This window comes from Spirosoma gilvum, assembly GCF_054776815.1.
The window spans coordinates 461371-519041 of the sequence record NZ_BAAHBH010000004.1; the positions used below are offsets into that span (position 1 = coordinate 461371).

Annotated in this window: 55 protein-coding genes (2 of these 55 only partly in view); 45 read left to right on the top strand and 10 right to left on the bottom strand. The window is 47.1% G+C overall.

Annotation, left to right across the window (positions count from 1 at the left end; genetic code table 11):
• From ACYVFD_RS13300 to ACYVFD_RS13390, 19 genes are all read left to right on the top strand, one after another.
• Nucleotides 1-1350 carry the 3' portion of a hypothetical protein gene (locus ACYVFD_RS13300; RefSeq protein WP_461090607.1) on the top strand. It extends 174 nt beyond the left edge of the window, so only the last 1350 of its 1524 coding nucleotides appear in the window; its start codon lies off the left edge, out of view; the stop codon is at nucleotides 1348-1350.
• A gap of 42 nt (nucleotides 1351-1392) precedes the next feature.
• Nucleotides 1393-2484: an NADH-quinone oxidoreductase subunit G gene (locus ACYVFD_RS13305; protein WP_461090609.1), complete on the top strand. Its 1092-nt coding sequence runs from the start codon at nucleotides 1393-1395 to the stop codon at nucleotides 2482-2484.
• 96 nt (nucleotides 2485-2580) lie between these two features.
• Nucleotides 2581-3750: an NADH-quinone oxidoreductase subunit NuoH gene (nuoH, locus tag ACYVFD_RS13310; RefSeq protein ID WP_461090610.1), complete on the top strand. Its 1170-nt coding sequence runs from the start codon at nucleotides 2581-2583 to the stop codon at nucleotides 3748-3750.
• A gap of 60 nt (nucleotides 3751-3810) precedes the next feature.
• The gene (locus ACYVFD_RS13315) at nucleotides 3811-4377 is read left to right on the top strand and encodes a NuoI/complex I 23 kDa subunit family protein (RefSeq protein WP_461090612.1); all 567 of its coding nucleotides are present in this window, start codon (nucleotides 3811-3813) and stop codon (nucleotides 4375-4377) included.
• Between the two features lie 100 nt (nucleotides 4378-4477).
• Nucleotides 4478-5032, top strand: a complete 555-nt coding sequence (locus ACYVFD_RS13320; RefSeq protein ID WP_461090614.1) for an NADH-quinone oxidoreductase subunit J family protein — start codon at nucleotides 4478-4480, stop codon at nucleotides 5030-5032.
• 146 nt (nucleotides 5033-5178) lie between these two features.
• Nucleotides 5179-6042 carry a CE1 family esterase gene (locus tag ACYVFD_RS13325; protein WP_461090616.1) on the top strand — a complete coding sequence of 288 codons (864 nt, stop codon included), beginning with the start codon at nucleotides 5179-5181 and terminating at the stop codon, nucleotides 6040-6042.
• 214 nt (nucleotides 6043-6256) lie between these two features.
• Nucleotides 6257-7435, top strand: coding sequence for an acetyl-CoA C-acyltransferase (locus tag ACYVFD_RS13330; RefSeq protein ID WP_461090617.1), 1179 nt, complete (start codon nucleotides 6257-6259; stop codon nucleotides 7433-7435).
• Between the two features lie 143 nt (nucleotides 7436-7578).
• Complete coding sequence (locus ACYVFD_RS13335; RefSeq protein WP_461090618.1) at nucleotides 7579-9390, top strand: acyl-CoA dehydrogenase family protein; 1812 nt, start codon at nucleotides 7579-7581, stop codon at nucleotides 9388-9390.
• Nucleotides 9391-9635: 245 nt separating this feature from the next.
• Nucleotides 9636-9974 (top strand): PadR family transcriptional regulator, encoded by a 339-nt coding sequence (locus ACYVFD_RS13340; RefSeq protein ID WP_461090619.1) that lies wholly within the window; start codon nucleotides 9636-9638, stop codon nucleotides 9972-9974.
• Nucleotides 9971-12670 carry an ABC transporter permease gene (locus tag ACYVFD_RS13345; protein ID WP_461090620.1) on the top strand — a complete coding sequence of 900 codons (2700 nt, stop codon included), beginning with the start codon at nucleotides 9971-9973 and terminating at the stop codon, nucleotides 12668-12670. Before ACYVFD_RS13340 ends, ACYVFD_RS13345 begins: the two co-directional genes overlap by 4 nt.
• Before the next feature lie 9 nt (nucleotides 12671-12679).
• Entirely contained in the window at nucleotides 12680-13408 is a 729-nt protein-coding gene (locus tag ACYVFD_RS13350; protein ID WP_461090621.1) for a YqjF family protein, read from the top strand.
• A gap of 85 nt (nucleotides 13409-13493) precedes the next feature.
• The gene (locus ACYVFD_RS13355) at nucleotides 13494-13979 is read left to right on the top strand and encodes a GyrI-like domain-containing protein (protein ID WP_461090622.1); all 486 of its coding nucleotides are present in this window, start codon (nucleotides 13494-13496) and stop codon (nucleotides 13977-13979) included.
• 107 nt (nucleotides 13980-14086) lie between these two features.
• Entirely contained in the window at nucleotides 14087-15265 is a 1179-nt protein-coding gene (locus ACYVFD_RS13360; RefSeq protein WP_461090624.1) for a Gfo/Idh/MocA family protein, read from the top strand.
• Nucleotides 15266-15480: 215 nt separating this feature from the next.
• Complete coding sequence (locus ACYVFD_RS13365) at nucleotides 15481-17784, top strand: TonB-dependent receptor (RefSeq protein ID WP_461090625.1); 2304 nt, start codon at nucleotides 15481-15483, stop codon at nucleotides 17782-17784.
• 85 nt (nucleotides 17785-17869) lie between these two features.
• A complete protein-coding gene (locus ACYVFD_RS13370; RefSeq protein ID WP_461090626.1) occupies nucleotides 17870-19255 on the top strand; it encodes an HmuY family protein in 1386 nt (461 codons plus the stop codon).
• Between the two features lie 67 nt (nucleotides 19256-19322).
• Nucleotides 19323-20198 carry a heme/hemin ABC transporter substrate-binding protein gene (locus tag ACYVFD_RS13375; RefSeq protein ID WP_461090627.1) on the top strand — a complete coding sequence of 292 codons (876 nt, stop codon included), beginning with the start codon at nucleotides 19323-19325 and terminating at the stop codon, nucleotides 20196-20198.
• Nucleotides 20199-20203: 5 nt separating this feature from the next.
• Nucleotides 20204-21307 (top strand): FecCD family ABC transporter permease, encoded by a 1104-nt coding sequence (locus ACYVFD_RS13380; RefSeq protein WP_461090629.1) that lies wholly within the window; start codon nucleotides 20204-20206, stop codon nucleotides 21305-21307.
• A gap of 11 nt (nucleotides 21308-21318) precedes the next feature.
• Complete coding sequence (locus tag ACYVFD_RS13385; protein WP_461090631.1) at nucleotides 21319-22140, top strand: heme ABC transporter ATP-binding protein; 822 nt, start codon at nucleotides 21319-21321, stop codon at nucleotides 22138-22140.
• Nucleotides 22137-23162 (top strand): hemin-degrading factor, encoded by a 1026-nt coding sequence (locus ACYVFD_RS13390; RefSeq protein ID WP_461090632.1) that lies wholly within the window; start codon nucleotides 22137-22139, stop codon nucleotides 23160-23162. Before ACYVFD_RS13385 ends, ACYVFD_RS13390 begins: the two co-directional genes overlap by 4 nt.
• Nucleotides 23163-23417: 255 nt before the next feature.
• On the opposite strand, the gene ACYVFD_RS13395 is transcribed toward ACYVFD_RS13390, so the two are convergent.
• The 5 genes from ACYVFD_RS13395 to malQ form a co-directional block, all read right to left on the bottom strand.
• Nucleotides 23418-23912 carry a heme-binding domain-containing protein gene (locus ACYVFD_RS13395; RefSeq protein ID WP_461090633.1) on the bottom strand — a complete coding sequence of 165 codons (495 nt, stop codon included), beginning with the start codon at nucleotides 23910-23912 and terminating at the stop codon, nucleotides 23418-23420.
• A 64-nt stretch (nucleotides 23913-23976) separates the two neighbouring features.
• Complete coding sequence (locus ACYVFD_RS13400; protein WP_461090634.1) at nucleotides 23977-24699, bottom strand: ABC transporter ATP-binding protein; 723 nt, start codon at nucleotides 24697-24699, stop codon at nucleotides 23977-23979.
• An 11-nt stretch (nucleotides 24700-24710) separates the two neighbouring features.
• A complete protein-coding gene (locus ACYVFD_RS13405; RefSeq protein ID WP_461090635.1) occupies nucleotides 24711-25241 on the bottom strand; it encodes a hypothetical protein in 531 nt (176 codons plus the stop codon).
• A gap of 34 nt (nucleotides 25242-25275) precedes the next feature.
• Nucleotides 25276-28296: a tetratricopeptide repeat protein gene (locus ACYVFD_RS13410; RefSeq protein ID WP_461090637.1), complete on the bottom strand. Its 3021-nt coding sequence runs from the start codon at nucleotides 28294-28296 to the stop codon at nucleotides 25276-25278.
• Between the two features lie 109 nt (nucleotides 28297-28405).
• Nucleotides 28406-29986, bottom strand: a complete 1581-nt coding sequence (gene malQ / locus ACYVFD_RS13415) for a 4-alpha-glucanotransferase (RefSeq protein WP_461090638.1) — start codon at nucleotides 29984-29986, stop codon at nucleotides 28406-28408.
• Nucleotides 29987-30309: 323 nt separating this feature from the next.
• Between malQ and atpD the strand changes: the two genes are divergently transcribed.
• The 4 genes from atpD to udk all read left to right on the top strand — a co-directional run bounded on the left by atpD (nucleotide 30310) and on the right by udk (nucleotide 33694).
• Complete coding sequence (gene atpD, locus ACYVFD_RS13420) at nucleotides 30310-31836, top strand: F0F1 ATP synthase subunit beta (protein ID WP_461090639.1); 1527 nt, start codon at nucleotides 30310-30312, stop codon at nucleotides 31834-31836.
• A gap of 108 nt (nucleotides 31837-31944) precedes the next feature.
• On the top strand, nucleotides 31945-32580 hold the full coding sequence (locus ACYVFD_RS13425; protein ID WP_461090640.1) for a hypothetical protein: 636 nt from the start codon (nucleotides 31945-31947) through the stop codon (nucleotides 32578-32580).
• Between the two features lie 84 nt (nucleotides 32581-32664).
• Complete coding sequence (gene atpC, locus ACYVFD_RS13430; protein WP_461090641.1) at nucleotides 32665-32910, top strand: ATP synthase F1 subunit epsilon; 246 nt, start codon at nucleotides 32665-32667, stop codon at nucleotides 32908-32910.
• 154 nt (nucleotides 32911-33064) lie between these two features.
• Entirely contained in the window at nucleotides 33065-33694 is a 630-nt protein-coding gene (udk, locus tag ACYVFD_RS13435; RefSeq protein WP_461090642.1) for a uridine kinase, read from the top strand.
• A gap of 54 nt (nucleotides 33695-33748) precedes the next feature.
• On the opposite strand, the gene ACYVFD_RS13440 is transcribed toward udk, so the two are convergent.
• The gene (locus ACYVFD_RS13440) at nucleotides 33749-34789 is read right to left on the bottom strand and encodes a 2Fe-2S iron-sulfur cluster-binding protein (protein ID WP_461090643.1); all 1041 of its coding nucleotides are present in this window, start codon (nucleotides 34787-34789) and stop codon (nucleotides 33749-33751) included.
• Between the two features lie 180 nt (nucleotides 34790-34969).
• Here ACYVFD_RS13440 and nadA point away from each other — a divergent pair, with 180 nt between their 5' ends.
• The 19 genes from nadA (at nucleotide 34970) to ACYVFD_RS13535 (ending at nucleotide 51432) form a co-directional block, all read left to right on the top strand.
• Complete coding sequence (gene nadA / locus ACYVFD_RS13445; RefSeq protein ID WP_461090645.1) at nucleotides 34970-35959, top strand: quinolinate synthase NadA; 990 nt, start codon at nucleotides 34970-34972, stop codon at nucleotides 35957-35959.
• 33 nt (nucleotides 35960-35992) lie between these two features.
• Nucleotides 35993-36223, top strand: coding sequence for a DUF433 domain-containing protein (locus ACYVFD_RS13450; RefSeq protein ID WP_461090647.1), 231 nt, complete (start codon nucleotides 35993-35995; stop codon nucleotides 36221-36223).
• Entirely contained in the window at nucleotides 36207-36578 is a 372-nt protein-coding gene (locus tag ACYVFD_RS13455; protein WP_461090648.1) for a DUF5615 family PIN-like protein, read from the top strand. The genes ACYVFD_RS13450 and ACYVFD_RS13455 overlap by 17 nt, the downstream gene beginning before the upstream one ends.
• A gap of 7 nt (nucleotides 36579-36585) precedes the next feature.
• Nucleotides 36586-38178, top strand: a complete 1593-nt coding sequence (gene nadB, locus ACYVFD_RS13460; protein ID WP_461090649.1) for an L-aspartate oxidase — start codon at nucleotides 36586-36588, stop codon at nucleotides 38176-38178.
• 40 nt (nucleotides 38179-38218) lie between these two features.
• The gene (locus tag ACYVFD_RS13465) at nucleotides 38219-39592 is read left to right on the top strand and encodes a glutamine synthetase family protein (RefSeq protein WP_461090650.1); all 1374 of its coding nucleotides are present in this window, start codon (nucleotides 38219-38221) and stop codon (nucleotides 39590-39592) included.
• Between the two features lie 88 nt (nucleotides 39593-39680).
• Nucleotides 39681-40721 carry an aminoglycoside phosphotransferase/kinase family protein gene (locus ACYVFD_RS13470; protein WP_461090651.1) on the top strand — a complete coding sequence of 347 codons (1041 nt, stop codon included), beginning with the start codon at nucleotides 39681-39683 and terminating at the stop codon, nucleotides 40719-40721.
• Nucleotides 40722-40835: 114 nt separating this feature from the next.
• A complete protein-coding gene (locus ACYVFD_RS13475) occupies nucleotides 40836-41432 on the top strand; it encodes an RNA polymerase sigma factor (protein WP_461090653.1) in 597 nt (198 codons plus the stop codon).
• Between the two features lie 93 nt (nucleotides 41433-41525).
• On the top strand, nucleotides 41526-41849 hold the full coding sequence (locus tag ACYVFD_RS13480; RefSeq protein WP_461090655.1) for a hypothetical protein: 324 nt from the start codon (nucleotides 41526-41528) through the stop codon (nucleotides 41847-41849).
• Nucleotides 41828-42379 carry a periplasmic heavy metal sensor gene (locus ACYVFD_RS13485; protein ID WP_461090657.1) on the top strand — a complete coding sequence of 184 codons (552 nt, stop codon included), beginning with the start codon at nucleotides 41828-41830 and terminating at the stop codon, nucleotides 42377-42379. Before ACYVFD_RS13480 ends, ACYVFD_RS13485 begins: the two co-directional genes overlap by 22 nt.
• A 48-nt stretch (nucleotides 42380-42427) precedes the next feature.
• The gene (locus ACYVFD_RS13490) at nucleotides 42428-43231 is read left to right on the top strand and encodes a YHYH protein (protein WP_461090659.1); all 804 of its coding nucleotides are present in this window, start codon (nucleotides 42428-42430) and stop codon (nucleotides 43229-43231) included.
• Between the two features lie 58 nt (nucleotides 43232-43289).
• Entirely contained in the window at nucleotides 43290-43787 is a 498-nt protein-coding gene (locus ACYVFD_RS13495; protein WP_461090661.1) for a toxin-antitoxin system YwqK family antitoxin, read from the top strand.
• A gap of 134 nt (nucleotides 43788-43921) precedes the next feature.
• Nucleotides 43922-44749 (top strand): YHYH protein, encoded by an 828-nt coding sequence (locus tag ACYVFD_RS13500; RefSeq protein ID WP_461090662.1) that lies wholly within the window; start codon nucleotides 43922-43924, stop codon nucleotides 44747-44749.
• Nucleotides 44721-45299: a toxin-antitoxin system YwqK family antitoxin gene (locus ACYVFD_RS13505; protein ID WP_461090663.1), complete on the top strand. Its 579-nt coding sequence runs from the start codon at nucleotides 44721-44723 to the stop codon at nucleotides 45297-45299. Before ACYVFD_RS13500 ends, ACYVFD_RS13505 begins: the two co-directional genes overlap by 29 nt.
• A gap of 16 nt (nucleotides 45300-45315) precedes the next feature.
• Nucleotides 45316-45927 carry an SCO family protein gene (locus ACYVFD_RS13510; protein ID WP_461090664.1) on the top strand — a complete coding sequence of 204 codons (612 nt, stop codon included), beginning with the start codon at nucleotides 45316-45318 and terminating at the stop codon, nucleotides 45925-45927.
• Between the two features lie 73 nt (nucleotides 45928-46000).
• Nucleotides 46001-46849: a TIGR01459 family HAD-type hydrolase gene (locus ACYVFD_RS13515; protein ID WP_461090665.1), complete on the top strand. Its 849-nt coding sequence runs from the start codon at nucleotides 46001-46003 to the stop codon at nucleotides 46847-46849.
• A gap of 202 nt (nucleotides 46850-47051) precedes the next feature.
• Nucleotides 47052-47291 (top strand): acyl carrier protein, encoded by a 240-nt coding sequence (locus ACYVFD_RS13520; protein WP_018617787.1) that lies wholly within the window; start codon nucleotides 47052-47054, stop codon nucleotides 47289-47291.
• A 92-nt stretch (nucleotides 47292-47383) separates the two neighbouring features.
• On the top strand, nucleotides 47384-48634 hold the full coding sequence (gene fabF / locus ACYVFD_RS13525) for a beta-ketoacyl-ACP synthase II (protein ID WP_461090666.1): 1251 nt from the start codon (nucleotides 47384-47386) through the stop codon (nucleotides 48632-48634).
• Between the two features lie 3 nt (nucleotides 48635-48637).
• Nucleotides 48638-49399 (top strand): ribonuclease III, encoded by a 762-nt coding sequence (gene rnc, locus ACYVFD_RS13530; RefSeq protein ID WP_461090667.1) that lies wholly within the window; start codon nucleotides 48638-48640, stop codon nucleotides 49397-49399.
• Nucleotides 49400-49908: 509 nt separating this feature from the next.
• Nucleotides 49909-51432, top strand: coding sequence for a Do family serine endopeptidase (locus ACYVFD_RS13535; protein WP_461090668.1), 1524 nt, complete (start codon nucleotides 49909-49911; stop codon nucleotides 51430-51432).
• 82 nt (nucleotides 51433-51514) lie between these two features.
• Here the strand turns inward: ACYVFD_RS13535 and gmd are convergent, their stop codons facing one another.
• Together gmd and ACYVFD_RS13545 are read right to left on the bottom strand one after the other, a co-directional pair.
• Nucleotides 51515-52627 carry a GDP-mannose 4,6-dehydratase gene (gmd, locus tag ACYVFD_RS13540; RefSeq protein ID WP_461090669.1) on the bottom strand — a complete coding sequence of 371 codons (1113 nt, stop codon included), beginning with the start codon at nucleotides 52625-52627 and terminating at the stop codon, nucleotides 51515-51517.
• An 82-nt stretch (nucleotides 52628-52709) separates the two neighbouring features.
• Complete coding sequence (locus ACYVFD_RS13545; RefSeq protein WP_461090670.1) at nucleotides 52710-53300, bottom strand: SPOR domain-containing protein; 591 nt, start codon at nucleotides 53298-53300, stop codon at nucleotides 52710-52712.
• Between the two features lie 122 nt (nucleotides 53301-53422).
• On the opposite strand from ACYVFD_RS13545, the gene murB reads away from it, so the two are divergent.
• On the top strand, nucleotides 53423-54451 hold the full coding sequence (murB, locus tag ACYVFD_RS13550; protein WP_461090671.1) for a UDP-N-acetylmuramate dehydrogenase: 1029 nt from the start codon (nucleotides 53423-53425) through the stop codon (nucleotides 54449-54451).
• A gap of 193 nt (nucleotides 54452-54644) precedes the next feature.
• Here murB and ACYVFD_RS13555 read toward each other — a convergent pair whose 3' ends face one another.
• Nucleotides 54645-55559, bottom strand: coding sequence for an ROK family protein (locus ACYVFD_RS13555; protein ID WP_461090672.1), 915 nt, complete (start codon nucleotides 55557-55559; stop codon nucleotides 54645-54647).
• 154 nt (nucleotides 55560-55713) lie between these two features.
• On the bottom strand, nucleotides 55714-56388 hold the full coding sequence (locus ACYVFD_RS13560) for an SDR family oxidoreductase (RefSeq protein WP_461090673.1): 675 nt from the start codon (nucleotides 56386-56388) through the stop codon (nucleotides 55714-55716).
• A gap of 150 nt (nucleotides 56389-56538) precedes the next feature.
• Between ACYVFD_RS13560 and ACYVFD_RS13565 the strand changes: the two genes are divergently transcribed.
• Both ACYVFD_RS13565 and ACYVFD_RS13570 read left to right on the top strand, forming a co-directional pair.
• Complete coding sequence (locus ACYVFD_RS13565) at nucleotides 56539-57270, top strand: MlaE family ABC transporter permease (protein ID WP_461090674.1); 732 nt, start codon at nucleotides 56539-56541, stop codon at nucleotides 57268-57270.
• A gap of 84 nt (nucleotides 57271-57354) precedes the next feature.
• Nucleotides 57355-57671: the beginning of an ABC transporter ATP-binding protein gene (locus ACYVFD_RS13570; protein WP_461090675.1), read on the top strand. The gene runs 430 nt beyond the window's last position; the window shows 317 of its 747 coding nt (coding positions 1-317); it begins with the start codon at nucleotides 57355-57357; its stop codon lies beyond the right edge, outside the window.

Sequence of the window (57671 nt, forward strand, 5' to 3'; positions counted from 1 at the left end):
CTAGTAGCCGATGGAAGGCCCTTGTATTATAACCCTGAAATTCCGCCTTTCTGGGTTACCCAATACGCCCCGCTTTACTATCGGCTCGTTGGCACCATTTACCGGATAATCGGCTGGGACCCGACGCAGGTGTTTCGTATCCAGTTACTAAGTCGAATGGTGTCGTTTGCGCTGGTAATGGGATCGATGCTGGTTGTTTTCGTAACAGGACTGCGGCAATTGAAACTTCGGCTGGTACAGAATGTCGTTTTATGTTGTCTCGTCTTTGGCGTTTTACAGCATTGGCATTTGACGAATTCCCGCGTCGACAGTTTACTCTTTCTGTGTACAACGACCCTTCTTTACTGTGCGCTGGAGGGGCTCAAGAAACCAGCTATCTGGAATGGGTATTGGATCAGTGCGGCTTTGCTCGCGGTTGTTGCTTTTTTCGTGAAGCAAAGTGGTATGATTCACATCGCCGTAATTCTGGGGTTTCTGTTCATTACCGCTCAATGGCGTGTGCTGTTTAAAACACTCGGCATAATGGCCGCTTTATTTCTGGTCTTAACGCTGTTGCTGGATGAAGGGCATATGGGCATTTTCTTCCAGAATTTGTTCATCAGTGTCACCTTACCGCTTTCGCCGGGTTGGTTTTACGGATACACGTTTCGCTACCTGATTCCGGCAGCTAGTCTACTGATTGCGGTCGCGTGGCTAATCAGTCTAAAGTGGTTGTTCACGAGTCTCGATGTTCGTCAACAGTTTCTTTCATTAGCGGCTATACTCTTCTTTGGGTTTGCCACGGCAACTGCCTTTAAACATGGTGCAGCAGTAGGTTATTATCATGAGTTCGCGTATACAGGCTTACTCATAATATTTTGGTATTTTTGTGATGCAATAAAGATTCCGTATACGAGCAGCTTAGGTCGCTATCTGTTTCCGGCAATGGTCTGCATGACTATGCTCTATTTTGCCAGCCAACAGTTAGAAAGTCACCTCAATACTGACTATGGCTATTATGCCCGACAGTACCGCGATGAAATGCTCGTAAAGTCGTTCGTAGAGCCTCAGTTGGGTAAACAGGATTATGTTGTAGCGCTTATGGGCGATAATTATCGCGGCTGGCTACTTCAACAAATGCTGTTCCGCCATCAGTTGGCCTATACCGACGACATTATACGGTTTTTGTATATTGGTAAAAAGTACAATTTTAATCAGTTCACGAACCTGGTAAAGCAAGGTTCTATTAAATTTATTATTTCGCCTAAAAAGCAACCTCTTCATTATTTCGCTTTCGAGTACACATTCGACCCAAAAGATTATGTGCTTCAGAAGGAAATAAGTGGTTATCAGATTTTTAAGCATATTTAGAACCACATGGGATGTGGTTATTAGTCAACTTAGCTAACGATTATGGCTGAACAGGAAATAAAGCCGCAATTACTGAAAGTCACAATAGACGGGATTGAGGTCGAAGTAGAGCCAGGCACAACTATTTTGCAGGCAGCTCGTAAAATTGGCCCGGCGGTAGCTCCACCGGCCATGTGCTACTATCAGCCTCTGAAAGGCAGCGGTGGAAAATGCCGGGCGTGTTTGGTACGGGTAGCCGCCGGATCCGCGAAAGATCCGCGACCAATGCCCAAACTGGTTGCTTCCTGCCTGACGACTGTACAAGATGGAATGATCGTCGAAAATGAAACCAGCCCACAGGTAGTTGAAGCCCGGAAAGGTGTTGTCGAGTTTCTGTTGTTAAATCATCCACTCGATTGCCCCGTTTGTGATCAGGCTGGCGAATGCGATCTTCAAAATTTTGCGTTTGATCATGGCCGTGAAACCACTCGGTATGAAGAAGATCGGCGGACTTTTGAGAAGCGCGATATTGGTCCATATATCCAGTTGCACATGACGCGCTGCATTCTTTGTTACCGTTGTGTGTTTACAGCCGATCAGATTACTAATAAACGGGTGCATGGTGTAATGGGTCGTGGCGATGCTGCCGAAATCAGTACCTACATTGAAAAAGCCATCGATAACGATTTCTCAGGAAATGTCATCGACGTATGTCCGGTTGGCGCCTTGACCGATAAAACTTATCGATTCAAAAACCGGGTTTGGTTTACAAAGCCTGTCGATGCACACCGTGACTGCCCAACCTGCTCAGGAAAGGTAACGCTCTGGTATCGTGGAGAGGATGTAATTCGGGTAACGGCCCGGAAGAACGAATGGAACGAGGTGACGGACTTCATCTGCAACACCTGTCGCTTCGATAAAAAGAAAACCAGCGACTGGACCATTGAAGGGCCTACGAAAATTTCGCGGAGCTCGGTTATTTCGGCCAATAAGTACCGTAGAGATGAAATCAAGCCCTCATTTGGTCAGCGGTTGGCAGCGGCCGAATATAAATCCATTCATGATGAGCGTGATACATCGCAATTGGGTATTCAACAATTAGCGCCAGAGCGCTTTGCGAAGGTGTTACCTTCCGCTCTGGAACCAGAACCGTAATAAGTTGAAAAGTTGTAAAGTCATAAAGTTTCAGCGTTTGCTTTCTTCTCGTGTGACTTTACAACTCTATAACCTTATAACTTTATAACTCACAAAATGGAATTACCCGTATTAATCGTAAAAGGGCTGATTATCCTCGTCATCTTCGGGATAACGCTCCTTATTGCGACCTATTCAACGTATGCCGAACGGAAAGTGGCAGCCTTTCTGCAAGATCGTATCGGCCCGAACCGTGCTGGCCCCTGGGGTCTTTTACAACCTATTGCCGATGCCGGTAAAATGTTCTTCAAGGAAGATTTTATCCCTTCTCAGGCTAGTAAGTGGCTGTTTATCCTGGGGCCTTGTCTGGCTATGCTTACGGCCCTGATGTCGAGTGCGGTAATCCCATTTAGCGATAGTATCCGGTTTGTCTGGGATAAAATCAGTTACGACATTCCAGTTCAGGGTATCGAGATCAACATCGGAGTCTTGTACATTTTCGGCGTAGTATCGCTGGGTGTATACGGTATTATGGTCGGTGGCTGGGCCTCAAATAACAAGTTTTCATTATTAGGTGCTATACGGGCTGCTTCGCAGAACATTAGCTACGAAATTGCGCTAGGCTTATCGCTAATCACGATTTTGATGATGACGGGCTCGCTCTCGCTCCGGGCTATTATTGATGAGCAAGCTACGTTCTTCGAGTGGAATGTGTTTACTCAGCCGCTGGGTTTCGTCATTTTCCTGACCTGCGCTTTTGCCGAGTGTAATCGTACCCCATTCGATTTACCTGAGTGCGAAACAGAACTGGTCGGTGGCTATCATACTGAGTATAGCTCTATGAAGCTGGGATTCTATCTCTTTGCCGAGTATATCAACATGTTTGTATCGTCGGCATTTATCTCGGCACTTTATTTTGGTGGTTTCCACTACCCATTCATGAGTCTGGTAAACGGTGCTCTTGAAAATTCACTGGGTGCAGTGACTGGCCATAACATCGCGACGCTTATCTGTTTTGTTGTTTTCTTCGCCAAGATTTTCTTCTTCATTTTCTTTTTCATGTGGGTACGGTGGACATTACCCCGTTTCCGCTACGATCAGTTGATGAACCTGGGCTGGAAAACCTTTATTCCGCTGTCGATCCTCAACGTTGTTATTACCGGCGCAGGATTGTTATATGATTTTAAATACGCAACCTGGTTAATCGCTGTTGTCATGGTTGTGTTGGCTGTTACGTCAACAAGCCGCGCACCCAAGAGCGAAACCATACCGCAAGGAACAGTTTAAGTTAAATTGTACGGTCTTTCGGCTTATAACTGAAAGCTCCCATACCGAAAACTGAAAAGAATGCAGTTAACAAACCGCTCTAAACAGGTCAGTAACAAAGAGATGACGCTGGCGGAGAAAATGTATCTACCAGCCATTGTTGGGGGATTAGCGATCACACTTCGCCACTTTTTCCGTAAAAAGGTCACCATTCAATACCCGGAAGTGAAGCGCTATCTGGGACCTATCTATCGTGGTCATCATGTATTGAAGCGCGACGAACAAGGTCGTGAACGTTGTACAGCCTGTGGTCTTTGTGCCGTTGCTTGTCCAGCCGAAGCTATTTCGATGGTTGCCGCCGAACGCAAAAAAGGCGAAGAGAACCTGTACCGCGAAGAAAAATATGCCGCTGTATATGAAATCAATATGCTGCGCTGCATCTTCTGCGGCTTATGCGAAGAAGCCTGCCCTAAGCAGGCCGTTTATCTGCGTCATGACCGCATGGTGCCTGTTTTCCAGGAACGTGATGAGGTCATTTATGGTAAAGACCGGCTGGTAGAGAAGATGGACGATCGTTATATCCGTGTAAATAATTCGGAAGTAAAGACGACCCCAACCGAACCCAGTTTAACCCGGGCAGCTACCTAGTATCAATAAGCCAGAAATGGTCAAGAATTGTCAGGTGTGGTTACGTGTTGACAAAACCTGACAACGTTTGATCACACTTGACATTACTTGCCTACGAACTATGAATGAATCTTTAGATTTCTTTAAGAATTTAACCCCCACCGGCTACTTATTTCTGGCACTGACGGTTATTACTCTGTTCAGCGCCATTGGCGTCGTAACGGCCCGTAATCCGATTTATAGTGTTTTGGCCCTGATTGCTACATTCTTTTGTCTGTCAGGACATTACATTCTGCTCAATGCTCAGTTTTTAGCAGCCGTTAACATTATCGTTTATGCAGGGGCTATCATGGTATTATTCCTGTTTACGATCATGTTCCTTAATCTTCGGAGAGAAGATGAAGAATCGAAGACCAATTTGACAAAGATGATTTCGGTCGTAATTGGCGGTGTACTGATGGTTATGCTCATTACCATTTTCCGGGCTAAGAGCGCACAGGTACCAACCGTTAACCAGATGTCTTTTGATTCTAAAACAGGGTTAGTTGAAAATCTGGGACGACTATTATACAATGATTACATCCTGCCCTTCGAATTGGCATCGGTATTATTCCTGGTTGCCATGGTTGGCGCTGTGATGCTGGGTAAACGCGAAGCGGGTGATCGGCATTTCTGACCGCACAGGCGGCCCTGCAGGATTTATCTGATTTGCCTGATTAACCTGATTTTTTTAGCCGCTCGAACGAGCGGCTTTTTTTATGACTACTATCTGAATGAGAAGAAACAATGAGATTGTTACTTTATACACCAAATAGCAAAGGCATGTTACGGACATTATTTTTCTTCCTGCTAATTGGCATTCAGGTATCTTTCGCCCAGAAACAAGTACAGACAGATTCTGTATTAATTGAAGGACATTACCGGACATTCCATTTTCTTAAATCACCCAAGCCCGGTGCTATGTTGATTTTTGTGCTACACGGCTCAGGTGGCGAAGGACTTGGAAACCGAAAAGGAGCGGTTAAACTGGAAGAAAAGCAAGAGGCCGAAAATTTATTGATCGTCTATCCCGACGGCTATAAACGCTATTGGAACGAATGCCGGAAAACAGCGCAAACGCTGGCCAACAAAGAAGATATTAACGAAAATGCCTTTTTTGAGGCTATGATCCGCTATTTCGATAAAAACTACCAGATCAATCCGAAGCAGGTTTTTGCGGTTGGCACTTCAGGTGGAGGACATATGGCTTATAAACTTGCCTTGACCATGCCCGAACGTATGCGAGCCATTACCGCTTTGATTGCCAATTTGCCCGACACCAATAATATCGACTGCGCTGAAAAGCGTATGGCAATACCCGTCATGATTGTCAATGGTACCATCGATACGGTCAACCCCTATGAAGGTGGTGAAGTAATAACCGGCGGTATAAGCCTGGGACTGGTACGTTCTACCGAACGGACTTTCCATTACTGGGCCGATCTGGCCGGGTATACTGGCTCACCGAAGAAAGAGCTATTACCCGATACCGACCCTAACGATAAGAAAACAATCGAGCGATACACGTTTAAAGAAAAAGGAAAACCCGAAGTCACGCTGCTCAAAGTAATTGGCGGTAAACACGACTATCCCAACGACATCAACGTTTATCTCGAAGCACTAGCTTTCTTTAAGCGACAATTATAGGTAATGGATAATTTAAAATGAATATTGAACAATGTGGTTCACCTATTCAGGCCCATTTTACATTATTCATTATCCATTGACCATTAATCTCTTTTGGAATATGGCAGAAAAATAGTATGCTTGCATAATAATTTACATATCATTGTAATGAATCCATCCGAAAATTGGTTATTACAGTGATAATTCTGCTAAGCCAGTAATCAAAAGAACGTTTATGGATGCATACATTGTAGCCGGATACCGCACGGCTGTGGGCAAAGCTCCACGCGGAGGCCTCCGTTTTACCCGCCCCGATGATATGGCGGCTGAAGTAATCAAGCATTTAATCAGTCAGGTTCCTAATCTCGACCCAGCCCAGGTTGAAGACTTAATTGTTGGTAACGCGGTCCCTGAAGCCGAGCAGGGTATGCAGATTGCCCGATATATTGCCTTGTTGTCCTTACCTAAAAGTGTCCCTGGCATGACCATCAACCGTTATTGCGGTTCTGGTTTGGAAGCTATTGCGATAGCTTCGGCAAAAATCCATGCCGGACTTGCCGACTGTATCATAGCGGGCGGTACCGAGTCTATGTCGCTAGTGCCCGTAATGGGCTGGAAAACGGCGTTGAACTATGAGATTGCCAAAACGCATCCTGATTATTACATCGGTATGGGGCTGACTGCCGAGCAGGTAGCCCAACAGTTTAAAATCAGCCGTGACGCACAGGATGAATTCGCCCTGGAATCCCATCTGAAAGCGCTGGCAGCCCAAAAAGAAGGGCGGTTTACGGATGAAATTGTTCCAATCAAAGTAGCTGAAACTTACTTTGACACCGAAAGCGGCAAAAAGAAAACACGCGAATGGACGGTTGCCCAGGACGAAGGCCCACGTAAAGACACTAGTGCTGAAGGACTGGCCAAACTGAAACCTGTCTTTGCTGCGGGTGGCTCGGTAACGGCTGGCAACTCCTCGCAAACCTCCGACGGAGCCGCTTTTGTGATCGTGATGTCGGAACGATTGGTTAATGAACTGAACCTACAGCCTATTGCCCGCATGGTATCATATGCGACAGCGGGGGTAGAGCCTAAAATAATGGGCATTGGCCCTGTAGCCGCTATTCCTATCGCCTTAAAAAAGGCAGGTCTGAAGCAGGACGATATTGAGCAAATTGAACTAAACGAAGCCTTTGCTGCCCAAGCCTTAGCCGTCGTTCAGGAATTAGGGCTCGACCGGAGTAAAATTAACCCGAACGGTGGTGCTATTGCATTAGGCCATGCCCTGGGATCAACTGGTGCTCGTCTGTCAGTACAACTGCTGAATGAGATGCGTCGCCGTGATCAAAAATATGGTATGGTTTCTGCCTGCGTAGGTGGCGGGCAAGGCGTGGCCGGTATCTTCGAACGATTGAATTAAATGTAACGCTGTAGCGTGGTGATGCGGCATACCGACATCACCGCGTTACATTCGCTAAAAAATTAATAGTATGCTTGCATACTACTTTTGAAATGATTTTATTTGTTTCAAAATAGTATGCAAGCATAACAAATTCCTGACACATGATTGCGACAGAACCTAAAGCCTCAATCAAAGGGGGCGAATTTCTGATTAAAGAAACCGAAGCCTCACAGGTATTTATTCCCGAAGAATTCACGGAAGAACAACAAATGATTGCGGCTACCTGCCGCGAGTTTCTGGAGCGTGAAATCTGGCCACGTCTGGACGAAATCGACAACGCCAAATCGCCGGAGCTGATTTCATCCTTAATGGATAAGGCTGGTGAGCTGGGCCTTTTGGGTACTTCGGTGCCTGAGCAGTACGGCGGCTTTGGTACGAATTTCAATACATCTATGCTGGTAGCTGAAACAACCGGCGCCGGACACTCGTTTTCCGTAGCCCTATCGGCACATACTGGTATTGGTACACTACCGATCGTATATTACGGCAATGAGGATCAAAAATCAAACTACCTGCCGAAGCTGGCCAGCGGAGAATGGAAAGCGGCTTACTGCCTGACCGAACCCGATTCGGGATCAGACGCTAATTCGGGAAAAACCAAAGCTATACTGACCGAAGATGGCAAACATTACATCTTGAACGGTCAGAAAATGTGGATCACGAATGGTGGATTCGCAGACCTCTACATTGTGTTTGCTAAAATTGAAGAAAACGGCCAGACAGATAAAAATCTCACCGCATTTATTGTTGAGCGCACGTATGAAGGCATCACGATGAATGAACCGGAGCACAAGATGGGCATCAAAGGCTCCGACACTCGCCAGATTTTCTTCAACGATGTAAAAGTGCCGGTCGAAAATCTTCTGTCGGAACGTGGTAATGGCTTCAAAATCGCAGTCAATATTCTAAACATTGGCCGGATTAAGCTGGGTATCGCGGCCGTGGGCGGTTCGAAGGAAGTCATTAACAATGCTGTACGATATGCTAATGAACGGAAGCAGTTTAAAACAGCTATTGCCAACTTCGGGGCCATTAAGCACAAACTGGCCGAAATGGCGATAAAAGTATATGTATCCGAAACAGCATCGTATCGGGCTGGTCAGAATATCGATGACCTGATCGAAGACCTCAAAGCCAATGGGATGGAAGATGGTCAGGCGAAGCTGAAAGCGCTTGAGCAGTTTGCCATTGAATGCGCCATCATGAAAGTACACGGCTCCGAAGCGCTCGATTATGTCGTAGACGAAGGTGTTCAGGTATATGGCGGTATGGGTTATTCGGCCGATGCTCCCATGGATCGGGCTTACCGCGATGCGCGTATCAACCGGATTTTTGAGGGGACGAACGAGATCAACCGAATGCTGATCGTCGATATGATGCTAAAGCGGGCTATGAAAGGTGAACTCGATCTAATGGCACCTGCCATGGCCGTTGCCAAAGAAATCATGTCGATTCCAGACTTTAGCTCGGACGAGGAGGAAGGCGTATTCGTCGCTGAGAAAAAAGTGCTGAAAAACCTGAAAAAAGCGGCCTTGATGGTTGCTGGTGCGGCTGTTCAGAAGTTTATGATGTCCATTTCGGATGAGCAGGAAATCCTGATGAATGTAGCCGACATGGCCATTGAGATCTATGCCGCAGAATCAGTCCTACTTCGAGTCGAAAAACTGATCGGTACGAAAGGCGAAGAAGCCGTAGCCTTACAGAAACAAATCGCCTTAGTTTATCTGCACGAAGCCGTTGAAAAAGTAGCCAGTGCCGGACGTGCCGCCGTTACGTCGTTTGCCGATGGCGATGAACTACGCGGTATGATCATGGGATTGAAGCGGTTTACGAAAATTGACCCAATGAATCTTAAAGATGCCCGTCGTCAGATTGCCGATGCTATGATTGCGGAGAACAAGTATATTTTTTAATCATCAGCAGCTAAAGTGCAGCGGGCCGACTCTGTTTCAGGGTTGGCCCGTTTGCTTATATGCCAGCCTCATCGCTACTTTCCCACATAAGAGTCTTCTCCTATTTATTGTACACTGACGGACAACCCGTGTCCACTTACGGACATTGGTCAAAAGGCAAACAGGCTCTATTTAACGGAAACAGCCATTTATGAAATTGGCTACCTATTTGCTATACAAATGAGTAGAATACTAAATAGGTGCCAATGAAAGGTTCTCAACTAGGTGAATTTGAAGAGATCATTTTGCTAACGATTGCATTACTCTACGATGATGCCTACAGTGTAGCGGTCATGGAAGAGCTTAGCAACCGATTGGAGCGCCCCATGAGTCTAGGCGCTGTCCACCGAACCATGCAGCGGCTCGAAGAAAAAGGACTTGTTCAGTCGCGATTCGGTGACTCGACCGCTGAGCGGGGTGGGCGACGCAAACGGTTGTTTATTGTAACGCCCGTAGGAGAACAGGCTTTGCAGGAAGCGCGTAAAATTCGGAATGACCTATGGGCCGATATTCCCAAAGCTGCTTTTGGAGGGAGCCTGGCATGAAGTGGCCCCGAACACCCCACAAACACGAAAAAGAACCAGGGCCACCCCGTTGGGCTCAACGGCTTCTGGAGCGCATCGCGGCCCCTCACTTACTTGAAGAGCTTCAGGGCGACCTCGATGAACTATTCTACAAACGCAGCCAGCAACGGGGTTATACCAAAGCCCGGCTCTTATATATCTGGGATTTGCTACTACTGCTGCATCCCAGACTCTGGCGACGCGAACCGACTCCCCAGTTCAAGCCCCGATATACAAAATATAGTGACGTATCTAAACTATCATCCCTACATCCAATCATGATCCGTTCGTATCTAAAACTCGCTTTTCGTAATCTGGCCAGGCACAAGGGTTATTCAACCATCAACATTGCCGGTCTGTCTGTCGGTATGGCCGTAACGATGCTGATTGGGATTTGGGTACAAGACGAAGTATCGGCCAACAAGCATCATAAAAACTACGCAACCCTCTATCAGGTCAAACTGAACCAAACCTTCGATGGCAAACGGGGTACACAGGACGCTATACCGTTTCCATTGGGCGACGAATTAAAGTCCAAGTACCCCGACTTTAAAGCCGTGGCGATGTATCAGCGATCAGAAGGGACTCGTTCGTTGATTGTTGGTGATCAGAAATTCCTAAAGAATGGAATTTATATTGGCCAGGATGCCATTGATATGTTTTCACTACCCGTCCTGAATGGCGATAAAAACCCACTAAAGGAACCTTATTCGATCGTTCTTACGGATGAAACGGCCCGAACGCTTTTCGGGAATCAGGAGCCCATTGGCAAGATTGTTCGAATCGACAATTCGGTCGATCTGAAGGTAACAGCCGTAGTCGCCAAACAGCCTACCAATGCTACGCTACAGTTTGATTATTTATTGCCCTGGCAATTGCAGGAGGCTCGCTATGACTGGGTAAGAAACAAGGCGAAAACCGACTGGCGAAACAACGATTGGGGCGTATTCGTCCAGTTGAAAGAGGGCATCGATCCGGCACAAACCAACGTAAAAATTAAAGATGTAATACTAACCCATTTAGCAGCCAACGACCCCACGTCGAGAAACCAGGTCAAGCCCGAAATTTTCCTGCATCCGATGTCCAAGTGGCGGCTTTATTCGGACTTTACCGAAGGGAAAAATACAGGCGGTTTCATTAAGTATGTTCGGCTGTTTGGCATTTTCGGTCTGTTTATTCTGGTCATCGCCTGCATCAACTTTATGAATCTCAGTACGGCCCGCTCCGAAAAACGGGCTAAAGAAGTGGGTGTTCGCAAAGCCGTTGGCTCTGGTCGTGAGCAATTGATCGGTCAGTTTTTAAGTGAGTCTATCCTAATTGCGACTATGGCATTGGTCATAGCCTTAGTCATTGTTCTGGCTTCGCTACCTTTTTTCAATACGCTCACGGAGAAAACAATGACGATCGAATTTGGCAATCCCCTGTTCTGGGGTACTACACTGGCATTTACTTTATTTACTGGATTATTAGCCGGTAGTTACCCAGCTCTGTATCTGTCCTCGTTCAGTCCGGTGAAGATTCTCAAGGGGACCTTCCAGGTTGGTAAAGGCGCTACATTACCCCGGAAAATTCTGGTTGTTGTTCAGTTTGCCTTTTCCATTTCTCTGATGATTGGAACCATTATTATCTATCAGCAACTGGAACATGGCAAAAACCGCCCGCTTGGCTTTACGAAAGCAGGTCTTATTTCGATTAACTCGTCTAAAAGTTTGCTTGATCATTATGACGCTCTTCGGGACGAACTAATGGCTACGGGCGCTATATCCTCTATTTGTAAGACCAACGCACCGCCAACCCAATGGTGGAGCAGTAACAGTGGCTGGAAATGGAAAGGCGCAGGTCCCGCCGATGAATCGGTTATTTTTACAACCATCGCGACCAGCTACGACTATACCAAAACAATGGGGATCAAGCTCAAAGAAGGACGAGATTTTTCGAGAGAGTTTGCGACCGATTCCACAGGCGTTATTTTAAACGAAGCAGCCGTCAAACGCATGGGTCTGAAACATCCTGTTGGCGAAAGAATGCGTTGGGCAAATAGAGACTGGACCGTTGTTGGCGTAGTGCCCGACATCGTCGTAGAATGGTCGCCCTACCGCGCTGTTGCTCCTATGACAATCATCTTTGCTAAAGATTGGGTTAATTTTATCGACCTGCGCATCAATCCAGCCATATCACCTTCCGCAGCTATCGACAAAATCCGACCCATTTTTGATAAATACAATCCTGGTTTCCCGTTCGATTATCAGTTTGCTGATATGGAATACGCCAAAAAATTCCGGTACGAAGAACTTGTTGGTAATCTTTCGGCTATTGTTTGCTTGCTAGCCATCTTCATTTCGTGTCTGGGTCTGTTTGGGCTGGCTTCATTTATTGCCGAACAACGTACTAAAGAAATTGGTGTTCGGAAAGTACTGGGGGCCAGCATTGCGAATCTGTGGGGCTTGTTATCGAAAGATTTTGTTCAGTTGGTTATTATTGCCTGTCTGCTTGCTTCACCTATTGCCTGGTATGCAATGAATCAATGGCTGGAAAGTTACACCTATAAGATAACGATCGATATTGGCGTTTTTATAGCTGTATTGATCCTGGCGTTGCTGATCACCTTACTGACGGTTAGTTATCAGGCTATCAAAGCTGCTTTGTTGAATCCGGTGAAAACCCTGAGAAGTGAATAATAACTAAACATGGCGAAGAAGCGCACGTTTCTCCGTGCAGAATGGCGAAATCTGCTGATGCTCAACTACGAAGTTGATCCAGCCATACTGATACCCCATTTACCTCCTGCCACCGAGCTGGACTTATGGCAGGGCAAAGCGTTGGTCAGTATGGTTGGATTTCGCTTTCTGGAAACAGCCGTTTTGGGGATAAAATGGCCCTGGCACATCAATTTCGAGGAAGTCAACCTGCGTTTTTACGTTCGTTGTTTCGATGGTCTGCACTGGAAACGGGGCGTTGTGTTTATCAGTGAAATCGTTCCCCGGCCTGTTATTGCCACCATAGCCAATACACTTTACCATGAGCGTTATCGGGCATTGCCCATGCGCCATACGATTAAGCCACTGGATGCGCACACAACAACCGTTCAATACGAATGGAAGTATAAAGGACGATGGAATAAGCTGGGAGCTACAGTTGGTACCATTTTACAGGATATGCCATCCGATGGTGCCGAGTCGTTTATTTTTGAACATTACTGGGGTTACAACAAACTCAGCGAGCGGAGTACCCACGAATACCAGGTCGAGCACGTTTCGTGGCAGATTGCCGATGTCCATGATGCTTTTCTGGACGCCGACGTTGCGGACTTATACGGCACAGAGTTCGTTCCATTTCTATCGCAGCCACCCCATTCTGCTTTTTATGCCGATGGATCACCGGTTTCGGTTCGGATTGCTGGTAAACTTCATACTTAATTTGATCTGCTAAAAGCCTACTGACATAAGGCTGTCACTACGCCATCCGATCTTTGTTGTGATCATTCATTAATCACAACAAATCATGACAACGCAACTGGAAATTCCCGAAAACGCTTTATCGGTCAACGAAACACAACCCTTTACAGCCCTAGGCTTTACGACCCGCGCTACCTTACAAACCCTATCTCAACATGCGCCTGGAGTAGCCGAAAGCCTATACAAAGAAGCGAACCGGCTTAAGCTGGCTGTCGCTGGACCAGTTCATTGGATTTACACCGATGTCAACGGCGACGAAACCCATGAATTTCAGTTAGAAATTGTCTTACCAATTGCTCAGCAAGGAGAGCCATCCGAACAGTTTTTCTACAAAGATTACCCCTCCTTTCGATGTGCAACCTACACCTATACTGGTCCCTGGAGCGACTTTGGTGCGGTGTATGATGCGCTGTTCGGTCAATTTTATGGGAACGGTTATCAGACTGATGGGCGGGTTCGTGAGGTCTATACGATTATCGATCTTCAGAATCCAGCCAATTGCGTAACGGACATTCAGATTGGCATCAGCTAATCAGGCTAGCGGACTAGAAACAACCCCGACTCGAAGCTGGTAGAAAACCCGGCTTCGAGTCTTTGTTTAAGGCTCAGTAGCTTACTGAGTTTACCAACCGGCTATTCATGAAAAAGCAACCTTCTAATTCCCGACGGAATTTTCTACGCAACTTAGGTGCGGGTGCCTCGGCGCTTTCGCTACCACTGCTCGGTTATGCCGATAATGAATTTGTAAAGAATGAATCCAGTGGCTTGTATTCACTGGCAACAAATACCAACAGTCAGGCTTCTGGCCAGCCCGGTCGTAAATTGGGGATAGCATTGGTTGGACTTGGCTATTATAGCACCAACTTACTAGCTCCTGCCTTGCAGCAAACTCAGAATTGCCGTTTAGCCGGTATCGTGACGGGCACGCCTTCCAAAGCCGAACAATGGATGCAGAAGTACAACATTCCGAAGGCGAATGTGTACGACTACAAAACCTTCGACCGGATTGTCGATAATAAGGATATCGATGTGGTGTATGTAGTGCTGCCTAACTCCATGCACGAAGAATATGTAGTCCGGGCGGCAAAGGCGGGGAAACATGTCATTTGCGAAAAGCCAATGGCGATTACGCCCAAAGAATGTCAGAACATGATCGATGCCTGTAAAAAGGCAAACAAGCAGCTGGCTATTGGTTATCGGCTTCACTATGAGCCATTTACCAAAGAAGTGATGCGATTGGGTCAGGAAAAAGTATTTGGTGCGGTGAAATTCGTTGAGAGCAGCGATGGATTCCGCAGTGGCGATCCGAACCAGTGGCGGTTAAAGAAAAGCATGGCAGGCGGTGGCCCACTCATGGACGTAGGTATCTATGCCGTACAGGGCGCACGCTATGTAACTGGAGAAGAACCCATCTCTGTAACTGCCCAATTTGCCCCCAAAACCGATCCACAGAAGTTTAAAGAGGTTGAGGAAACCATGTTCTGGCAGTTTGAATTTCCGGGTGGTGCGGTGTCCAATTCAACAACCAGCTATATATCAGGCGTTGAACGTCTATACGCTTCCTGTGAAAAAGGCTGGTTTGAGCTGTCTCCTGCTTTCGGCTATGGACCTCTAAAAGGCCGCACTAGTAAGGGGCCGATTGAGCAACCCGTCGTCAATCACCAGGCTGCGCATATGGACGGCGTTTGCAAAGACTTACTCGATGGCAAGCAACTCCCCAGCCATGTTACGGGCGAAGAAGGCTTACGCGACGTGCGGTTATTACAGGCAATTTATCAGGCAGCTGAAACAGGTCGAAAAATCAATTTAAAAGCCTGAAAACCTATTTTAGATAGTTCGAATTATACGGCCCCGCTCAGCGGGGCTTTTTTTGTCCATAATTTTCTAGCAAGAATCCTTAACCAAAAAATTATTAAGATAAATTCTAAATAACATTTGATAAACCCATCTATTCTCATTTACCTTTACGCGTTATTTATAATTAGTCTATTTAATAATAAACTTCGTCGTAACAGCCACTATCTGCTGGGATTATGAAACATATCTGTACCCATTGCCTTCTTCAATTGCACTTGTTAGCCTTACTAGGTATGTCTATAGGCTGGGCGCAGCAGCTCAGTGGCAATACGATTGAGGGGATCATCCTGCTGGCAGACGGCACACCAGGTGTAATGGCTACTATTCAGGTGGTTGGTACTCGAAAAGGGACAACAACCGACGTAAAGGGACATTTCATCTTATCAGACCTGTCTTCTGGGCAACAGGAGCTCCAGATCTCGATGATGGGCTATGAGATTGTCCGGAAAGCCGTTTGGGTCCAAAAAGACAAGCCTACCCGATTTACCACCCGACTACAGGCGGCTACGAATCAACTAAACGAAGTCATCGTAACGGGACAATATGAACCGCAGTCGCTGAAGAAATCCGTTTATACTGTTCGAGTAATCGATAGTGAACGGATTCGGTTGCGGGCTGCCGTCAATGTAATGGGTGTCCTGAACAACGAGCTGGGCTTCCGCTTTTCCAATGACCTTACCTTAGGCACTACTGATGTACAGCTGATGGGAATGTCGGGGCGAAATGTCAAAATTCTGTTGGATGGCCTGCCTATGGTTGATCGGGGCGACACTCGGGAGAGCCTTAACCAGATCGACATCAACAGCATCGAACGTATTGAAATTGTAGAGGGTCCTATGTCGGTCTCGTATGGCTCCGACGCGCTGGCGGGTGTAATTAACATTATCACGAAAAAACCAGGTAATGAACGACTGAGTATAAACGCCCGTATTCAGGAAGAGACCACCAACAAAGACTATAACCTCCTCACCAACAATGGGATCCATATCCAGAATGCAGGTATTACCTGGCAAAAGAAAGGCTGGAATCTATCGGCAGGAGTCACCAACAATACCTTTGGCGGCTGGCAGGGTCAATCCGAAGGACGTACAAAAGACTGGCTGCCAAAAGATCAACTGTTTGGCCATGGAAAGATTGGGTATCGTACCGAAAACCTTACCATTTATTACCGGCTGGATGCGCTAAAGGAAGATCTGCTCAGTGAGGGCCTTGAAAACGTTAACACCCATCAGGCCCGCGACCAGAAATACATCACGAATCGGTATGTGCATCAGCTACAGGGCGACTGGAAGGTAAACGATCGTCTTCAGCTCAATGGGCAGGCTTCGCTTACGGATTATCAGCGCCGTACTCAAACCACCCTTTTAGATTTAACGACGAACCGACGTACGCTTTCGTTAGGGCAGGGTGAGCAGGATGTAGCCACGTTCGTTAGTCAAACCTATCGGGCAACGGCTACATATAAAGTCTCCCCAGCCGTTTCGCTACAGCCCGGAGTCGATATTAATCGGGATGCATCGACTGGCGACCGGATTCTGGGTTCACCGAGCATCAACGATTACGCATTTTTTGTGTCCTCAACACTAAATCCAACCACCCGCATCAGCATCCGCCCAGGGCTGCGCTTCATCAAAAACTCAGTGTACGACGCGCCACCGGTCATACCCTCCCTAAATACTAAAATTGCCCTTACCCCTACCCTTGATCTGCGCTTAGCCTATGCACGAGGCCTTCGCTCACCCGCTCTACGAGAACTATATGTCAATTTCTTCGACGCCAGCCACTCCATTCGGGGCAATCCGAACCTGAAAGCCGAAAATTCGGACAGCTTCAATGGGTCGCTGGTCTGGCAGGCAATGCATACGTTCAAATCGACGCTGGGCTTTTTCTACAACGATTTCAGGAACCTGATCACCTACGGAATCGACCCCAGTGATCCACGCATTACCACCAACATCAACATCGATCGATTCAAAACAACAGGTTTCACGCTGGAGAATGTCTTCTCCTGGAAAGCGCTTCGGGCAACCGTTGGTTTCTCGTATATCGGTCGTTACAATAACCTATTCGCTGAAACGGATACCACGAAGTATGCCGAAGGTTCACTTCCCCTATTTATCTGGTCGTCCGAAGCCAATACGAACCTGACCTACACGCTGAAGAAAATCGATACGAAGGTTAGCCTTTTCTATAAATATTCGGGAAAACGACCAAGTTACCTGGCTACCGTCAATGCCACTGGTCAGACTTCGGCCACCTTAACCGAAATAGCCGCCTTCCATTGGGCCGATCTTACCCTGACCAAACCTATTCACAATTACCTGACGCTCACAGCAGGGGTTAAAAACCTGTTCAACATTACCCGCCTGTCGAATACATCACCTGATACGGGAAGTGCTCATAGTTCGAGTGGACCAGCACCTGTCAGCTACGGACGATCTTACTTCCTCGGACTTAGCTTCCAATGGTATAAACACTAATCCACGTCTGGCTAACCTTGACCTACAACCTTCTCATTACCAATCGCTCAACTCTAATACAAATCTCCCAATTCGTTTAAATCCCATGAAAAAAGTCTTCGGCTTTATACTTCTTCTGACAGTAAGCGCCCTAAACGGCTGTAAAGAAAATGATCCACCTCTACCCGATAATCTGGTACAGTTCGAAAGCGCTGAACAGGGGCTGGATGCTTCCACGCAAGCGTCTACGATTAAGCTGAAATTATCGCGTGCTGTTGATGCAGCTTCGACTGTAACCGTTCAGGTAACACCCACAGGCATCGCGTATGGAACGCAGTTTAAAACGACACCAGCCATTACTAATAATACCCTGTCGTTGACTGTACCCGCTGGGAGTAGTGAGACCTCCTTTACCCTAACAAAGGCAAACGACATTTTTCTGAGCGGGACCGAAACCATCGATTTTGCCATAGCCTCCGCTACCAATTCCGTTCTGGTCGGAACAACGAAGGCGCTCAAAGTTAAATTCACCTCGATTGTATCGACTGGTACGACATTAACGCTGGACGGCGGAACGGGCGGCTCCAGCGCTGTCAATGCTGTTTTTGCCGACTTAAGTAATAATGCAGCCACGTCCGTAAAACGGGTAGCCTGGGATTTAGGCTTTTATTCGGGCAGTGATTTCCGGGTCATTCTGAACAACATGACCGGCGCAGCTGCTATTGCATTGGCCAAAAATGACTTGACTCAGGTAACGGCTGCCGATACGATAGGGCTATCGCTCAACGTAACCAATTTTGATCCAGCCGGTTTGAAGTGGGTCGATGACGTATCGGGTGATCTTACCAAAACCGTCATTGCCAGTATTTCGGCTACGGATGCTGACAACAAAGTGTATATCATCAACCGGGGTACAGGTGGTTCAACGCCTGCCAGAGGCTGGGTGAAAATCAGAATCCTGCGCAACGGCACAACGGGCTACACCTTACAATACGCAGGTATTAAGGAGACAACCTTCAAAACGGCTTCTATCCCAAAGGACGCTGCCTATAATTTCAAATTCGTTTCGTTCGACACGGGTGCGCTGGTGGATGTAGAACCTGCTAAAGATCGTTGGGACCTGGTCTGGACAGGAGCGATCTATAAAACCAGCGATGGCACCAATGACATCCCTTATTACTTCTCCGATCAGGTGCACATCAATGTGCTCGGTGCGGTAACGGCCGCAGAAGTCCTTACCAGTACGGTTTCGTATGATGCCTATTCTGAAAGCAACATCGCTACGACTACCTTCAAAAATGACAAAAATGTGATCGGTTCCAACTGGCGGGCAACAACGGGTACAGTTGGGGTAAAAACCGACCGTTTCTATGTCCTCAAAGACGCTGCGGGTAATGTGTACAAGATCAAATTTATCAGCTTTACAACCCAGGATGGTGGTGAGCGTGGCAAACCCAAATTCGAGTTCAAGCTGGTAAAGAAGGCAGCTTAATGATAACCACCTCAATGCTGTACCAATAGGCGCTTCTATCGGTACAGCATTTTCCTACAAAACGACTATGAAAAAACTCGCAATGCATCCCATCTGGCTGATTTGTCTGGCTTTAAACCTCCTGATCCGTAACCAGTTTGCCTATGCCACTAAACCACTTACGGACGAGACCATTCGCATTGTTTCACTGGATGGTACGGTAAGTGAAATTCTGTGCGATCTGGGTCTACAGTCGCACCTGATCGGAGTTGACGTAACCAGCACGTATCCTGAATCCTTACAGAAACTACCGAAAGTAGGCCACAACCGAAACATCTCGGCCGAAGGAATAATCTCGCTGAAACCAACGCTGGTCCTTACCTCGCAACATGCTGGCACCAAACCAGAAGTGATCGAGCAGATCAAATCGACAGGCATTAAGGTCATCACGTTTCAGCAGGACTACAGCGTTGATGGCACCAAAAAACTGATTCAGGATGTAGCAAATACCTGTCAGGTTCCTTCACGGGCCAAACCACTAATCAAGAAACTCGATGCCGATCTGGCACAGGTAAAAAAAGCGGCTGGCAGCCCTAAAGTCCTATTCATCTATGCGCGGGGAACAGGCACCATGATGGTATCGGGCCGGGGTACACAGGTCGATAAAATGATTGAGTTGGCGGGTGGCACCAATGCCGCATCAAGCTTCGAAAACTATAAACCCCTTACAGCCGAAGCCCTCGTCACGGCTAACCCGGATGTTATTCTGCTGTTCGACAGTGGGCTGGAAAGCCTGGGCGGGGCGACTGGTTTGCAGAAAGTGCAGGGCATCGCGCAGACAAATGCGGGCAAAACCGGGCATATCGTCACCATGGACGGGCACTTGTTGAGTGGATTTTCTCCCCGATTAGGGAAAGCCCTTCAGGAATTAAGCCAGAAAATTAGTCAGAAACCTAAGGCGTAAGCGCAATGGATACCCTCGCTGTGGTTCGTACTCCTCGTTCAAAAACGGTTCCCTCTTCATCGCTCATTAACCATACGGTCAACCCCTGGCTGATGCCTGCTTTAGTTATCGGTCTGGTAGCAACCGTCGTTTTATCAGTGGGGATTGGCGCCGTACGCGTGTCACCTTATGAAATCGGATTAATCCTCGCCAAGGCACTCTGCTATACGGTTGATGTCGACCCAACGAAGGAAGCCATTCTCCTAGCCATTCGATTGCCCCGCGTTTGTCTGGCCATCTTGATTGGCGCTGGTTTAGCCATTTCAGGGGCAGCCATTCAGGGACTTTTTCGGAACCCCCTCGCCGATCCGGGATTAGTTGGTATTTCGTCGGGAGCGTCGTTGGCTGCGGTAACGATGATTGTACTCGAAGTGAGTATGTTCCAGAAGCTTAGCGGGATGCTGGGCATGTATGCCTTATCCTTAATTGCGTTCATAGGAGCCTGCGCTACCGCGTTTCTGGTTTACCGAATTGCCCGGATGGCGGGAAAGGATATAATTACGACCATGCTGCTCACCGGTATTGCGATCAATGCCTTATCGGGTGCCCTGACCGGTATTATGACCTATCTGGCCACCGATGAGCAACTTCGTAACATAACGTTCTGGAGTCTGGGCAGTCTGGGCGGAGCTAGCTGGACATCCGTTCTGGCCATTTTACCCTTTATGGCCATCGCGCTGTTGGCCATTCCTCGTTTGGCCAAATCGTTAAATCTGCTGGCACTGGGCGAAAGTCAGGCCAGTATGCTGGGTGTAAATCTAAAGCGTATTAAACGGCAGGTTATCATTTTTTCGACAATGGCTGTTGGCACGTCTGTAGCAGTTGCGGGTATAATTGGTTTCATTGGTCTGGTCATTCCCCACCTGATTCGAATGGGCGCTGGTTCTGACCATCGACGTGTCCTGACTGGCTCTGCGCTGGGCGGAGCCATCGTACTAACACTGGCCGACTCCCTTGCCCGAACGCTGGTTGCCCCTGCCGAACTGCCGATCGGCATTCTGATGGCCTTAGTCGGAACGCCCGTATTCTTATGGATTTTATTCCGGGAACGACGCCGTGCACTCAATTAAATCGCCAAACTATGCTGGAAGTCAGAAACATTTCCTATCAGATTCGTAACCGAAAACTGCTCAATGAGGTATCGTTCCGGGCTAAACCGGGCGAGTTGCTCGCCATTGTAGGTGCCAATGGGGCTGGCAAATCAACGCTGTTAAAGCTGTGTACAAACGAGCTAAAACCCTCCGATGGTACGATTAACCTTCATAGTAAAGACATCAACACTTACTCAAAAAAAGAGCTAGCCTTGTTTCGGGCTGTGCTGCCACAACAAAATTCGGTCGTTTTTCCGTTTCTGGTCAGCGAGTTGGTTCTGATGGGCCGCTATCCTCATTTTGATTTTCATCCCTCCGGGTATGACTACCGGGTAGCCGAAATGGCACTCAAAAAAGTAGGCATGTCGGAATTTGCGTCCCGTGTTTTTACGACCTTATCCGGTGGCGAACAACAGCGGGTACAATTAGCACGGGTGCTGGCTCAAATCTGGGATGCCACCGAAGGTATTTTATTTCTGGACGAACCAACCACCGGCCTCGACCTACTTCATCAGCATCAACTACTGGAAATCGCCCGTGAGTTTACGCAAAAAGGATTTTGTACCATTGTCATTCTGCATGATCTTAATCTGGCGGCACAGTATGCCGATCAAATCGTCATGCTTCGGGCGGGCCGTGTAGAAGCCATGGGATCTCCTCAGGAAGTAATCACGGAAAGCAACATCCATCGCGTATTCAATCTGGCGGTGTGGCTCGTCGAACATCCTGAACTGGCTTGCCCGATGATCATCCCGCAGCAACATCAATTCTCCGATCCTAATCGACCAAATCAAACCATCAATAGCAAATGATTACAGCACAAAGCCTGAAAGAACGCTGGAGCGCGTTTAAAGCAGAAAACCCCAAAACCAGGATCCGGGATGCCGCGAAGCAACTGGGCGTGAGTGAAGCCGAGTTAGTAGCTACACAAATTGGCAAGACCGTTCAACGGCTGGAAGGCGACTTCCGTGAACTCCTCAAAGAAGTACCATCGCTGGGCTATGTAATGGCGTTGACGCGTAACGACAACATCGTTCATGAGCGCAAAGGCGTTTATAAAAATGTGTCGTTTCGCGATCAGACTGGTCTGGTTCTGGGCCCCGATATCGATCTGCGTCTATTCATGTCGCACTGGCATTTTGGGTTTGCTGTCAATGAAAACGACCGGAAAAGTCTCCAGTTTTTCGATCAGGATGGGCTGGCTGTGCATAAGATTTACATGACCGACAAATCGGATATGGCGGCTTACGAAATGCTGGTTCAGAAATACCTGGCTGCCGATCAAACAGCTTCCATCGTAACGATTCCTTATCCTGAAAAAACGAAGGAAGCAACAGACGAAAGCGTAGATGTCCAGGCTTTTCAGCAAGACTGGTTAGCGATGCAGGATACGCACGAGTTTTTCGGTCTGCTTCGTAAATACAAGCTTGAACGTGAACAAGGCTTACGCTTAGCCCCCGAAGGGCATACCGAACAGATTTCGGTCGATCAGCTCAGAAAGATTTTTGAAACAGCATCGCAACGCGAGCTACCGATCATGATTTTCGCGTCGAGCCCCGGTTGTATTCAAATCCACACAGGTCCAGTTAAAAAGCTGGTCAGTACGGGACCCTGGTACAACGTGCTCGATCCTGAGTTCAATATGCACCTGCGCGAAGATCAGATCAACAGCATCTGGGTAACTCGAAAACCCACAAAAGACGGAATCGTGACGGGTCTTGATCTGTTCGATAAAGGCGGTAACACCATTGCCCTGATTTTTGGAAAACGTAAACCCGGCGTTCCTGAAATGAAAGAGTGGCAGGACGTCGTGAGCGAAGCCATTGCCGCCTGACTTTTCTAAACCCCTAAATGAAGAATCCCGAACTGCGAATAGTTCGGGATTCTTCATTTAGGAGTTAACTTACTGACGTTGAAAGGCCAAGCTACTAGTTTTGTCATTTCGACCGGAGGGAGAAATCTCAATACTCCCATTGATTAACCTTGAGATTTCTCCCTCCGGTCGAAATGACAAATCGGCGACCTGATTTACAGCTTCGAAAAGGCTTACCAACGAACTTCCAACATAGCCACATACGCAAAAGTGAGATTAATGCGCTTCATGATGTTCATGCTCCTCTTCTTCACCCGCCGGAGCTGGAATCTGATTTTTCAACCCTTTAGCCCAATCAGCCAGCAATTTGGCGTCTTCAGGGCTGACCTTAGCATCGCCGTGAATCCATAAATACGAGCCTATCGGCATCGACCCTTCGTTCACAACCTCTTCTACCTCATCCAGCTTATGTCGGGCTCGTTTGGGTTGATAGGTGGCAAACTCCGAGAAGTTTAGCTCTCGTTTGCCTTCGTCAATGTGATGACTAAGCCACCAGGCTACGGGCTGAATGTTGTTGTACCAGGGGTAGGTCGTGTTGTTGGAATGGCAATCATAGCAGGAACGCTTGAGTACCGTCTGCACATTAGCAGGGACTGCATATTTGGTAGTAATGTCATTCGGCGACATGCCAGCAGCCTGGTTCTTTTCAGGACGGAAAAACTGAATGATAATCAGGAGTACAAGCAGGGCGATAAGGATTTTACGGAGCATAGTTGTTCAGGATTACGGCTCAATATAGGCAGAAGAACCATTTCCTAAACCATTACCAGCCAAATCATTCCAGCGACTGCATCAAATTATGCACCTTCCGGATATTCGCATTTTGTCGGTCGCTTTCGATCAACCCATCCCGAAGGCGGATAATCCGGTGAGCATACTCGGCGATGTCTTCTTCATGGGTTACCATAATTACCGTATTACCCTTGCTATGAATCTGGTCAAACAGGTCCATAATCTCGTATGATGTTTTGGTATCGAGGTTACCGGTCGGTTCATCCGCCAGCAAAATACTAGGATCATTCACCAGCGCACGCGCAACTGCCACCCGCTGCCGTTGGCCACCCGATAGCTCATTAGGCCGGTGACCTGCCCGATTTTCGAGTCCAACATTTTTCAGCGCCAGCATTGCTTTTTCGATACGGTCGGCCTTGCTGTATCCGGCATAGATAAGCGGAAGCGCTACATTTTCGAGCGATGTTTGTCGAGGAAGCAGGTTAAATGTCTGGAAAACGAAGCCAATCTCTTTATTCCGAACCTCAGCCAATTCGTTTTCGCCCATGCTACTTACATCCTGATTGTTCAGAATATATTGCCCCGACGTTGGCGAGTCCAAACAACCGACAATGTTCATCAGTGTCGACTTGCCCGAGCCAGAAGGCCCCATAAAAGCAACATACTCTCCTTTCTGAATACTAATGGTAATGGATTTGAGTGCTTCGATCACTTCGGTGCCCATTACGTACCGTTTAGCAATGTTGTGGGTTTCAATAATATTCATACAATAGGGAGTTAGCTGGCGACTGCACCTACCACGACTACAGCACCAATTCGCCGACGTCGCTGGAAATAATTTCGGATGAATAAACCTGTTAAAATAATGACATCGGTTGCGGCTGTCGTGCCTGTATCATCGGTATTAATATCGCCATGTTCTTCGAAGAACCGGCGCGTCAGATCGTAGCTGACAATTTCTTTTTCGGGTAATCCATCGGGCGTTTCGCGGATCATTTCCCATTCGCGCATCAGCACATTGTGGCGTTTCCAGAGATAGCTTTCGCCCGATGCCAGTTTTAGCTCAGCCCGTTTGCCGAAACGAAATTCGATTCGGCCGATAATCTGGTTATCGGCGTTCAGGTCGTGAATATTGACTGAGTGAAACAGAAAACCGGTTACGTCGAACCGCAGACGGGTATTGTTCAGGTAAGCATCGACATCCCGAGCGAGTAAATCGCGATGCAGCCCCCCAACGACCTGTCCATTTTGCACCAGGTTGACCTCCCGGCTAAAGGCTTCTTTTACCCAACTCAATTTTTGACTCATTTCAAAATTCGCTTAGGTTAAAGACAAAGCTACCCTATTGCAGGAATTTTTGACGGTTGTTTTCGATTGACGCTAGTTTTTCCTGATAAGTCCTCAGAAATGCCTGATAATCGGTAGGGTTGTCTGCAACCCGCAGTTTCTCCAGCCCTGTTCTAGCGTAGTCGAACAAGCTCAAATCCAGACAGAGCGACACATAGGTTTTGAGCAATTCAACATTATCCTCATTGAATGGCAGGGCCGTTAAAACTAGATTATATGCCCGTTTTGTCTGTTTCTGCTGTTGTTCAAACTGAGCAAACGAAGCTGCCATTCGTGCGTTCAGCGGGGCTAACCGGACAGCCTGCTGGTACGCGTTACGCGCTTTAGCTGGTTGTCGAGTCCGTTCATACGTCTGCCCCAGCCAATAAAAACGTTCAGCCTGATAATCGGGCAAAATAAGTTTATTTGCCATGGTTTCGGCGGCCCCTACACTCCGCCGAAAAGCGGCTAGGCGAATAGCTGTTACGTTACGCAGCGATAAGGCAATAGCATTAACTTTGGAGGAATCAGGAATTCCAGCCAGTACTAATTGCGCGTTTCGCCACTGCAATTGATCGAGAAAATCATTCGCCAACGCAGCCCCCGTTACTGATTTCAGATTTGGGTCCTGAATAGTTTCCCAATACGCTCCCCGGTTAGGGTCATCGAGCCGGTAGGTGGCATAAAACGCTTTCTCCAGATCATTCGCCGGTTTGCGCTCCTGATAATATACCTGCTTAATTGCCTGAACAGCCGGGTCGCCATGAGCAGCTGTTTCCCAAAGCGACTGTGCCAGGACCGGATCGTTTGCTTTTGTCAGGGCAACGGCCCGGTAGTAAATTGACGTAGTATCTGAATTGTAACCAAACGTTTCAGCCGCCCGGCGATACAGCCCCTGTTCCATCAGCCACAAGCCTGAAATAGCCCGATACGAAGCCCCGTTCTGCTGATCGCCCTCAGCCAATTGGCTCATCAGCCCAAACGCAGTCGGATGATCATGTCGTTTGTATTCCGCCACGGCACGAGCTAGTAATAAATCATCCGTAAAATCCTGGTTAACCGGCTGACTTGACAACTGTTGTAGCGTTTTCGCTAATGACGTATCGACCTGTTTGGTAGCAAGTGCATAATTGTACAGGCTGGCGAATCGGCCAACGCTTAACCCTTGATTCGCCGATTTGTCCGATAACCAGCCGGGTTGCTTTGGTTGAGTTGTATCGGCCTGAGCAACAAGCCAAAGAGCGAGTGCATTGGCCTGATACGATTCGTAAGACGATTCTTTTACATTCCTGGCCAGGGTCGAATCGGCCAGCAGCACATTAGGATTGCGTACGTACAACGCCAGCAGATTAGACTCCGGCACTTCATTCCGATCCGCATTAGATGTGGCAGTTGTAAAGTAATAATAGGCTGAATCGGCTACGCTGGTCCGCGTATACAGGTACCCCAGATTATTCTGCAACTCACCACTTTTTGGGAAAGCCCGAATGCCCCGCTGCAACGTTTTTACGGCCTCGAAGAATAAATTGGTCTGCAGGTACGTCTGACTCAAACCGGCATAATCCTGTGGACTGGGTTGCTTTAATAAGGCTTGCTGGAAATAGAAAGCAGCCGTCGTCTGGTTGTTAACCGCCAACGCCTGGGTAGCCAATGAGTAGTTGGATTTATGGTTTTGAAATTCCTGTTCCAGCGCCTGCTGGTAAAAGGCGCTGGCCGATGGCGACTCTCCGCAGGCTGCATAATAGTCGCCCAAGCCATTATAGTACCCAGCCACACCCTGCCGAAAGGTAATCAGGCCGCCCGACGCTAGCAGAACGATAAACACCACAACGCCGACAATTCGGAACAGGCTAAGTTCCAACCGTTTGGGTTTGTACAGAATTCGATAAACTGCCAGGTTCTGCTGGTAAATTGGCCAGAAATTTATAAACACATAGGCCAGAAACACGAGCCCCATAGCCAGATGGGTATAAACAATAACATCTTCAAACAGCTCAACGACAGGATCATTCGCTGTCGCAAACGCATAAGAGATGGTCAGGGTGGCCAATAATGCGAAGCCTGCATACAGGAAGGCACCCGAGTCACGGAATGAAACCACGTCTTGCTGCTGAATCATCCGACGAAATCCCCAGATGCCTACTACTACTGAAATAAGATACAACAGAAACGGGCTAATGGCCAGCACGTCCCAGTCAATTGATTTGGTATTTTTAAGCCAGATAAGCGCCAGATTTAATAAATATAGAAAACTGATAACAAGCAGGTTATTAATGCCTAACGTCCGCTTTGAGCTAACAGCCCCGCTTTCTTCTTCGGCTCGGCCAACCGATGTAAGCCAAACTAATCCGGCAATAATTTCGGCAGCAATGAAGAAAATAAACCCGGCACTAAGCGCTAGTAAAACGGGCATTCCGTAGCTAACAACCAGCAATGCCGGAAACTTCACCGGTGACAGAGCCCCTAACCCAATCGCCACCAAAGCAGTCAACAGACTAAATGCAGCAATACGGACCAGAATCGGGTAATCGGATCGGAATGCATGGAAATAATAACTTAGCGAACCAACCAAAAATGCCAGCAGTAAAAACAGGTAGTTACCGCCCAAACCTGGCACTTCGAGCATTTCCCATCGAAAAAAGGCCAACCCCATAATCAGAACAGCCATACTGACTAAATAGCGGATCCGGTCGAAGCGGGTAATGGCACTGAGCAACAACACAAAGGCGATACAAATACCAACTAGAAAAGCAGTAGCTACCGCTGGTCGTATTTGCATCGGTCCTGCTAAAAATTGCTCAGAAACAGCGTATGCTTTTCCGTTCACCGCATAGTCGAGCAACCCATCGGAGAACGAGTAAAAGGTAATGGGCACATCAGCCAGCTCACTAAGCACATCCCACTGAACAGCGTTGCTCAAACCACGCGCCCATACTACACCAAACACGAACAGACTGATAATGAATAAACTAATACTAATTAAATAGCTGAATCGGTAAGACCGGCTCCACGCTGACCAGAAAAATAAAGATGACATGAACAAGAAACGCACATAGCTGCGGGTTAGTGCCTATGTAACGTGGACATCCTGTCCGCAAAGAAAGTCTGAACGGCATTCTCATACGGACCGGATGTACGCTACCTAGTTACGCCCTTCCGGTCATTTGGGTCAGTTTCAACAATTTCTGAGCCACTTCATCCGTCAACTGGCCGGGTTGGAGACGCCACTGCCAGCTTCGACCACCTTGCCCCGGCGTATTCATACGGTTGGATTCATCCAGATTCAAGATGTCCTGTATGGGAATAATAGCTAATCGGGCCACCGACTGCATAGTTAATCGGCAAATCTGGTCGACAATATTTTTTTCGGTCACCTTGGTACCAACGTATTCACTAATGCGCTGTCGCTGTTCCTTAGTTGCTTCCCGAAACCAGCCCAGTGTTGTGTTATTGTCATGCGTACCCGAATACACAACAAAGTTTTCGGTATGATTATGAACAATGTGGGTCGCTGTAGGCAGGTCTTTTCCAAAACCAAACTGCAATACCCGCATTCCCGGCAATCCATAATGCCGAAGATATGGCTGAATTTCGGCCGCCTTATCGCCTAAATCCTCAGCTATTATTGGCAAGTTCACGAACTGCCGATGCATAGCCTTCATAAACGGTTCAATAGGCGCTTTGACCCATTGGCCAACTTTAGCTGTCGGTTCACTAGCCGGAATTTCCCAATATTCAGCAAAACCCAGAAAGTGATCGAGTCGAGTCAGACTATATAATGACATCTGGTGCCGAAGGCGATGCATCCACCAGTCAAATCCAGTTCGTTCATGTTCGGCCCAGTTATAAATCGGATTACCCCATCGCTGTCCGTATTCACTGAAGTAATCGGGAGGTGCCCCAGCCACAAACAAAGGCTGTAAGTTTTCATCCAGTTTAAACAGATTTGGATTAGCCCACACATCAACGCTATTGAACTGAACGTAAATAGGTATGTCGCCAATGAGGTGAATCTTTTTATCGAAACAATAAGCCATTAATTCGCTCCATTGTCGTTGAAAAAAATATTGCAGCACTTTTGTTTCCTCTATCCGATCGTGCAATACGTCTACTTGCCGGGCCAGTGCCTTCGGGTCGCGTCGGATCAGTTCGGCAGGCCAGCGAATCCAGCTTGGCTCGCCGGTGTCTTCCTGTAAGGCCGTATAAAGAGCATAATCGTTCAACCAACTAATATTCCAGGAACAAAAACGCTCATAGTCACTACGTTGAGCGGGCGTAGCATCGCGCAGGAACGTATGGGCCGCCAGTTGCAGTAATGGTCGTTTTTTAATCCAGGCGGCATGCATGGTATTAGGAGCCATTAACAATGGACCAGCCAGAATTGCCGGATTGGCCCGATCACTACCAGCAGGTTCTGTGATGGTTACATCCTGAACGGGCTGTTCGTTAAATACGGCCAGGTCTGCATGACTCAGTAAATTTTCATCGGCTAATTTCTCCAGGCTGATCATGAGACTATTACCGGCAAAAGCTGATGGGCTACTGTAGGGCGAAAAACCTGAGCCCGGATCAACGGGGGACAATGGTAAAATTTGCCAATACGTTTGCCCGGCAGACTGCAGGAAATCGGCAAAACGATAAGCTTCGGGCCCTAAATCGCCAATCCCGTGTGCTGAAGGCAACGATGTAATATGAAGTAATAAACCGCTTGAGCGTTGTTGAAGCATGTACGTTAAGTTAATAGTGGTCAGTAGTTAGAAGTAAGGAGTGGGGAGTGAGAATGGCCGGGTTGCATAGGTAATACGGCCGAATGGATTCTCACTCCTCGCTCCTCGATGCCCACTCCTAACTACTGTTAGCTTGTTTTTGTACAAATCCGCTCAAGATAATTATTGTTTATATTTTTTCGTAAAAACCTTATTGCCAATAACCTTCCCTAACAAATCATTCCAAAAATGAGTAACATGACCCTTGACCTTACGCGGTTTTTCTCCTACTTTTGCAGTCCCAAACAAAGGGCAACTTTTCAATAAAGCAATACCATATACAAATGAGTAAGGCAACGGCAGTCAATACAGGTAAGATTACGCAAATAATCGGGCCGGTTGTGGACGTGAGTTTCGAAGGTGAAGGCACCCGGATTCCCGCCATTCTGGACGCTCTCAAAGTAACGAAAACCAATGGGCAAGAGGTAATTCTGGAAGTTCAGCAGCACCTCGGCGAAGACCGCGTTCGGGCTATCGCGATGGACTCAACCGACGGATTATACCGTGGCCTAGATGTAATTGACCTGGGTACCCAAATCACGATGCCAGCCGGTGACGGTATCCGTGGACGACTGTTCAACGTAGTAGGTGAAGCCATCGATGGTATTTCTCAGCCCCAGTCGATTGGTGCTCGTTTGCCTATTCACCGGGGCGCGCCAAAATTTGAGGATCTGGCCACCTCGACCGAAGTACTTTTTACCGGTATCAAAGTAATTGACCTGCTTGAGCCTTATGCCAAAGGGGGTAAAATTGGTCTGTTCGGTGGTGCCGGTGTCGGTAAAACCGTATTGATCCAGGAATTGATTAACAACATCGCGAAAGCATACTCAGGTCTGTCAGTATTTGCCGGTGTGGGTGAGCGTACCCGCGAAGGAAATGACCTGCTCCGCGAAATGATTGAAGCCGGTATCATCAAATATGGCGAGGCTTTCAAACATTCGATGGAAGAAGGGGGCTGGGACCTGACCAAAGTTGATATGGAGGAAATGACTAAAAGTCAGGCAACCTTCGTATTCGGTCAGATGAACGAACCACCGGGAGCCCGCGCACGAGTTGCGCTGTCGGGTCTGACCATTGCCGAACACTTCCGCGATGGTGATGGCGAAGGTGCAGGTCGCGATATTCTGTTCTTCGTTGACAACATTTTCCGGTTTACCCAGGCAGGTTCGGAAGTATCGGCTCTGCTGGGCCGGATGCCATCGGCCGTAGGTTATCAGCCAACACTGGCCACCGAAATGGGTGTGATGCAGGAGCGGATTACGTCGACCAAGCGGGGTTCGATCACGTCGGTACAGGCCGTTTACGTACCTGCCGATGACTTGACTGACCCTGCTCCAGCTACCACTTTCGCTCACTTAGATGCAACCACCGTATTGAGTCGGAAAATCTCCGAGCTTGGTATCTACCCTGCCGTTGACCCGCTTGACTCAACATCACGGATTCTGACCGCCGAAATCCTTGGTGATGAACACTACAACACCGCTCAGCGTGTGAAGCAAATTCTGCAACGGTATAAAGAATTGCAGGATATCATCGCCATTCTGGGTCTGGAAGAACTTTCGGAAGAAGACAAACTGGTGGTTGCCCGCGCTCGTCGCGTACAACGCTTCCTGTCGCAACCGTTCTTCGTGGCTGAGCAATTCACCGGTCTGAAAGGTGTACTGGTTCCGATTGAAGACACGATCAAAGGCTTTAACGAAATCATTGATGGCAAATGGGACCACCTGCCCGAATCTGCTTTTAACCTTGTCGGTACCATCGAAGATGCTGTAGCGAAGGGTGAAAAGATTATGCGGGAAGCTGGTCAGTAACAATACTATTCGGGCATACGGTTATTTTAATACTGAATTAACCGTATGCCTGAAACGAAAACCTGTTGTGTAAGTCTAATAGTTGTCAATCAAAATAATTACTTGATTATGAAAACGATTCGATTAAGCGCAGGTATCGTCTTACTACCATTAACCCTCTTAACAGGCCAAATCTCATCTGCTAACGACGTAACGCCCGTTGCCAAAACAACCTCAGTTATACTCGTACAGGACAATCCTGTATTTGCCCACCTGGACAATGCGGTGGCATCTCTAACTAAAGGCGATAAGTCGGCAACCACCAATGAATTACAGGCTGGCATTACCGGACTGGAATCTCAGGCGCAAGCGCAACCGACATCGTTTAAGGATAAGATACTGGCTCAGGTGAGCAAACTGAAAGCATTGCTTCCTTTAATTCCAACAGGCGCTTTGGGTAACGGTGTGCTGGGTAAAGCGGTTAGTTTAGCTAAACTCGCGTCGGGTGGCAGCCAACTGGAAGGACTTCTGGCAGCCGGTTCTTTACTAGGTAAAGGCAGTCAATTAACCAGTGGTTTGTCGGGTATTGGCGGTGCCCTATCTGCATTAGGTGGCAGCACACAGTCGTCGGGCCAGTCACTGGTGTCAACAGCACTGGCAACGGTTGGCAAACTCGATCAGGGAGGTCTGGTAGCCAAAGCCGCCGAACCAGCCGCTAAGACCCAGATAAACAGCGTACTGAATTTCGTAAAAGGAGCCTTATAACTTAATGAACAATGGATAATGTAAAATGAAGAGCTTCGCTAGCTTACTGTTTTATCCATTATTCATTAACCATTATACATTATCATGACATTAGATATCATCACTCCCGACCGTAAGGTCTTTTCTGGAGAAGCGAGTGCCGTTACGTTTCCAGGCAGTGAAGGTCAGTTTCAGGTGTTGAACAATCACGCACCGCTGGTGAGTACACTCGACCGTGGTGCCATTGTTGTGCAAACTCCATCAGGTCAGCAGACCTTTACTGTCGACGGCGGTGTCGTTGAGGTACTTCAGAATAAAGTGCTTGTTTTGGCCGAAGCCATTACAGCTTAATACCAATACTACATAAGCGTGCAATAAAACCCGCTTAACCTTCATCGAAAGCGTCCTATTCGCAAAGAACGGGTCGCTTTCTTTGTGTTGATACCTCTCAGGCTTTTTCATCTCGTACTTTCCTATTTTCTTTGTTTGTAATCGTAACTTCATCATGAGCTCAAAACCATTTATCGTCGGTATCACAGGCGGCAGCGCTTCTGGTAAAACCTCATTTCTGAAAGACATCTTAAATGCATTTGACGAAGATGAAATCTGCCTGATTTCGCAGGATAATTACTACCGCAGCCGGGATGTGATTCCTGTCGATGACCAGGGCATTCACAATTTCGATCTACCCGAAACCATCGACCATCACCTGTATGCGCAGCACATCGGGCAGTTGCATAGTGGCGAAATCATAACCCAGAAGGAATACACATTCAACAACCCAACCATTGTCCCTAAGCTGCTGACCTTTAAGCCTGCACCTATTATTATTGTTGAAGGCATTTTTGTCTTTCATTTCCGCGAACTAGCCGACCAAATGGACTTGAAAATATTTATTGATGCCAAAAACAGCATAAAGCTTGAACGCCGGGTAAAACGAGACGCTGAAGAACGCGGCTACGATCTCGACGATGTTATGTACCGCTGGAAGTACCACGTGAAGCCAACCTACCGGCAATTCATAAAACCCTACCGTGCCGAAGCGGATATTGTGATTCCCAACAATCACCATTATAAAAGAGGTCTTGACGTAGTCATTGCTTATTTGAAGACAAAGGTTGATTTGAAACGATAAAAGGAGAAGGGAGGAAAGGAGAAGGCGGCTTTCCTCCCTTCTCCTTTTATCGTTTCAAATCTCTATCACAACCCCATCGCTCTCAGGAAATCCCGTACAAGTCAGTACCCAGCCATCGACAAGGTCATGCTCGGTGAGTACATCGTTGATCGTCATGTGAACTTGACCCGAAAGGCAACGGGCGGCACAAGTAGAGCATCGTCCTCCCCGACAGCTATACGGTAAGGCAACACCTTCGTCTAAAGCAGCTTGTAAGATTGATTTATAAGCTGGTACCTGGATTTCTACCTCTCTTCCACGAAAACGTATTAATACGGTTCTATCCTGAGCGATAATAGGCGGTGGAGCTAAAACAACGGGTTCTACTACAAAATTTTCGCGCCGAATTTGTGCTGCTTGAAAGCCGCTGAATACGAGTGTAAACTGCACCATACGCATATAGTCGCCAGGGCCACAAACGTAAAATCGGATTGTTTCAGGGTTAGCCTCTCCAATTAAGGTTGGCAAAAGTCGCTCAAGCATAACATTATTCAGCCGCCCCCGAAGTCCATTCCAATTTTCCGGTGGATTGCTCAACAGATGCAGTACCCGTAATCGATCAGGAAACTGCTGCTCTAAGCCAGCCAGAGCTTCGTTGAAAATAATACGTCGCTCGGTCGAGTTGCTATAGAGAAGCTTTACTCGTCGGTCGGCTTCGTTATATAACGTTTGCTTCAGCAAGGCAAAGAGCGGTGTAATACCGCTGCCAGCACCAATCAATACCAAATCGCCAGCCTGATTGGCGTCTAGCGTAAACCGACCGGCGGGATGCAGACTCGTCAAAATATCATCAACCCGAAGCGTATCATGCAAGTACCTTGAGATTTCACCATTTTCGACCCGCTTAATCGTTAATTGCAAAGGTTCGCCAGGAACTGAACTGAGCGAATACGACCGACGAACTTCATGGTTATTGTGGGAAAGTAATAATGTCAGAAACTGTCCAGGCTGATACGCAACCGGCCGACCGTCCACAGCCTCAAGAATATAACTTCGAGTATCGGCCGTTTCGGAAATGATACGAACGATGCGAAGTTGTAACAAATCGTCAGTCATATAGTCTTAATCCTACAGGTCAAAACTAATCAAATCAGGACGATTGTTTGAAAGCCCAAACGATTTCCTGAAATTCGTCGGCCCGTCCGCCCTTGCGGTGGATTTGGCATTGTGGTGGATTCACACAGTGACATTTTCAATCCAACCGTTGTTTAGATTAAAACAGAGCACACACTACCAATGGAAGCACTCCTGGAAGAAGTTCAACGAGTCGGGTACGTCAATAAGCCCGTAGCCGAGAATATAGATTTAGTGGCCGAAATCAATCGGCTAAAAAAAGAGAAAAATGCCGTCATTCTCGCCCATTATTATGTTGATGGCGCTATTCAGGATCTGGCCGATTATATTGGCGATAGCCTGGGACTGAGTCAACAGGCAGCGGCTACTCCCGCCGACATGATTGTGTTCTGCGGAGTCCACTTCATGGGCGAAACAGCTAAAATTCTTTCTCCCCAAAAGAAAGTCGTTATTCCTGACATCAATGCCGGTTGTTCCCTCGCTGACTCTGCTCCAGCGGATAAGTTTGCAGCATTTAAGGCGCAGTACCCCGACCATATCGTTCTGTCGTACATCAACTGCTCGGCCGACATCAAGGCGTTATCCGACATTATCGTTACGTCGTCGAATGCGCTTAAAATTGTAGAAAGCCTGCCCAAAGATCAGAAAATCATTTTCGCTCCTGACGCTAACCTCGGCCGCTACATCTCGAAAAAAACCGGGCGCGATATGGTATTGTGGGACGGAGCCTGCATTGTCCACATCGATATCTCGCTCGAAAAACTCCATAAGCTACGGACCGAGTACCCAGAGGCTAAATTTATTGCCCACCCTGAATGTCAGGAGCACATTCTGAGCGAAGCCGATTATGTGGGTTCTACTACGGCGCTGTTGAAATACGTAGTCGATAGCCCAGAGCAGACGTTCATCGTTGGTACAGAAGCAGGGATTCTGCACAAGATGAAACAGGCGGTGCCGCATAAGAAAATTATTCCGGCCCCAGCCAGTCAGAACAACACCTGCGCCTGCTCCGAATGCCCGTATATGAAAATGAATACGCTCGAAAAAGTGTACAATTGCATGCTGTATGAACAACCTGAAATTATCGTGCCGGAAGATGTTCGCCTGAAGGCTTACGAATCTGTAGCGCGGATGCTGGAATTGAGCAAGTGAAACAGACAACTGTTACTTGAAAACCGAAAAACTATGAACTGGCGAGATTACATTACTTCAGACCCAACAATTATGTTTGGCAAGCCTGTTATAAAGGGTACGCGTGTTCCGGTGGATTTAGTTTTGGAGAAACTAGGTAATGGTGAAACAATACCTCAGCTTCTGGCATCATACCCACGTGTTAGTGAAGAAGCATTTTACGCCTGTCTGTTATTTGCGTCAGAAACAGTAAAAAACGAAGTCATCTATGCCCAGGCCGGATGACCATTCGTTTGTAGCTGACGAAAATTTCGATTTTACTGTCGTTAAACAACTCCGGGAAAACGGGTTTTCAGTCGTTGCAATAGCCGAGTCATTTTCTAGCATACCTGATACCCAGGTGCTACAAATTGCGGTAGACAGAAAGGCAATCCTGCTTACAGAGGACAAAGACTTTGGTGAGCTCGTCCACCGACTTCGCATGAAGCATTCCGGCATTTTACTGGTCAGGCTTTTAAAAATGGATAGCACGGAAAAATCTAAACGGGTTATGGACGTAATCATGAAACAGGGAAATGAGCTTATCAACAGCTTCTCTGTACTCAGTAATGAACAGCTACGAATAAGACCCGCCAAATAAAAAATCAATGCCCCACCAATTCGATTTTCTCGTTATCGGCTCCGGAATTGCGGGCCTGAGTTACGCCACCAAGCTGGCAATGCATTTTGAAAAGATAGAACAGCCCGTTCGGATTGGCGTCATTACTAAAGTGCAGGCCGACGAAACCAATACCAAGTACGCTCAGGGCGGCATTGCGGCTGTGTGGTCGGAAGATGACTCGTTTGAGAAACACATTGAAGACACGATGATCGCTGGCGATTTCCTAAGCGACCGCCATATTGTCGAAATTGTGGTTCGGGAAGCTCCGGGCCGTATCCAGGAACTGATCGACTACGGCACTCGCTTCGACAAAGAGCACGGCGGTAGCGACTACGACCTTGCCAAAGAAGGTGGTCATTCCGATTACCGAATTCTTCACTTTAAGGACATTACCGGTGCTGAAATCGAACGGGCCCTTCTCGAAAAGGCGACCTCGCTGAAATCGATTGAGATCTTCACGCATTTTTATGCAGTCGAACTTATCACGCGACATCAACTGAACGAAACCGTTCACCGGTACGATACTGATAATAAGTGCTTTGGGGCTTATGTCCTGAACACCCAAACGGGTAAAGTCGAGCGATTCCTGGCTAAGACTACCTTGCTGGCAACGGGCGGCATTGGCAACATTTACCAAAGCACCACGAATCCCAACATTGCTACCGGCGATGGTATTGCGATGGCTTACCGGGCCAAGGGTATTTGTAAAGACATGGAATTCATCCAGTTTCACCCAACGGCGCTCTATGAACCCGGCAAAAAACCCAACTTCCTGATTTCGGAAGCTGTGCGCGGCTTCGGTGGAGTTCTCCGCAATAAGAAGGGCGAAACGTTCATGGAGAATTATGACCCCCGTCTGTCGCTGGCTCCGCGCGATATTGTGGCTCGGGCGATTGACTCCGAAATGAAAAAAGCCGGGGATTCACACGTGTATCTGGACGTGACCCACTGCGATTATGAGAAGTTTATCGAACATTTTCCGACCATTACCGCCTATTGTCGAGACCGTTTAGGGCTTGATTTACGAAAAGATTATATCCCCGTCGTACCAGCACAACATTACCTGTGTGGAGGTATTCGTGTGAACGAATGGGGTCAAACCAACATTCAGTTTCTCTATGCAGTAGGCGAATGTTCGTGTACGGGCCTGCACGGAGCCAATCGACTAGCTTCCAATTCATTACTAGAAGCTGTCGTGTTCGGCCACCGAGCTTACGAAAAGACGGTCGAACTGCTTAACCAGGCGGTTTCGCCCGACAATATTCCCGAATGGAACGATGCAGGGACTACTCACCCCGAAGAATTGGTTCTGGTAACCGAGATGAAAAAGGAACTGGAATCCATCATGTCGAACTATGTGGGCATTGTACGTTCAAACCGTCGTCTGAAGCGGGCTATGGATCGCCTGGAACTCATTTATCTGGAGCATGAAGAGTTGTACCGCCAATCAAAAGTATCGGTTCCGATCTGTGAACTTCGGAACATGATTGAAGTTGCTTATCTGGTGATCAAAATGGCGATGGCTCGTCGCGAAAACACGGGGCTACATTTTAATCTGGACAATGTAAAAGCGGAATAAGAATTGCCTTTCAGGTAACGATCTACCGAATCTCTTCATCATGAACCAGCAAGCCATCATTGACTTCATCAAGCAAAGCGATAGTCCTAAAATCAAGTATGCGTTTACGGACATCGACGGAGTGCTTCGGGGTAAAATCATTCATCGACAAAAATTTCTGGATGGCCTGGAGGATGGTTTCGGCTTTTGTGATGTAGTCTGGGGCTGGGATTCGTCTGATACCCCTTACGATAATGGTCATACGACAGGCTGGCATTCCGGCTATCCAGACGCTCCAGTGCGAATTGATGTGTCGACGTTTCGGCAACTACCTTGGCAAGATAATATTCCATTCTTTCTGGCCGATTTTAGCCAAAAATCAGGGCAGCAACCCAACGCCTATTCGTTAGCTTCCTGCCCTCGGAGTTTGCTAAAACGAATAGCGGAGCAATGCCAGCAGATGGGCTTTCATGCCCGATTTGCGCAGGAGTTCGAATGGTTCAATTTTCGCGAGACACCCCAGACCTTACAGGAAAAGTCCTTTTTAAATCTGGAACCGCTGACTCCGGGCATGTTTGGCTATTCGATCCTGCGGCCTTCCCTCGAAAGTGCTTTTTACCACGACTTATTCGACTTATTAGCCCGTTTCGACATTCCGCTCGAAGGGCTTCATACCGAAACCGGCCCCGGTGTTTACGAAGCGGCTATTATGCACGACGAGGTCGTTCGGGCGGCAGATAAGGCGGTTCTGTTTAAAACGGCTGTTAAGGAAATCGCTTATCGACATGGTATTGTAGCCACTTTTATGGCAAAGTGGAACGCCGACCTACCAGGCTGTAGCGGCCATATTCATCAGAGTCTCTGGACAGCCGATCAAACGAAAAACTTATTTTTTGATGCCAGTCAGCCGAATCAGATGAGCGAATTGATGCGGCAGTTCATGGCTGGCCAACTGTATTGTTTGCCCCATATAACCCCCATGTTTGCTCCCACCATCAACAGCTACAAGCGACTGGTTGAGGGGGCCTGGGCACCAACAACCATTACGTGGTCGGTAGATAATCGCACAACGGCGCTTCGGGTATTGAATCACAAAGAAGCCTATACACGTGTAGAGCACCGAGTGTCGGGGTCCGATACGAATCCATATCTGGCCATTGCCGCATCGCTGGCTTCAGGCTTGTATGGAATCCGTCATAAGTTAACGCTCGACATTCCGGCTTCGGTTGGGAATGGATATGCCGATAAACGAAACGGTACTTTACCTACCAATCTGGACGAAGCCACGCAGGCAATGGCCCGTTCGCCAGTAGCGGCCGAACTGTTTGGAGCTGAATTTGTTGACCACTTTACACGCACCCGAAACTGGGAATGGCGGCAATATCTCCGCCAGGTCAGTGATTGGGAGTTGAAGCGGTATTTTGAAATTATTTAAACGTTTTCGTTTACAGTGGACTGGTGCTAAGATTATTGATGCATCAGCCCACTATAAACCGAAAACTGTAAATCGAGGACAGCTAGTTATGCGTCTAGTTGATTATCATTCTATTATAAAAAAGGCATGGGCTGATTTTGACCCGTCGGTGCCGATTCATACCATTGAGGATATTAGTGCCCGTGTTTCAACCAACCACGTTTTCCGGGTACGGTTTGAGGATGGTGGAATTGTCATTGCCAAACTGTCTTACTTCGGCAAATTCGAACATTTTCTGGAAGATCACCGGATCATCCATGCACTGGCCAACAACCTACTATTTCCCTTCGAAAATGTACTGGCGAAATCGCTCGTACGCGACGGGCAGGTATACACGTATCGGTACAAAAACGGTTATATCGATGCCTGGGTAGTTTTCTATAATCCTATTCGTATTCAGCAAAAGCTTCCCCGGCGACTGGAAGATCATCAAATTCAGATGCTGGGTCGTCAGATTGCCAAATTCCATAAAGCCTGCTCACGAGTTAGCCCTGTATTGCCCAAATCCAGTAAAACCCTCCGCTCCGATATTTGGGACTTACGGGATTTACTCGACACGGAAGCGGGTCAGTTCGAGCATCGGATGCACGTGGAAGAGCTAAAACGGCAATGCAATCTTTTTCTGGAAAATCGACAGAAACTCGTAGCCGGTATTGTCGAAACCATGCCTGTATTTGTCGACTGGAACATTGGCAACTTTTCGGTTACGCCTAACTTCGAACTATCCTCTCGCTGGGATTACGATTGGTTTAGAGTGAGTTACCGGGTCATGGATTTTTATTTTTTCAGCCGCGTTGTGTCCAATGTGGGTGACCGAACCGTGTTCAGTTACGTCATAGGTCCATTGATGGAAGAACGCTTCCTGTTATTTTTGAAGGAGTATCATGCGGTATATCCGCTGACGGAGAACGAAATTCGGTTTCTGCCCGAAGCGTATCGATTTTTTATACTCAACTACGTCATAAAATACGGTCGCTATTTTTTCCATCGAACGTATGCCACTAAACTACAGCGTGAGGCATACCAGACCTATTTCCCCTCTATCGAAACGTTTGATGCGGAAAAGATTCTGAAAGCGCTGGGAATGTAAGGTCATTCGGTAGGCATTGATGGTCATTTATAGTCATTGGTTGTAAATCCATATGGCCACTTAATGACCAGCAATAACTACTGAATAACTATTTCTATCGCTCTGTGACGCTCAATGCCTGCTCCGCCAGACCTTTCATTACTGATTGAATCGATCCGGCAAGGAGACGAACCTGCTTTCCGGCAACTTTACGAATTCACCAAAAGCCGAGTGTTCAATACAGCACTTAGTTATATCCATTCGCGTGAAGATGCCGAAGAAATTACCCAGGACGTATTTGTTGAAGTATTTCGGTCCGTCGGCCTTTTTAAAGGTGAAGCAACGGTTACGACCTGGATCTACCAAATTACTGTCAATAAAGCGCTTGATTTTCAAAAGCGCAAAAAACGGCAGAAACGCTTTGCCTTTCTGACCAGTCTGTTCGATAGCCATACCGGCGAAGCCCTTCATCATCCTACCGATTTTTTTCATCCCGGTATCGCTCTGGAAAATCAGGAAAACGCTTCCCGACTGTTCCAGGCAATTGACCAATTACCCGATAAACAAAAAACGGCCTATATTCTGACGAGAATTGAGGGATTAACCAATATTGAAGCGGCTCGTATTATGCTTGTAACGGTTGGTGCGGTTGAGTCGTTATTACAGCGAGCCAATGAGAATTTACGGAAACAATTAGCCAGTTTTTATAAATCGATAGCCAGCAATGGCTAATTGTCAATGGTGAATGCAAATACAATCGACTCACAACCAAAAACAATTGACTATTGTCCGTAGGAATCACAACGATTTGTCGTCTGATTGAGTATGGAACCAGAAAAAGATAAATGGATAAACGATGTACTAGGCAGTCTTGAGGGAATGAAACGAGCTGAGCCCAGTCCATTTCTTTATGCCAAACTACAAAATCGACTACTGGCAAAACATATCCCAGTGTATGTGCCAGCACGAACGGTGTGGCTTACGGTAGCTTCTTTCGCCTTATTGCTGCTGCTTAACTGGCAAATTATCGAAAGGCCGTCAACGCCAAAAACGCACGACACCTCCGATTTGAACACTGTTGTGTCGGATATGTACTTATATCCGTCTACCTATCAACCGTACGATTTATGGAGCGGACAAAACTACTAACCTTCTCAGTTATTGCCCTACTTTTACTCAATCTGCTGACCATTGGCTTTGTGTTCGTTAAATCGGACTTCTTCCCTCTATCCAACGAGCGTCATGGCCCACTACCCAGCCGCGAAGGACCCGCCCGCATCATTATCGAGCGGCTCCATTTCGACGAAGGCCAGCAACAGCAGTACTGGAAAATGGTTAGGCAACATCAGGAGAAAACCCGGCAGTTGAACGACGAATCGGTTCAGTTGTTTCGGGCCTATTATCATCTGCTGAGTGAGCCACAACCTGATTCGGTTAAAGAGCAGGCATTGACTCAAAAGATCGCGGATAACCAACGGCAACAGGCGGAAGTAAATTTTGCTCATTTCCAGAAAATCAAAGCCCTTTGTCGGCCTGATCAACAAGCTTATTTTACGCAGTTGGTCGATGAACTGGCTCGTCTCTTTGGTCAACGACAACGATCACCTGGAAGGCCTGGTCACGAACCTCCGGGCGGTCGTCCTGATGGGCCGCCTGAAAATTTTCCACCCAGACAGTAGGAATGCGAAAGCGGTGTCGTCTAAGCTGGTAACTAAATCACACTTGCTATGAAGCGATCCCACGCATTTACTGTCCTGACCCTATTTTTTGGTCTACTGACATTTATTGCCTGCAAAAACAACGATGACTCGGTCAACCCATCGACCACCGGCTCAACATCGGGAACTAGCAGTACAACTACATCGGTAGGTACGGGCGTACCCGACGTATTCAAGAAAATCTATGGCGCTACCAGCATTACGACCGATGGAACTTACGTCTATATTAAAACGTCTGGGACACCTGATCACAAGAGTGCTTACTATGCGACTTCAAGTAGCCTGTACGAAAACTTTACCGGGACAACCTTCGGCGGAAATAAGTTTTCGAAAAACCCGAACACAATTACTGCTCAAAACTTCACCTTCAAAATACCACTGAACCCCAAAGTAGCTTCTTCGCATACAGCTACCAGCCTCGGCCCTATTGGCATTTCGCTGAATGGCGTCCCGTTTTTTAACCAATATGCGGGCAACAATCAGCCACTTAGCAGCGAGGTTGTCTCCTTTGACCAATGGTGGGGCCACCCAGCCCAAACCGGAGAGTATCACTATCATGTAGAGCCTTTATACCTTACGACTGTGAAAAGCACAAAATCTTCGCTATTAGGCTTTTTATTAGATGGCTTCCCAGTGTATGGTCCCGAAGAAAATGGAGCGACCGTTGCGGCTACTTCGTTAGATGCCTATCATGGTCATACGCACGCAACAGCCGATTATCCGAACGGGATTTACCATTACCACATTACTACAAGCGATCCTTATATTAACGGAAGTGGCTATTATGGTACGCCGGGTACATTTTCTAAATAAAATAGCGCTCGGTTTGCTTGTTCTTCAATCCTGCTCTGGTTCATTGGAGTCAGGCAGGATGCAGACTTTCAATGCGATAAGCGTACACCTGTCGAAGCAAAACGGATTAGCGGTAGCAAATAATCATCCCTTTACGGGCATTGTTTATACCTTATCCGAAAATGAAAAAGATACGGTCGAAGTTGTTGGCTTCCTAAACGGAAAAGAACACGGCGAGTGGAAACGATTCTATGGAGCCGGAAAACTGGCGGAGAAACGATTCTTCAATAACGGTCAAAAAACCGGCGACTATCTTGCCTGGTGGCCCAATGGCACCAAAAAGCTGGCCTATCATTTTGAGAATGGGGAGTACAATGGCGTTTGCAGAGAATGGAGCCAATCGGGGTTGTTACTAAAAGAAATGACCTATACGAATGGCTACGAAGAGGGTCCGCAAAAACAGTTTTACGAAAACGGGAAAATAAAAGCCAACTATGTCATGATCTCGGGCAAACGGTATGGCTTGTTAGGAACCAAAAACTGCGTAAATACAACCGATAGCCTGTTCAAGTTATAAGTCAGCCTCGTTTTATTCCTCAGGCATTTTTAAATCTTAATCAAACCAGCTAGAAACTTTAAGGCGCTTTGTTCGTCATATTGTCATTTAAACTACCTGTGCTTCATAAGGCAGGTAAACCCACTCTATTTTTTATGAATCGACTACACACAATTACATTACTCAGTAGCCTAACCGTAGCGTTGGGCTTAACCATTGCCGCCTGTACTAAAAGCGATGATAGCGTATCGCCAGGTACTGGCTCAACTACCGGCACCAGCAGCTCTACAGCAACCACCACTAGCACTACCACATCAATTGGCACAGGCGTACCCGACGTCTATAAAAAGATTTATGGTGCTTCCCAGATTTATGTCGAAGGCGATTACATCGTTATCAAATCAACGGGTTTACCCGATCACAAAACGCCTTACTATAAGGGAACGCAGTGGGAATCGTTCCTTTATGTAGCCGATACGCGTTCGGGGTTTCATGCTAATTCCAATACAATCGTTTCGTTCAATTATACATTTAAAATTCCCAAAAGCCCAGCCGTAGCATCCACGCATAAAACTTTAGGAGCCGCCACCATCGGGGTAGCCATTAATGGTGTTCCACTGTTTAATCAGTATCAGATGGAAAATCAACTCCTGACACCGGGAGCTGGCGAGTATGTCTCCTTCGATTTATATGGCGGCCATCCGACTCCGTTCAGTGAGTATCATTATCATATTGAACCTAGCTATTTAACCTCTACCAAAGGCAGCAGTAGTCTAATAGGATTCTTACTGGATGGCTTTCCCCTCTATGGGCCGGTCGAAAATGGGAAAACACTTACCAGCAGCGATCTGGATGTATACCACGGTCATACCAGCGCAACAGCCGACTATCCCAACGGAATTTACCACTATCATACTACGGCCGATGCTCCCTATATTAATGGGAATGGTTATTATGGCACAGCTGGCACCTGGACGAAGTAAGTTTGTGCTGTTGCTGGCAGGTCTTTGGGTTGCCTGCCAGCATTCCAGCGAACCAATCACCTATATTGACGCGAATAAAGCTCAGATTCAGGCTAGAGAGGGTATTTCCTATAGCCTGAATCAACCCATTACCGGCATCTTGTTTTCAACAGATGCACATGGCGATACGCTTTTTAAAGTCCCTTTTTTGGATGGAAAAGAACATGGTATAGCCAAACTCTTTTACGCCAATCATCGGCTTCGCGAAGAGCGCTTATTTGTACGTGGGCGAAAAGAAGGAGTCCATCGAGGCTGGTACGAAAATGGGAAACTCATGTTCGAGTATCATTTCCTAAATGACATGTTTGAGGGCAGCTATAAAGAATGGTTTCCCAACGGGAAATTATTCAGGAATATGAATTACGAAAAAGGGCAGGAATCAGGTGTTCAGCAAAGCTGGTCTACCACAGGCAAAATCAAAACCAACTACATCATCAAAGACGATAGGCGTTATGGCTTACTGGGTACCAAAAACTGTAAAAACGTTGCAGACAGCATTTTTAAACGGTAGTTTACTATCAATATCTATGCTATGGATCGCCTGCCAAACCGACACCATTCAACAGTTGCCCTATTACAACACCCCCGATTTTACGCCAATCTTTATCGACTCGGGGTCTAAAGTAGCTGAAAAAGTGCCTCATACGATCGGTAATTTTTCCTTTACAGACCAGAATGGGGCAACAGTCACGCAGCAGGCTATTGAGGGTAAAATTCATGTGGCCGATTTTTTCTTTACCTCTTGCGGAGCCATATGCCCTAAAATGACCAAACACATGCAATTGGTCGAGAAAGCATTTCCAAACGATGAAAATCTGGTTTTGCTCTCTTACAGTGTTACACCCTGGATTGACAGCGTTGCCCGGCTGAAAACATACAGCCAGACGAATGGCATCCGGTCGAAAAACTGGCATTTACTGACAGGCAACAAATCGGCTATTTATCAACTCGCCCGCCAGTCTTACTTTGCCGAAGAAGAACTAGGTTTCAGCAAAGACAGCACAAACTTTCTACATACCGAACACATCCTGCTGGTTGATAAACATAAACGCATTCGAGGCATTTACAACGGTACCCTTGAACTTGAGATGCAGCAACTTATAGCCGACATCAAGACATTAAGAAAAGAAACTGATTGAAAATTCGGCTTAAATTGTACTTTTACGAATAATCTATAGGTGGTATTAAGCCACACTATTATTTTATTCCTTTATGCAACTTGCTGATTTCAAAACCGTAGCGGCCAAATACAAAGTCATTTTCTTCGATGCGTTCGGCGTTTTGAAAAACTCAGAAGGGATACTTCCCGGCATTGAAAAAACCTTCGATTGGCTTCAGGAAAATGGAAAGGATTTTTATGTCCTGACCAATGATGCATCACGAGGGCCGCATGAATTGGCTGAATCCTATTATCGACAGGGATTCTATGCTATAAAACCTGAGCGCATTATTTCATCGGGTATGCTCGCCCGCGAATACCTCGACCTGAAGGTTCACAATGGCACCGTTGCTTACCTGGGTACTGAAAAATCGGCCCATTACCTCGAAACTACCGGGTTAACCACTCTGCCAATCAGCCGTGTCGACCTGAAAGATATTGACGATATCAACGCACTGGTATTACTTGACGACGAAGGCTTTGACTGGAACACCGACCTGACCAAAACCGTCAATCTGCTCCGAAAACGAAACATTCCAGTTATTGTAGCCAACACGGATGCTACATACCCGGTTTCCAAAAATCGGATTTCCATAGCCATTGGGGCAGTGGCCAAAATGATTGAAGGTATCGTAGGCAAGCAATTTATCCGATTCGGCAAGCCCGACGCCCAGCTTTTCATGTTTGCCTATGAACGGCTCGACAATGCCGCCGACATTAGCAAACGCGACATTCTGATGGTTGGCGATACCTTAAAAACTGATATTCTGGGTGGTAATAAATTTGGGCTAGATACCGCACTTGTCTTAACTGGAAATACCCAACCACAAGATGTTGAAGTACAGATTCGCAGTACGGGGATCATCCCTACTTATGTCTGTAAATCGGTAGTTATACGGTAAACTTCGCTAGATTTTACCAGTTTGAGTCATTTTATGATGGGTAATTCATTTACCTGTTTTTTGTCAATAACAAGCTGTTTTTCACAAACTTAGGCTAAGTACAGCAACTATACGAAACGATTTACATCCTAAAAAATTGTTTGATAATACCAAGGTAAATACGTTTCTTTGCGCAGTTTTTTAACTAGAACAGACTACGAAAATGTCGGACATTGCACAAAAAGTTAAGAATATCATTGTTGAGAAACTAGGTGTTGAAGAGTCAGAAGTAACCCCAGAAGCAAGCTTCACCAACGATCTTGGTGCCGATTCGCTTGACACGGTTGAGCTGATCATGGAATTTGAAAAAGAGTTCAATCTCCCTATCCCAGACGATGAGGCTGAAAAAATCTCTACGGTTGGTTTAGCTATCGAATATCTGGAAAAACACATCGGCAAATAAGTTTTTGCTGGAAGTCTTTTAGTACCCGAAAGCCAGCGCCAACATTAATTAGCTTGGCGTTGTTTTTCTTTTTCATTACGCAGTATAGCTGTATGACATTCAAACGAGTAGTAGTGACCGGCCTCGGTGCGTTGACACCCATTGGCAATGATGTAACCACTTATTGGAACAACTTGGCAGCCGGTGTAAGCGGGGCCGGTCCCATTACGAAGTTTGACGCCAGCAAGTTTCGTACGCAATTCGCCTGCGAAGTAAAAGGGCTGGACGTTTCCCAATACATCCCCCGGCAGGAAGCCCGTAAGATGGATGCATTTACGCATTATGCACTCATCGCTACCGACGAAGCCGTTCGGGATGCCGAGTTAAATCTCGATACTCTTGATAAAAATAAAATCGGTGTTATTTGGGGGTCAGGTATCGGCGGTCTCAAGTCCTTTGAGGATGAAATGATCGATTATGCCAAAGGCGACGGCACTCCGCGTATCAATCCTTTCTTTATTGTCCGCATGATTGCCGATAGCGCATCGGGCCAGATTTCGATGCGCTACGGATTTCGGGGTACCAACTACGTAACCGTTTCGGCCTGTGCTTCCACCAACAACGCCATCATTGATGCGTTCAACTACATTCGATTGGGTCGACTCAACATGTGTGTAGTGGGTGGTTCAGAAGCGGCTGTTACTAAAGCAGGCATCGGTGGCTTCAACGCCAACCGGGCTTTATCGGAGCGCAATGATTCTCCTCAAACGGCATCTCGGCCTTATGATAAAGACCGCGACGGCTTTGTTATGGGCGAAGGGGCAGGGTCGATCATTCTTGAAGAGTATGAGCACGCGCAGGCTCGGGGAGCTAAAATTTATGCTGAGCTAATTGGTGGCGGTATGTCATCAGATGCCTATCACATTACGGCTCCGCACCCCGAAGGGTTAGGTGCATTTCTGGCTATGCAGGATGCCTTAAACGATGCCGGTATTGCACCTGATGAAATTGATTATATCAATACCCACGGCACCTCAACCCCTATTGGCGATCCACAGGAGTTGAAGGCGATTCACCAGTTATTTGGTGAGCATTCATTCAAAATGAATATTAGCTCAACCAAATCTATGACAGGCCATTTATTAGGAGCTGCTGGCGCTGTTGAAGCAATCGCGTGCTTAAAAGCAGTGGAACATCAACTTGTTCCACCAACAATCAATCACTTTACCAACGACGATGAAATTGATCCGCGCTTCAATTTAACCTTCAATGTCGCTCAGGCTCGTCCGCTGACAACCGTCATGAGCAATGCATTTGGGTTTGGAGGGCACAATGCTATCGTCATTTTCCGTAAACTTAGCTGAGTCGTGCAACTCGCTTTGCCACGTAGTTTATTCAATCCCCTCGCGTGGTTCCGATCTGGCCACAATGATCCGCGTAAAAATTTACGCCGGTCCATTGGTCATATCATTGGGGCACGTCCGTCCAATCTGGGTTTGTATCAACTGGCTTTACGCCATACGTCAGCCTCCAAAGCAACGGCTATCGAAGGCTTCCGGGAATCGAATGAACGGCTGGAGTATCTGGGAGATGCTGTCCTGGGCATGGTCATTGCTGAATTTCTTTTTAAAAAGTACCCCTATAAAGACGAAGGATTCCTCACGGAAATTCGCTCTCGCATTGTCAATCGCGAGACGCTGAATGGAATCGCTCGCAAAATCGGACTCGATCAGTTGATTGAATACGACGGAAGCCGGACTCGGAGCCTTCCCGCTCGTACGTCTATGTATGGCGATGCACTCGAAGCATTGGTCGGTGCTATCTATCTGGATAAAGGCTTCCGCTTTTCCCGTCGGTTCATTCTCAAAAATTTACTGTCTCATTACGACATTGAATCGGTCGTTCAGAACAATGGCAATTTCAAAAGTCGTCTGATCGAATGGGCGCAGCGCGAAGGCAAAGAGATTCGTTTTGAGATCGTTTCTGAAAAAGGCAACAGCCACTTCCGCGAATTTATTGCCCAGGTTCTGGTTGATGACGAACCATTCTCAACGGGTAGCGGCTATAGCAAGAAAAAAGCCGAACAGGCAGCCGCTGAGAAAGCGTTCGAACTACTGGCTATCAAGTAAGTCTGTTTAATTCACAATTTTCGTAGCCTATTAGCCACAAGGTTAGTTCCTGTTGAGCGAACTTAAACGTGGTGATAGTGAAATTCTGTCATTTTTCAGGCCATCTTGTCCTGAAACCACCTTATCTTCCACTAAAGAAATGTCAAAATGGCTTGAATTATTATGGTTTTTCTATTGGCACGTGGTTTGAAATAAGCTTACTGTCTTTGTTAACTTATCTCTCAACACAAACCTTAATAGAAAGTCATGAGTAAGTTTGTGTGCGCGAAGAAGCAAAAGTAAAACCACCTCGTCAGATCGAAATCACTGGTTAATTCAACTTTAATGAAAAGCCTGTGAGATTTTCTTGCAGGCTTTTCATTAACTTAAAGGCCCCTTAACAAAGCCCTGTTAAATTTTGTTAAGGACACACATTACCCGGATTTTTCAGAAGCCCATTCCGTTATACTAACAGAGTAAACAATAAGTTTCTAACACAAAAAGAAAGCAATTAGATTTCCCAATCAATCATGAAAAGCAACTGGAAATTAATAGCGTTAATAGCTGTACTTTCGAGTGCCATAACGCTGGCCGCTTACAACCTGTTGGGTTTCAACAGCCGGGATGTAATCTTTAATGAATCGTCGCCCTTCCCAGCTATCACGGGTCGTTTGGCGTCAATGCCGGGTGGCCCTATGGCTGCTCCAGGCGATTTCTCGACTGCCGCTGAAGCCGTAACCCCTACGGTTGTCCATATTCGTACGACGATGACCCGCACGGTTCGCCAGCAACAAGTTCCCGATATTTTCCGGGAGTTCTTTGGCGATGATGCCTTTGGTGGTGGACAGCGTCAACCCCGCCGTCAACAAGGACAGGCTTCGGGCTCGGGCGTAATCATCAGTAAGGATGGTTATATTGTTACCAACAACCACGTTGTGCAGGATGCCGACGAAGTAGAGGTAATTATGACCGACAAGCGTAGCTTCAAAGCTAAAGTTATTGGTACTGACCCACTGACCGACCTGGCTGTTATTAAAGTAGATGCCAACAACCTGCCTGCCATTACACTGGGTGATTCAGACGCTCTGAAACTTGGCGAATGGGTGCTGGCCGTTGGTTATCCACTGGACCTCGAATCGACGGTAACGGCTGGTATTGTGAGCGCTAAAGGTCGTCGGATTGGTATCCTCGATCAGAACATCAATAAAAACGATGCGAAACCTGATTCTCCTGTAGAAGCCTTCATTCAGACGGATGCGGCTATCAACCCAGGTAACTCGGGTGGTGCACTGGTCAACCTGCGCGGTGAGCTGGTCGGTATCAACTCAGCGATTGCTTCGGCAACGGGTTATTACAGTGGATACGGCTTTGCTGTGCCTGTATCGCTCGTGAAAAAAGTGTCGGCCGACCTGCTGAAATATGGCAACGTACAACGTGGTTATATTGGTATCATGCCAATCGAACTGAACAGCACGGTTGCTAAAGATAAAAACGTTAAAATTGGTCGTGGTATCTATGTAGATCAGGTGGTTGACAACGGCGCTGCTGAAGCTGCCGGTTTGAAAAAAGGGGACGTTATCATCAAAATGGAAGGCCAGCCGCTGGATTCTGACGCCCAGATGCGTGAAATCATTGGCCGTCGTCGCCCAGGTGATGTACTGACTGTAACGGTTAACCGGGATGGTACCGAACGCGATTTCAAAGTGGAACTTCGCAACCGGAATGGTGGTCGTGACATCATCAAGAAAACTGACATTACCCCATCGGCTACCTCGCTGAACTCGCTGGGTGCTCAATTTGAAGACCTATCCGCTCAGGATGCTAAGCAATTAGGTATTACTGGTGGTGTTCGGGTGAAGAAAATCACTGACGGTAAACTGGCAGAAACAGACGTAGAAGAAGGTTTCATTATTGTGAAAGCGAACGGTAAAAACGTTAAAACCACAAAAGACCTTCAGACCATTATGTCGAGCGTGAAAGAAGGGGAAGGCTTAATGCTGATTGGCATGTACCCCAACAGCTCGCGGATGTACTACTACGCGGTGCCTGTTTAATAAAAGCAGAAAGGAGTAAAGGAAAAGGGCCAAAGGATATGATTGATATCCTTTGGCCCTTTTCCTTTACTCCTTTCTGCTTTTATTCGTAATAATTCAGAATCTGGTGACCGCTCTTCGCGAGGAGTTGGTCACGACGGAAGAGGTCGATATCGGCCGACATCATGTCTTTTACAAGTGCTGGCAAATCGTATTTAGGTTTCCAGTTCAATTGCGTCATTGCTTTCGTTGGATCGCCAAGCAGCAGATCTACTTCGGTTGGACGGTAGTAGCGTGGATCGATGCATACAACGGCCTTACCAACTTCAACCGGGAAGTCAGGGTTTGTTGAACTAGCCACCGTTCCTACTTCAGCATCACCTTCACCGGAGAAAGACAGTTCAACACCAATTTCAGCAAAAGCCATCCGGATGAAATCGCGAACGCTGGTCGTTACCCCCGTGGCAATAACATAATCTTCGGGTTTTTCCTGTTGCAGGATCAGGTACATGGCTTCTACGTAATCTTTAGCATGACCCCAGTCTCGCAGCGAGTCCAGATTGCCCATATAGACCTTGTCTTGTAAGCCTAAGCCAATACGAGCAACGGCACGGGTGATTTTACGGGTTACGAAGGTTTCACCCCGCAATGGTGATTCGTGGTTAAACAGGATACCGTTACAAGCAAACATGTCGTACGCTTCCCGATAGTTCACCGTAATCCAGTAGCCATACAGTTTAGCTACAGCATAGGGCGAGCGAGGGTAAAAAGGCGTGGTTTCCGATTGAGCGTGGCCCTGGACACCGCCATACAGCTCAGACGTTGATGCCTGATAGATACGTGTCTTTTTGGTTAAACCCAGCAAGCGTACGGCTTCCAGAATCCGTAGCGTTCCGATACCATCTACCTGAGCCGTGTATTCAGGCTCATCGAAACTAACCCGTACGTGCGACATGGCCCCCAGATTATAAATTTCGTCAGGTTGTACTTCCTGAATGATTCGAATGACGTTCGTAGAGTCGGACAGATCGCCGTAGTGAAGTTTCAGATGTATTTTTTTCTCATGCGGATCTTCATACAGGTGATCAATCCGTTGCGTATTGAATAGAGAACTCCGGCGTTTAATACCGTGTACTTCGTAGCCTTTAGCCAGTAATAATTCAGTCAGATAGGCCCCATCCTGGCCCGTAATCCCGGTAATCAACGCTTTTTTCATATATTCTTACTATCTAGGTTGAAGCGTGCGTAAGTTTACGTAAACACTTCTAAATTAACATTTATTTGACGTTATATTAAAATTACTTTATTAATAGGCTACGCCGAATATCTACTTTATCGGGCTGTAATTGAGCCGATGCGATTAATCGACGAATTGACGCATAATAACGTTCGGCATCCAGTCGGCGCATGAAATCGCCCACTTTCAACTTATAGGTTGGTTGGTTATAACTGAGGTAAGGACTTAACTCTGGAAAATTCTGCGAAACCATCAATTTAGCGGCCTCGGCCTCCTGACGCTGATTACCCACATACACTTGAATTCGATAACCCGGTGCGTACCGAATCGATCGATTTTGGGTTGCAATCGTATCCAGTACCAGATCCAGTTTACGATTGATATGCAGGGCTTCAATTGGTGCATTGGGTTTCCGATTATCCGTCCGACGAGGGGTATTCGTCGGGTTAGTTACCGGCGTTGTAGGGCGATTGGTGGTAGTTGAATTTGCGGATGTTGGATTCGCATTGTATACAGGCCGTACGGAAGCCAAATCTTCGTTATAGCTATTATAATCTGTCGCCGAGCTACCTGACGAAACCGAACGACTACTGGCACAACCCGTAATTGTCAGTACACCTAGTATGAGCACAATACCTAATCTGCAACGCATAACTTTTGTTCTGTATGACGCAAAAATAGCCATTTTGTCATTCCAATCGCCTAACCCTATGTATTCCGGTATAAACCCACGCTGGATTTTAGTTAATTTTGGGCATCTATTAAGCCGAATTCATGCTGAATATACAAAGCCACGTGTCGCTAAAACCGTATAATACGTTTCGGATTGATGCCAGCGCGCGGTATTGGGTCGACATTAGTAACGAAGATGATCTTCAGACGTTGCTTCAATTATCCGAATTTCTTGATAACCCTAAATTAATTCTTGGCGGAGGTAGTAATATATTGCTTTGCCGAAATTTTGACGGGTTGGCCGTTAAGCTTAACCTACAGGGTATCGACGTTGTCCGAGAAGATGAGACCCATGTTTACCTGAAAGCCGGTGGTGGTGTCAATTGGCACGAACTAGTTATGTTTTGCGTCGACCATGGGTATGCGGGTGTTGAAAATCTATCGCTGATTCCAGGTACGGTTGGTGCAGCGCCTATGCAAAATATTGGTGCGTACGGCGTTGAGCTGGAGCAGGTATTCGAGTCACTAACCGCAGTACACATACCAACCGGTCAAACCCGGACGTTTACCCATGCTGATTGTGCCTTTGGCTATCGGGAAAGTGTTTTCAAGCGCGAACTCAAAGGCCAATATATTATCACCAGCGTTACGTTACAGTTAGATAAAACCCCAACGTTTCATACTCGTTATGGCGCTATTCAGGAAACGCTGACGGAGATGGGCGTTTCGGAAGATAAGCTGAGCATAAAAGCCATCAGTGATGCTGTCATTCAAATCCGGCGCAGTAAGCTTCCCGACCCTGCTCAAATTGGGAACGCAGGCAGTTTCTTCAAAAACCCTGAAATTCCTAAAACTCAATTTGACACACTAAAAGCTGAGTATCCAACTTTGCCCGGCTATCCGGTCGACGACAACTTGGTGAAGGTTCCGGCGGGTTGGCTCATTGAGCAGGCCGGGTGGAAAGGCTACCGATCTGGTGATGCTGGTGTTCATGCCAAACAGGCACTTGTGCTGGTCAATTACGGCAATGCATCGGGCGACCAAATTCTGACGCTCGCAAAGCAGGTACAAGATTCAGTTCAGGAAAAATATGGAATTACGATTACACCTGAAGTTAATATTGTCAAATAGGCTTCTGGTTCAATTGACTTTCTTTTATAGAGCCTTTTAAACTTACGCTGAGAAGCAATTTTTGTCATTCCGACGAAGGAGGAATCTCAAGTCTTTCTAACCCATTACTAAGGCTACATTGAGATTCCTCCTTCGTCGGAATGACAAAAACGCTCATTTTACATTTTTTCAAAAATTTATACAGGCCTATATTCTATTCAAAACAAAGTGAAGCGGCTCCCAGCAGACCCGCATCGTTGCCCAGGGTAGCCCGTTTGATGCTCAGGCCGTTTTTATAATACGGGTTCAGCCAGTAATCAAGTGTCTTATTGACGGCTGGTAAAATATAATCGAAGGACGCAGATAGCCCTCCGCCAATCAATACCTGTTTGATATCCAGAACTTTAATAAGTGCGGCTAAACCTTCACCCAGCATTTCGCCAACTTCAGTCCAGATTTGTAGCGCCAGTTCGTCACCTTCGGCGGCAGCGGCTACCAGTCCTGTTGTTGAAATACTGCCGTCGTCAGGCAAATGCGTATCACCTGTATAATTTTTCCGGCGTTCGTTAGCCAGTTGCAGCAGTTCTACTTTCCCGATGTTGCGCTCCAGCACCCGACCATTACGCGATGGGATGTGGCCCGGCTCCATGGCATTTCCATCGCCCCCGGTAAAAATTTTCTTATTGATGATTGCAGCCCCTCCTACACCCGTACCCAGTGTGATGAAGATGTAGTTTTCCGTGATGCGCTCTTCGGCAAAGTAATACTCTCCTAAAGCAGCAGCGTTGGCATCGTTGGCCAAGAAAAACTGAATACCCAGAAATCGCTTGGTCAGTAACTCGACCATGGGTTCACCATTGATTTCTGGGATAGCCGTGATTTCAAGCGGGATTGTCCGCTCGCGGTTTAGCATACCGGGCAAACCAATACCTACTTTTTTTACGTCTTTGTTGCTTAACAATTGAAGGGCAACCGCATCGCCAAAGCGCTCGATAAAATGACCTGATTCGCGCCAACTGATGGTATCGTGGCTATAGAAGTTTGAAATTTTACCCGTATTGGCATCGACAATGCCCATTTTGACGTTTGTACCGCCAACGTCAATACCCAAATACTCAACGGAAGCCATTCGTAGCAATAATCAGTTTAATAATGAATAATGGTCTGTATACAAGAACGATGAAGAGCGTGCAAGTTACAAAAGAGTGGTCAGTCAATAGCCATTATAGGTTAAGGAGTTTCCGCATACTTTATCCTAAAGGAATTGCAATTTGTTTCTACCCTTAAATATCGCCGAGTTGTGGACGGATTAATAGTTCTTCAACAACAGCACTTTTTGACAGTGAATAAGCCGCCCAGGCGCTATTGGCCACATCTTCAGCTTTCATAAATCGCTCTTCGGGCAAATCGGTGCCTTCCCAACTAGCCGTTAGTGTAGCGCCCGGCAAAATAGCCGTAACTTTTACATCATGCGGTTTCAGTTCTTCGCGTAGCACCCGGCTCATTCCCAGCAGTGCAAATTTGGAAATACAATACGAACCGCCATTGGTGTAGGCCGTGATGCTGGCCGTAGAACACATCATAAAAATATGCCCCTGTCGACGCGCCATCATGTCGCCAACCAGGCCACGGGTCAGATGATAGGCACTGGCAACATTCGTATTCATCAGCGTCTCAAAGGTCCCTTCGGCTTCCTGATGAATTTCACCCGGCAGAAATATACCCGTATTATTTACAAGCACATCAACCGGACGGCCCAGCGACTGAATATAGTCCAGTAACGTATTCACACCCGATCGGGTCGATAAATCAGCAGCAATGGGCAATAAGCCAGGCCCTTTTACACCATCAACAGACCGGGCACAAACGATAGCCTCGAAGCCTTCCTTGATAAACCGATCGGCAATGGCGCGTCCAATCCCTTTGGTGCCACCCGTTACAACAATTAGTGGATTCATGTGTAAAACAACTTTGTTGGTCTTTATCTGGCGCAGAAAACGCACGGTTTAGCCTACGGCGCAAGTTACGTCAGAAACCATTCTATCTTTACGGGGGTTCTTCCGAATGACTATCATTCACTGTTCGGGTACAGTCTTCGCTATCGATTTATGTCACGATTAGGCAGTTACTTTATCTTTTTGAGTACGCTCTTCCGTAACCAGGAGAAATTTAGAGTGTATATGGGTCTTATCCTCAATGAATGCACCAATATTGGGGTTGGCTCTATTTTCATCGTAGCGCTTGTCAACACATTTATCGGTGCTGTCACCTGTGTACAAACGGCCTATAACCTTACCAATCCGTTCGTTCCAAAAAACATTATCGCCCTTATTGTCCGCGACAGTTCAATTCTGGAATTAGCCCCAACCTTATCGTGTATCGTCCTGGCCGGAAAAGTCGGTTCGAATATTGCCAGTGAACTTGGCACGATGCGTATTACTGAGCAAATCGACGCGCTTGAGGTAATGGGTATCAATTCCAGCTCTTATCTGGTTCTGCCGAAAGTGATTGCCTCTGTCCTCATGTTTCCATTATTGGTTATTATGGCGGGCTTTCTGGCTATTTTGGGTGGCTATATTGCCGGAACATTGGCAGGCGTTATTTCCCCAGAAGATTACGTGTCGGGCCTTCGCTTCGAGTACAAGCCCTTCGGTGTTACGTTCGCGCTTATTAAAACGGTAGTCTTTGCCTTTTTAATCTCAACGATTTCAGCGTATCGAGGGTACAACGTAAGCGGAGGAGCCCTCGAAGTGGGTGCGGCCTCAACGGCTGCCGTCACCAACAGTTGCGTTGCCATCGTAGCCGCCGACTTTATTTTAACCCAGATGTTACTCACGTAATTTTGAATGCCTGAATGATTGAATGATTGAATAAAAGAGCCGAAGTAAGCTATTCAATCATTCAGGCATTCAATCATTGAACCGATGATTGAAATCAAAAATATAGCGAAGTCCTTTGGCGGGCGTCAGATTCTGGCGGGCGTTAGTGGTACATTTAAACAAGGGGATACAAGCTTGGTCATAGGTAGTAGCGGTACGGGTAAAAGCGTATTGCTGAAGTGCATGATTGGCCTTGTAAAACCCGATTCGGGCGAGGTTCTTTACGATGGCCGTAATTTTCTGGAAAGCGATCTGAACCAGCAGAAGGCCATTCGGCGGGAAATGGGAGTTCTATTTCAGGGGTCCGCCCTGTTTGATTCGAAGACGGTACTGGAAAATGTTCGGTTCCCGCTCGACATGCT

Coding starts and splice junctions, on each gene's coding strand:
- ACYVFD_RS13535 (WP_461090668.1), top strand. CDS start 49,909: ATGAAAAGCAACTGGAAATTAATAGCGTTAATAGCTGTACTTTCGAGT.
- ACYVFD_RS13425 (WP_461090640.1), top strand. CDS start 31,945: ATGAAAACGATTCGATTAAGCGCAGGTATCGTCTTACTACCATTAACC.
- ACYVFD_RS13465 (WP_461090650.1), top strand. CDS start 38,219: ATGAACCAGCAAGCCATCATTGACTTCATCAAGCAAAGCGATAGTCCT.
- fabF (WP_461090666.1), top strand. CDS start 47,384: ATGACATTCAAACGAGTAGTAGTGACCGGCCTCGGTGCGTTGACACCC.
- ACYVFD_RS13390 (WP_461090632.1), top strand. CDS start 22,137: ATGATTACAGCACAAAGCCTGAAAGAACGCTGGAGCGCGTTTAAAGCA.
- atpC (WP_461090641.1), top strand. CDS start 32,665: ATGACATTAGATATCATCACTCCCGACCGTAAGGTCTTTTCTGGAGAA.
- ACYVFD_RS13345 (WP_461090620.1), top strand. CDS start 9,971: ATGAAGTGGCCCCGAACACCCCACAAACACGAAAAAGAACCAGGGCCA.
- udk (WP_461090642.1), top strand. CDS start 33,065: ATGAGCTCAAAACCATTTATCGTCGGTATCACAGGCGGCAGCGCTTCT.
- ACYVFD_RS13320 (WP_461090614.1), top strand. CDS start 4,478: ATGAATGAATCTTTAGATTTCTTTAAGAATTTAACCCCCACCGGCTAC.
- nadB (WP_461090649.1), top strand. CDS start 36,586: ATGCCCCACCAATTCGATTTTCTCGTTATCGGCTCCGGAATTGCGGGC.
- ACYVFD_RS13360 (WP_461090624.1), top strand. CDS start 14,087: ATGAAAAAGCAACCTTCTAATTCCCGACGGAATTTTCTACGCAACTTA.
- gmd (WP_461090669.1), bottom strand. CDS start 52,627: ATGAAAAAAGCGTTGATTACCGGGATTACGGGCCAGGATGGGGCCTAT.
- murB (WP_461090671.1), top strand. CDS start 53,423: ATGCTGAATATACAAAGCCACGTGTCGCTAAAACCGTATAATACGTTT.
- ACYVFD_RS13505 (WP_461090663.1), top strand. CDS start 44,721: ATGGCACAGCTGGCACCTGGACGAAGTAAGTTTGTGCTGTTGCTGGCA.
- ACYVFD_RS13410 (WP_461090637.1), bottom strand. CDS start 28,296: ATGTCATCTTTATTTTTCTGGTCAGCGTGGAGCCGGTCTTACCGATTC.
- nadA (WP_461090645.1), top strand. CDS start 34,970: ATGGAAGCACTCCTGGAAGAAGTTCAACGAGTCGGGTACGTCAATAAG.
- ACYVFD_RS13330 (WP_461090617.1), top strand. CDS start 6,257: ATGGATGCATACATTGTAGCCGGATACCGCACGGCTGTGGGCAAAGCT.
- ACYVFD_RS13380 (WP_461090629.1), top strand. CDS start 20,204: ATGGATACCCTCGCTGTGGTTCGTACTCCTCGTTCAAAAACGGTTCCC.
- ACYVFD_RS13405 (WP_461090635.1), bottom strand. CDS start 25,241: ATGAGTCAAAAATTGAGTTGGGTAAAAGAAGCCTTTAGCCGGGAGGTC.
- nuoH (WP_461090610.1), top strand. CDS start 2,581: ATGGAATTACCCGTATTAATCGTAAAAGGGCTGATTATCCTCGTCATC.
- ACYVFD_RS13350 (WP_461090621.1), top strand. CDS start 12,680: ATGGCGAAGAAGCGCACGTTTCTCCGTGCAGAATGGCGAAATCTGCTG.
- ACYVFD_RS13480 (WP_461090655.1), top strand. CDS start 41,526: ATGGAACCAGAAAAAGATAAATGGATAAACGATGTACTAGGCAGTCTT.
- ACYVFD_RS13515 (WP_461090665.1), top strand. CDS start 46,001: ATGCAACTTGCTGATTTCAAAACCGTAGCGGCCAAATACAAAGTCATT.
- ACYVFD_RS13365 (WP_461090625.1), top strand. CDS start 15,481: ATGAAACATATCTGTACCCATTGCCTTCTTCAATTGCACTTGTTAGCC.
- ACYVFD_RS13545 (WP_461090670.1), bottom strand. CDS start 53,300: ATGCGTTGCAGATTAGGTATTGTGCTCATACTAGGTGTACTGACAATT.
- ACYVFD_RS13450 (WP_461090647.1), top strand. CDS start 35,993: ATGAACTGGCGAGATTACATTACTTCAGACCCAACAATTATGTTTGGC.
- ACYVFD_RS13455 (WP_461090648.1), top strand. CDS start 36,207: ATGCCCAGGCCGGATGACCATTCGTTTGTAGCTGACGAAAATTTCGAT.
- ACYVFD_RS13385 (WP_461090631.1), top strand. CDS start 21,319: ATGCTGGAAGTCAGAAACATTTCCTATCAGATTCGTAACCGAAAACTG.
- ACYVFD_RS13375 (WP_461090627.1), top strand. CDS start 19,323: ATGAAAAAACTCGCAATGCATCCCATCTGGCTGATTTGTCTGGCTTTA.
- ACYVFD_RS13555 (WP_461090672.1), bottom strand. CDS start 55,559: ATGGCTTCCGTTGAGTATTTGGGTATTGACGTTGGCGGTACAAACGTC.
- ACYVFD_RS13470 (WP_461090651.1), top strand. CDS start 39,681: ATGCGTCTAGTTGATTATCATTCTATTATAAAAAAGGCATGGGCTGAT.
- ACYVFD_RS13335 (WP_461090618.1), top strand. CDS start 7,579: ATGATTGCGACAGAACCTAAAGCCTCAATCAAAGGGGGCGAATTTCTG.
- ACYVFD_RS13370 (WP_461090626.1), top strand. CDS start 17,870: ATGAAAAAAGTCTTCGGCTTTATACTTCTTCTGACAGTAAGCGCCCTA.
- ACYVFD_RS13440 (WP_461090643.1), bottom strand. CDS start 34,789: ATGACTGACGATTTGTTACAACTTCGCATCGTTCGTATCATTTCCGAA.
- ACYVFD_RS13560 (WP_461090673.1), bottom strand. CDS start 56,388: ATGAATCCACTAATTGTTGTAACGGGTGGCACCAAAGGGATTGGACGC.
- ACYVFD_RS13520 (WP_018617787.1), top strand. CDS start 47,052: ATGTCGGACATTGCACAAAAAGTTAAGAATATCATTGTTGAGAAACTA.
- ACYVFD_RS13400 (WP_461090634.1), bottom strand. CDS start 24,699: ATGAATATTATTGAAACCCACAACATTGCTAAACGGTACGTAATGGGC.
- ACYVFD_RS13315 (WP_461090612.1), top strand. CDS start 3,811: ATGCAGTTAACAAACCGCTCTAAACAGGTCAGTAACAAAGAGATGACG.
- ACYVFD_RS13475 (WP_461090653.1), top strand. CDS start 40,836: ATGCCTGCTCCGCCAGACCTTTCATTACTGATTGAATCGATCCGGCAA.
- ACYVFD_RS13565 (WP_461090674.1), top strand. CDS start 56,539: ATGTCACGATTAGGCAGTTACTTTATCTTTTTGAGTACGCTCTTCCGT.
- atpD (WP_461090639.1), top strand. CDS start 30,310: ATGAGTAAGGCAACGGCAGTCAATACAGGTAAGATTACGCAAATAATC.
- ACYVFD_RS13490 (WP_461090659.1), top strand. CDS start 42,428: ATGAAGCGATCCCACGCATTTACTGTCCTGACCCTATTTTTTGGTCTA.
- malQ (WP_461090638.1), bottom strand. CDS start 29,986: ATGCTTCAACAACGCTCAAGCGGTTTATTACTTCATATTACATCGTTG.
- ACYVFD_RS13305 (WP_461090609.1), top strand. CDS start 1,393: ATGGCTGAACAGGAAATAAAGCCGCAATTACTGAAAGTCACAATAGAC.
- ACYVFD_RS13510 (WP_461090664.1), top strand. CDS start 45,316: ATGCTATGGATCGCCTGCCAAACCGACACCATTCAACAGTTGCCCTAT.
- ACYVFD_RS13495 (WP_461090661.1), top strand. CDS start 43,290: ATGCAGACTTTCAATGCGATAAGCGTACACCTGTCGAAGCAAAACGGA.
- ACYVFD_RS13325 (WP_461090616.1), top strand. CDS start 5,179: ATGTTACGGACATTATTTTTCTTCCTGCTAATTGGCATTCAGGTATCT.
- ACYVFD_RS13355 (WP_461090622.1), top strand. CDS start 13,494: ATGACAACGCAACTGGAAATTCCCGAAAACGCTTTATCGGTCAACGAA.
- ACYVFD_RS13485 (WP_461090657.1), top strand. CDS start 41,828: ATGGAGCGGACAAAACTACTAACCTTCTCAGTTATTGCCCTACTTTTA.
- ACYVFD_RS13340 (WP_461090619.1), top strand. CDS start 9,636: ATGAAAGGTTCTCAACTAGGTGAATTTGAAGAGATCATTTTGCTAACG.
- ACYVFD_RS13395 (WP_461090633.1), bottom strand. CDS start 23,912: ATGCTCCGTAAAATCCTTATCGCCCTGCTTGTACTCCTGATTATCATT.
- ACYVFD_RS13500 (WP_461090662.1), top strand. CDS start 43,922: ATGAATCGACTACACACAATTACATTACTCAGTAGCCTAACCGTAGCG.